This is a genomic window from Deltaproteobacteria bacterium, assembly GCA_016208165.1.
In the GTDB taxonomy this organism is placed as follows: Bacteria; Desulfobacterota; Desulfarculia; order JACQYL01; family JACQYL01; genus JACQYL01.
In genome coordinates this window covers 1-57671 of record JACQYL010000041.1, presented here as the reverse complement: position 1 = coordinate 57671, position 57671 = coordinate 1, and the positions used below count along the sequence as shown (strand labels likewise).

The window sequence follows — 57671 nt, the reverse complement described above, 5'->3', positions numbered from 1 at the left end:
CCGGACTTTCTTCAACTATCCCGAGAATGACCGCACTGCCCATTGCCGGGCGTGCGAGCCCCCTGCAACTCCTGGATTTCCCGGACGCCCCCCGTTTTCTGTAAACCAGGAAAACGGAACGGCGGGGCCTGCAATACGCCGGTGGAGGTACACATGGAGCTTTCTTCTTCCGAGTTTCGTGACGCCTTGGCCAAGGAAATGGATCCGTCCGAACTTCAGAAAAACTTTCTGACGGCGCTGCTCGACCTCCAAAACGTGGAGCGCGGCTCGATTTGGGTTAAAGAAGGGGATGAGATCGTATGTGTGGAGGCGACAGGGGAAGAGAACGAGCTGATTCGTGGAGTTCGTATCAGTGCTCACAAGCCCAGTTTCGTGGGGTGGGTGATCCAAAACCGGAAGATGACCATCGGACGGCCCGGTGTGGACCCCAGGCACCACGGCGCCATTGAGAAAGGGTTTGAGGTCAAAAGCACCCTTATACTCACGTTTCCCTTGTTCCTCCGAAATGGAGAAGTGTACGGGGCCCTCCAGCTCATCGATACGAGCGCGAATCGAACCCGACTCAATCTGGACGAAGACTACCTCAAGCTGCTGCAGAACCTCGTCAATATAGGGTCTATCGCCATTGCCAGTTCCCTCGCCTATCAGGATCAAATTCACGAAAACCGGCGCCTCGAGGAGATCATCCGGGGACTGAGGGATCAGGTAACCGTTATCGGTCAAAGCCCTTCTTTCCTGAACGCGCTGAAACTGGCCCGTGATTACGCCATGACCGATTTCCCCGTGCTGATCACCGGAGAAAGCGGCACGGGTAAGGACGTTATATCCAACGAAATACATCGCCTGAGCGAGCGGCGCTCGAAACCGTTTCTCGTCCAGAACTGCAGCGCCATACCCGAGACGCTTCTGGAAAGCGAGCTCTTCGGGCACAAAAAAGGCGCCTTTACCGGCGCGGACAAGGACAGAAAAGGGTTGTTCGAAACAGCCAACGGCGGCGTCGTATTCCTGGATGAAATCGGGGACATGCCCTTACAGTTGCAGGCGCGGATATTGAGGGTCATTGAAAACAAAGAGATCAAGCCGCTCGGAGGGAGCAGCACCAAGAAAATCGACGTCCGCATCATCGCAGCCACGCACAAGGATCTCAAAGAGGCCATCGCCCAGGGACAGTTCAGACAGGACCTTTTCTACCGTCTCAACGTGTTGCCGCTGCGTCTCCCGGCTTTAAGGGAAAGGCCCGAGGATATCCCTCTGCTGTTAAACCACTTTATCAAACGGGAGACGCTGCGTCTGGGCATTCCTCAGAAAAAAGTATCGAAAGAAGCCTTGCAGCGCCTTCGTGATTATCCCTGGAAGGGGAACATTCGCGAACTCGAGAATTTCGTCAAATACATTCTGGTCATAGCGGCCTCGGACGCCATCGACGTGGAAGATCTTCCCCCACAGTTCCTTCAAGACGATCCCCCGGAGCCCGTCGAAAACCGGGACGGGAAGGAAAATGACGCGTCAGCGGGAGCCGTATCCCCCGACGCCGGCCCGCAGGAGCCCCTGTCCGAGTATAGTTGGAGGGAACTGGAACGGCGGTATTTCCTGGAACTGCTGGAAAAAAACAAATGGAGCGTCACCCGATCGGCTCGAGATGCGGACATGAAACGAACCACCTTTGACGCGAGAATGCGGAAGTTGGGCATCAGCAGAAACTGACGCTCCGGTTTTCCTCGACCGAGGAGGGAAAGGTCCGGCGATGGCGATTCCGCAGAGGATCGGCGAACGCAGGACGGTTTGCGCCGTTGCGCCGGCGGGCCTTGGAAAATCACCTGGTCCCTGAAATGAGGATGGGGGGCAGGAGCCCCCCAGTGGCGCGAAGAAGGAATGAGGTGGGGATGGAAGGAATAGGAGGAGGCGGAATTTATGCGAAGAACATCGAAATCACCGATGCGATCACCACGGAGTAGACCAGCATCACGGATACAAACGATTCTGCGCTCATTTCAGCCTCCTAAATATGCGGTTGGATCGAAAGTGGCCCTTTTCTGTTTTCGTCCCTTGCCCGCGTATAATGCAACGCCTGTGCCAATCCGGGACCGGGAAAGAGGGGTCGCGAGATCGGGAAGCAGGGATCTGACGGGAGGACGGCGGTTTCCCTTTTAGAACCCGGAGGTTGGCTTCCAGGAACGGCGGCTTGAAAAGGATGAATGCAAACTGGTTTTGTGGGCGCGCCGGCGGCCCGGAGCGGAAGGAAACGGAATCCATTCTCGACAATTTGTCAACTGAATGTTATGTTGACGATATAACGGCAATGCGCTGAGTTGGTGTTCGGCTAGAAGCGAAGGCTGAAACCGGAATGACGGCGAGGCGCGAGTGGTCTGTGGCGAGGAAACAAAGACCTTTCGGAAGGCTCGATACGGGTGGAAAGCCGTCTTTGAGTTCCGCAAGCTCCGATACCCGCCCGGCGAACGAATCAGGAGAGCCGGAGGCGTTTGAAACATTCGCTTTATCCACCCCATCAACCCGTTTGTATTCCCGTGGCTAAATTAGGTACAATAGGTTTATTCTGTTTTTCTGATTTCCGTAATCCGGGAATGTAGATCGGAGCCGGGAGGCCGGAGCCTTGCGTTCGACGACCGTGCATGGGCTTAAGCCGGCCGCTATTCCACGAAACTTGTTTACTTCCGGTGCGTCGTTGATCCCAGGTATCGGCCTCTTCCGTCCGAACGGCCGGCGCCATCGCGCGACCAACGAACCAGCCCCACGGTGTCCCTGATGGGAAAAGGAAACGTCCGGATTTCCATTCGATACAAATTGTTCGCCGTCATCACGGTTCTGATCATCAGCATGACTACCGTTATCGGGACAGTGATGATCCGGCGTCAAAAGAAGCAATACCTGGACCAATTGGTCCAGTTCGGCGTATTCGTGGCTTCTTATCAGGCCCAGGCCTGCGCCGAACCGCTCCTCTACGCAGACGAACTGGCCATGTCTCTCCTGGTTCGGGACGTCAGCCGCAATCCGCAGGTAGTCGAGGCCATGGTATTGGACAAGGACGGTATTATTCGCGCCCACAACAACCTCGAGAAACTGGGAACTTTTTATGTCGCCCCCCGAAATACCAATTCCACGGACGAGTTGGGCCGGGTCACCCTGCACCACCTGATCGATCAAAAGGAATCCCTCCTTGAATTTGTCAGCCCGGTCGAGTACCCGGACATGAGAATAGGCACCGTCCATCTGATCCTTTCGAGAAACTATATCGATCGGGACATATCGCAGGCCACCTGGTTCGTGATCGGGCTGGCGGTCGTGCTCATGGTCGTGGGCGCAGGATTGTCCCTGATCCTGAGCACCGTTTTACTCAAACCGATCCAATCTCTGGTGCGGGGCACCCGCGAAATTGCCGGCGGAAATTTCGATTTCCACGTTGATGTCCATAAGAACGACGAGATGGGCGACCTCGCCAACGCATTCAACGGTATGGCTCGGGATCTCCAGATGAAACGCGTGATCGAGGAATCCTTTGGTCGTTACGTGTCGCCCCACATTGTTGACCGGATCCTCGAGAACCCGGACCAGATCTGGGTGGGAGGCGCCAACCACGAAGTCAGTCTATTCTTCGCCGACATCCGGGGATTCACAACCCTGACCGAGCGCATACCTCCGGAGGAACTGCTCGCCTTATTGAACGGATATTTTTCCCTCGCCACCGAAGTAATCGTCAAACACAGAGGCTATATCGACAAATTCGTCGGTGACGCCGTAATGGCCGTTTTCGGCGCACCCGTGGCGGACCCGGACCATCCGATCAACGCCGTACGCGCCCTGATAGACCTCCGCGACCGGATGGCGGACTATAACGCAGCCATCGGGAACGGCATCCAGTTGAGGGTGGGCATGGGAGCAACCTTGGGCCAAGTGGTGGCCGGAAATGTCGGCTCCCAGACTCGGATGGAATACACGGTAATGGGAGACACGGTCAACGTTGCCAGCAGGCTGACACAAATGGCGAAGCCCGGCGATATTCTCATCAGCAGCACGCTTTACCAGCGTGCATCATCCATGATCCGGACGGAAGAAGTGGGCGAAATCCACGTCAAGGGGCGAGAAAAGCCGGTCATGGTGTATCGTGTGCTGCGTTCGGAAACAGAAAGGAACGTACCTTGAACCGCTTCAACCCGTCTCTGCCGGCGATCATCCTGGTGTTGGTGTTCGCGGGATGCGTCACTCCGCCTCCCGGCATTCCAACTCCATCCGTGATCCGCTCGAGCGATTTCGTGATCCTCACAGCCGCCGAAGGAGATACGATTCCAAGCCTGGCAAAAGATTATCTCGGAGACGAACGGGACGGCTGGATCATCCGGGAGTACAATAAGAAGGATGCGATCAGCCCCGGAGACGAGGTCGTCATTCCGCTCCGATACGATCGAAGGGGCGGCCTCTATCCCGACGGCTACCAGACCGTTCCCATTCTGGTGTATCACCGATTTGGAGAGGTATGCCGGGACAGCCTCTGCGTGGCCGCCGATGTGTTCGACGAGCAAATGCGCTTCCTGAGCGACAACGGCTATAGCGTGATCGCCCTCAAGGATTTTTATGACTTCTGCCGGCTTGAAAAGACCATTCCCAAGAAATCGGTAGTGCTAACGGTGGACGACGGCTACCGTTCTTTCTATGACGTCGCGTGGCCCATTCTCCGCAAATACGGCTACACGGCCACTCTCTTCGTGTACACGGACTTTGTGGAAAGCGGAAAACGCGCCCTCCGCTGGGACGAGCTAAAAGAACTCAAGGAAGCCGGGTGCGAAATCGAATCCCACAGCAAGAGTCACGCGGACCTCACGTCCAAAGGAGCCGGAATGACCCCCGAGCAATATCTGGCTTGGGTGACCCAGGAACTTACGGCGCCTAAGAGAATCATAGAAGAACATCTGGATCACCAGACGGTCTTTCTAGCGTACCCGTTTGGACGCACTAACCCTTCGGTAGTAAAGGCTGCGGAGAACGCCGGATACCTGGCCGCCTTCACCGTCCAGGGAAGAGCCAACCCGTTTTTCGAGCCGCGCTATTCCATTTCCCGGACGCAGGTTTTCAATTCCACGGATATCGATGAATTTAGACGGCGGGTGACCGCCTTTCAAGAACAGGATTTGCGATGCAGCGACTCGGATATGCGCTAATTCTTGCTGTCGCCCTGGCGGCGATGGTGTCTTCATGTGCCGAGCTTCCAACAACGAAGGTTGATTCCGTGTCCCCCGACGGGTACGAAAGGTATGCCATGCTCGCCCGGCAGCACGAACAGTCGGGCGAACTGAAAGAGGCGAGGGAGTCTTGGGAACTCGCCCACACGTGGAGACCGGACGCAACGGAGGCCCAGGACTCCATCCGTCGACTGGACACACTCATCGCCCAAGCGTCCGAAAAAGCCTACTCCGAAGGAATCGAAGCCTGGAATAAAGGGCTGCCCAGGGCAGCGCAACGATATTTTCTCATTGCGTTGCGGCTGGACCCGAATAGAAAGGACGCCCTGGCCAAGTTTTTTGAAACGCCCCCGGAGCCGACGGGGATTCACGTCCACAAGGTCGGCCAGGGAGAAACCCTTTCGACCATCGCCAAGCTGTACTTTAACGATACGTCGAAATTTCGCGCTCTGGCGGATTACAACAAGATCGACGATCCGGCAAAACTGGTTATCGGGCAAAAGATCCTGATTCCCGGCGTCGAAGTGAGAAAAGCCGAGAAGCAGGAGTCCAAGCCGACGGAAGAGGTTTCGAAAGACGAAACCGAGGATGTGGCCAAGTCGTACCTCGAACACGGCATGAACTTGTATCGGGAGCAGGACTACGAATCAGCCGCTTTTGAATTCCATAAGGTGGTCAGTGCCGATCCCGATAACAAAGAGGTCGTAGGATACTACAAGGAAAGCCTGGTTTTGTGGGGACGCCGGCTTTTCTCCCAGGAGGATTACAGCGGAGCGTATGTCGCCTTCAAGAAGGTCGCCGAATTGGATCCCAACTACGATGGCTTGTCCGAGCAACTTGACGAAACCATCGCCCGCCTCAAGGATTTGCACTATCGAAGAGGGATCCAGCTTTACAAGCAGGAGAAGCTCGAAGAAGCGCTTCAAGAGTGGCAGATCGTCTACGACTTCGACCCGAATTACAAGAAGATCGACTATTACATGCAACGTTGCAGATACATCCTCAAAAAAATAAAGGAACTCAAGTCCTCCGGCACGTAATAATGAAAGGGATCTTTCCTACAAGAGTGTAGGCTGACAGGGCAGGCAGGTTTCGAGGCAGGCCGAACGCCGAACTGAACATAGTAAGACCGAGGCCCAAAGAGAAGTAATCGGAAACCTCTTATTCCCTGTTACAGCTTTGAGTGGTATAATCCCGTTGCTTTTCCCTGAGAATTGTTCATGGGGACGGCGTCTCCGCCGCGGCATGCTCCTCGGATCAGCGGGAGCGATGAATGCGCCGCGCCACCGAGTACGAATCCTAGTCATCACTTCACAAAGGGCTCGGCTATGGAAGACAGGCAAAAAGCGTTCTCAGGCGTGATGCCTCCCAAGGAAGGCCTCGAAATCGACTCGAAAGCCTTGGACCGCTACCTGAGCGCATATGTGCATGGATATGCGGGTCCGGCGGAAGTGGTCCAGTTCCGAGGCGGTCAGTCCAATCCCACGTACAGGATCGACACACCGCGAAAACGGTATGTGCTCCGGCGCAAACCTCCGGGAAAGCTGCTGCAGTCCGCCCATGCCGTGGATCGCGAGTACCGCGTCATCACCGCACTGGCGGAGACGGATGTACCGGTGCCAAGGACGTACCTTCTGTGCGAGGATCCGGAAGTCATCGGCACGCCTTTCTTCGTCATGGATTGCATGGAGGGACGGATATTCTGGGATTCGGCGTTGCCGGGGCTGGAGCCTAAAGAGCGCCGCGAAATATACTTATTCATGAATAAGACGATTGCATCGCTGCATAACGTGGATTTTGAAGCGCTCGGGCTTTCAGACTATGGGAAACCGGGCAACTACATCGCCCGCCAGGCAGCCCGATGGACCAAGCAGTATCGGGCCTCGGAAACCGAAGAAATCCCCGAAATGAACCGTCTTATCGAGTGGCTGCCGCAGCATATTCCGGAGAGCGATGAAACCTCCATCGTCCACGGTGACTTTCGAATCGACAATCTGGTGTTTCATCCCAAAGAACCGCGGATTATTGCCATCCTCGATTGGGAGCTGTCCACTCTCGGAGACCCTCGGGCGGATTTCAGTTACCATGGCATGATATACCAGATGCCGAGGGATATCTTCAACGGGATCGCCGGAATCGACCTGAGAAGTCTGGGCATCCCGGAAGAGGAGGAATACATATCCGCATATTGCCGGCGGACCGGCCGGCAAACAATCGAGAACTGGCGCTACTACCATGCCTACAATATGTTTCGCCTGGCGGCGATTCTCCAGGGGATCGTGAAGCGTCACATCGACGGCACGGCGGCGAGCAAACAGGCGGAGGAGATGGGCAGGATGGCCCGGCCTTTAGCCGAGTTGGGATGGTCTCAGGTCGAAAAACTACTCGAGGATTCGAAGCGCCAAAAGTAAACCGGCGCCCGCGAGATCCCGGGAATCCAATCATCTACGGTGTTTTTTCGGCGGAAGACGGCCTGTCCTAATTTGCCACTCCGCCCAAGGCCCATAAAACGGCGCACGAGGATATTCCCATAACCACATGGATTCACTAAATTTTCCCGGATTCCGGATCTCACTACGTTCGTCCGGAATGACCTTTCCGGACTTATGACGCAGCCTCGCAAGCCGGAATGAGGCCTGCTTAAAAGGTTTTGGGAGGGTTGGGGAACCCTTTTGCAAAAAGGGTTCCCCAAGTACCACTCATCAGACCTGTTCTTCCTTACTTAACGGTCCTGCCCCGGCGTTCCCTCAGAATGCGTCTCGCCACGGCCACCTTGTGCACCTCATCCACGCCGTCATAGATCCGGGACGCCCGTTCGTGCCTGTAAAAGTACGCCAGCGGCGTGTCGTCCGTCATGCCCAGACCTCCATGCACCTGAAGAGCCCGGTCCACCACTCTCTGAAGCACGCCCGCCGTGAAGAACTTGATGAGGGAAATCTCTTCCCTGGCTTCCTTTTGCCCAAGGGTTTCCATCTTCCACGCGGCGTGAAGCACCATAAGGCGGGCGGCCTGCATCTCCGCGGCGCAATCCGCGATCCAGGACTGGATGATCTGCTTGTCGCCGAGCATCTCTCCGGGTCCCATGGGCCGGGTGAGGGCGCGCGAGCACATGAGTTCGAAAGCCCTCCGGCAGATGCCGAGCCAGCGCATGCAGTGGTGGATTCGACCCGGTCCGAGGCGCTCCTGGGCGATGACGAACCCCTTTCCTTCCGGGCCCAACAGATTCTTCTGCGGAACACGGCAGGACTGGTACAGGATCTCAGCGTGGCTGGCCCAGTCCGTGCCCACGTGTCCCATGACGGGTATGTTCCGGATCCTATTGAACCCCGGAATATCCGTGGGAACAATGATCATGCTGGCCTGCTCATAAGGAGGACCTTCGGGGTTGGTTACGGCCATGACAATGGCAAAAGCGGCCCGATCCGCCGCGCTGGTGTACCATTTCTGGCCGTCGATCACGTAGTCCGAACCGTCCTTGACCGCCTTGGTGTCCATCATCACCGGATTCGATCCCGGTAGATCGACCTCGGTCATGGAGAAGCAGCTTCGGATCCGGCCCGCCACCAGAGGCCGCAGGTACGTTTCTTTCTGCTCGTCGGTACCGTACTTGTGCAAAATCTCAATGTTGCCCGCGTCCGGAGCCTGACAGCCGAACACGTACACTCCAAAAGGGCACTGAGCCAGCACCTCGGAAACCAACGCGTAATCCATGAGATCGAGCCCCATGCCCCCGTATTCGGGCGGATGGGGCGGAGCCCACAGCTCCATACGACGCACCATCTGCCGTTTCTCCTCGAGATCCGGAAGCAGGTCGACGAACGGTCGACTCAAGAACTCGGGCTCCATCGGAATGAGTTCCTTTTTCACGAACTCGTCCATCATCCCAGTGATGGTCTTCGCTCTTTCAGAAACCGTAAAATCCATGGGAAACTCCCTCCGAAATTTCGTGTGTTCAGGCGTAGGATAAGGGGTCAGGCGGCTCTTGGCTCACGTGGATCGTTCTTGATGGTTTCTCGCTCTGAAGGTCCCCCAGTCGAAAGATGAGAGAGATCGAAGATAGAAGACCGGCGCCGCTCAAACCCAAAACGCCATTTATCTGCCGGTCGGCGTGAACTCCATTTGAATCCCTTCCTCGATTGCCGGGATCCATATCTTCCTTACAATAAGAACTATACCTGGAAACCATTGGAAAACCAAATAACTTTCGTATTGTAGAAATCATCGTGTTGAATTCCTGCCCGTGGTCTCCCTCGGCCCTAAAGGATCGTGTCCGCACACAGGTAATAGGTTCGATGGACGGACACACCCTCACTCTCCACTACACGGCCCGTTTCTTCTTCACACTGAAGAGTCCTGAAATCAATGTCAGACAGGAGTTTCATAGATGAGCCTTGGCGATACGGAATTCAATAACGGTTTTAATTTTAAATAGTTACTATATAAGTTCATATAGAGCCTACCTTTTCGCTTCCTATCTGTGCACCTAACCGCCTTATTTTTTCTATCACAATCGAATCTTGCCTTAACATGCAGAAGCTATTGTGTATAATTTGATCATGCTTCAGTGGAAACCTGGGGCCGGCCGATTTTGAAAGGACCCGGATTCCGGCTTTCGCCGAAATGACGGTGGGAACAAACGGTTTTCAAGACCACCCTGTCAATAAACACGAAATCATTGTGTCAGAGCAAAGGAAAAACGAATCATGAAACATGCAGCAGAGATACGCCGTGTAAGGAAAGAAACGTACTTCAAACCGGTTAGCGGATGTATGGTCAGGTTCCTCGCCTGTTTGGCGGTGCTGGTTCTGGCCTTTGGCGCGGCTCCGGCACAGGCTGAATGGCCGCATGTAGTTCCCTCCAATGATGGCGTGCTCATTTCGTATGAGATCCATGGGGCCGGAGAGCCGACTCTGGTGTTCGTGCATGGTTGGAGCTGCGACGCTCGCTACTGGTCCGCCCAGGCGCCGGTTTTCTCCAAGACACATAGGGTTGTGTCGCTTGACCTTGCGGGGCATGGCCACTCCGGCGCGTCGCGTTTCGTGTACACCATGAAGGCGTTCGGGGAGGATGTTCAAGCCGTGACCGAGGCGACGGGGAGTTCAAACGTCATTCTGATCGGGCATTCCATGGGAGGCGTGGTGATTGCCGAAGCCGCCCGGCTGATGCCGGACCGGGTCCTGGGGCTCATCGGTGTGGATACCCTTCAGAACATCGAATACCCGATGACTCGAGAAGCACTCGAAAAGCTGATCGCTCCTTTGGAAAAGGATTTTGGGACCGCGAGTCGGCAGTTTGTCGGGGAGATGATTTCACCCGACGCCGATCCCCAGCTACGCGAGTGGATTCTGTCGGATATTTCCGCTGCGCCGCCGGTTGTTGCCTTAAGCGCCATGAACAACATGATGACCCTGTACATTACAAAGGAAGCGGCCGAACTATTTGATCAAATCCGCATTCCGGTGGTAGCCGTGAACGCGGATGTGTGGCCGGTGAACTATGAAGCCAACCGACGCCACATGTCTTCTTTTGACGCTATCATTCTGAAAGGCGCGGATCATTTTTTGATGATGAATCGTCCGGACGAGTTCAACCGCTCGTTGGAAACAGCGATTTCCATGATCTTGAGCAAAACCCCCAAGCCGTAGCAGTTGCACGGTGCGCAAAACGCGCCGTGACATCTGCAAGGCCCCCTATTTGAAATCAGAACGAAGTAGCGCCTGACACAGTGGGGGCGTTTTGCCATACGCCCCTGCCGTTTGCATTTCCCTCGCGGCTCTCGCCGGAGGCGGATTCCCCCCGGTGAACGATTACCAATCGTTTATGGGCCCAGGTCCGAACTCGATGCCTTGCGCGCATCCGTCTTCGGGCGGTACTCCGGGATCTTCCGTTCCGCGAGCTGAAAAACGACGATGTCAGGCCGGTATCGGGTGACCATGTCTTTCATGGGGAGCCCCTGTTCGTACGTTTCGTCCGTATACACACATTGCTGAAAGGATTGATCGAACAGATGGGTCAGGCGGGTGAGGAAGGAATCCCGCATGAAAAGCACCCGGAAGTCGTTAAAACCATTGGGGTTGATGATTTCGACGTTCGCATTGCGAGGCACGTTTCTTCTCGAATCCTCCCACAGCAACTTGAGCGGCGTTTTCTCCGAAACTTCGCAGGCTGAAACGGTGTTGAGATTCTGCTCGTACGTCATGAACACATTGTGATCGTGAACATACGGGTCCACTCGGGCCATGGTCGATAGATCGCCTCCGAAATCGTAGTCCCGGACCATGAAGTTTTTCATTTCGAGTCTTTTCAGCGGACCCAGGAGAGGTTCCATGCCTTTCATGGCATGCTCATACGCCACGTAGGCCCCGAGCTCGGTCCAATGGGTGTCGGTTTTGTGGTACAGGAAGTCGCCGTAGTCTTTCTTGGCGGTCCGCAGGGCGGGACGCAGATCGATGGTGCTCACCCCGATGGTCTCGAGCAGCTCGACCGCCCGGTCCGCGGCCTCCGAGGGGCGCGGGGAACGCACCCATTCCGGCAGGTATTCCGGATAGATCGTGTGCTTGTCCGGAGTGATCACCACCACGTATTCAACGTATAGGCGTTGGAGCCATTCTTTTTCCATCCGCCGGTCTTCCGCAAATCGCCGGATAGCAACTTCCGAAACCGCCGCCTGTCCGGTGTGTTTGGAAAATACACGCTCGTGCAGATCGCCCAGAAACATCCAGCCTTGGCGCCCCAAAACCACGCGCTCCGGATCCGGGGACACCTTCAGAACCTGGACGTCCAGTCGGCCGTTCAAGTCGATCAGGAAGCTCCTGAAGCCGAACCCGTCGGAAAACCAGCGGTCCAACGCTTCTGGAAGCGCCGCCATACCGGACCAGGTCCATTCCGTATTGGGAAAGGAAGCCGGCTCTCGATTCTCGATTTCCCGGAACGCTTCGGGCGTGGAAGTGCCTATACCCGCCATCATACCCAACATGGGTGCGAACAGGAGGGCCACAAACATCACATTCAGAAAACGATGAACATCGGCAGGATTGTTTTGTTTCATTGTCATCAACCACAGAGGGAAAACTTTTGAAAAAGTTTTCGAGCAGACGCCACCCTGCGGGAGGCGCTACAGGATAATCCCCTTAGCCGCTCCGCCGAAGGCGGTGGGGCCTGCTCAAGGAATTTGAAAAGAGTCTGAGGGAAACTTTTTAAAGTTCCCTTCAGAAACGACATGATATCCGCTCCTGCATTACTAAAATCGAAAATAAATAAACGGGTTATACACGTCATTCGCTAGGCGCATGGAACAGACCAGCAGCAAAAGGGCCAATGCGATGTAGCGCGCCCAGTGATATCGATGGAATCGGAGAAACGGCGCCCTGGACCCTACATAGGACGTCACGGGCATGGAAAACAGGATGCCCAGGCCGACGGCTGCGAGCACGTCGTTGCCCAGATAATACCGGATCGACACGGCTTGAGGAAGGGCGGCGCCGAATCCGAACGCCGCTCTGGCCGTCAGCCAGGCATGGTTCAGGGTATCGGCCCGAAAGAGCATCCAGCCCGTCATAACGACAAACACGGTATAGACATGACCGACGACCTTGGGCGCGCGTTCGAGGATGCGATTGAAGCCGGCGCGTTCGAATACCAGAAAAAGCCCGTGGTAAGCTCCCCATGCCAGGAAATTCCAGCTCGCTCCGTGCCAGAGGCCGCACAGGATAAATACGGTCCACAGGTTGAGATAGGTGCGGAGTCGAGAGCCCCGGTTTCCGCCCAATGGGATGTAAAGGTAGTCCCGGAACCAGGTGGAGAGGGATATATGCCACCGTCTCCAGAACTCCTGCACGGATGAAGCGACGTACGGGTAATTGAAGTTCTCGAGGTATCGGAAGCCCAGCATGCGCCCCAGACCGATGGCCATATCCGAATAGCCGGAAAAGTCGAAATAGATCTGGAGGGTGTAGCACAGCACCCCCAGCCAGGCGTGGGGCGCATCGAGGTTGTCCGGTGGAAGGGCAAAAACGGCGTCCGCGGTTTTGCCCACCGTGTTGGCGATGATCACCTTCTTGCTCAACCCGGTCACGAAACGGCCGATGCCCTCGGCGAAGCCTTCCGGCGTGACGATGCGTCGGACCAGTTGGCCCGCTATATCACGGTATCGAACAATGGGTCCGGCTACGAGCTGAGGGAAGCAGGTGACATAGCAGGCAAAATCGATGAAGCTCCGGGTGGCGGCCGTTTTCCCCCTGTATACGTCAATGACGTAACTCATGGACTGAAACGTGTAGAAACTGATGCCCAGAGGCAGGAGAATCTCTTGCCATCCGTCGAATAATCGTGCGTTCGCCCCGATAAGCTCCCCGAGCACGTCCAGGACCATGAAGTTGGCGTACTTGAAATAGACGAGCAGTCCCAGGTTCACCGCAATGGAAAGCGCCAGAAACGTTTTCTTACGCAGACGGTGTTTCCGCGCCTCGGGGGCAGGGGCGATGGGGCCGGGTTTGTAGGCTCCTGATATGAGGATGCCGCAAGCATAGTTGGCCGTCACGGAAGCAATGACAATGAAGACCAGCCAGTTCTCGCCCCAAAAATAGAACAGCAGGCTCGCCAAAAGGAGAAACAGATTTCTGAATTTTTCAGGAAGGAAAAAATGTCCCAGAATGACGATGGGCAGAAAGGCGAACAGGAAGAAGACGGAGCTGAAAATCATACATGATTTGCGGGGGGAAAACTTTTTCCAACGTTTTCCCCCCGCACCCTCTTTTCAAAACTCTCGACGCGCGCCTCACCGCCGGCGGAGAGGCTTAAGGGAGAAACGAATTTCGGGGCCGTGAATTCCGGGGCCCGTAAGGTTCTCGCTTGAAAAATTGGAAGGGAGTCTAAGAGAAACTTGTTAATGTTTCTCTCAGGTCACTCGTTTTACTCACGATGGCGTCCCGGTGGGGGGGACGTTGTACGCTCCGGTAGCCACCTTCTTTATCAGCTCGTCCAACGCGCCGTCGTCCATCATATCTTTCAGGATATCGTTCACTTTTTTCCGTAACGAACCGTCTTGCTTGCGAAACGCCACGGCGATGGCTTCGCTGTGCAGCGCCGGACCTACCGGCCGAACCTGATACAGGTCTCTCACTCTAGGGTTGCCGGCGACCACCATGTCCGTGATCACGCCGTCCACTTCTCCCACCTGCAGGGCGAGGAGGCTCTGTTGCTCGTCACCGAACAGGCGGACCTCGCCCGCCTTCAGTGTTCGGGCGTCCTCGACGTACGTCGTGCCTTCGACCACCCCAATGATTTTGCCTTCCACATCCGCCAGGGATTGGTAAGAGGCGTCGTTTCGGACGACAAGTCGGGACTTGGAATAGTAGTAGGGCAGCGAAAAATCGACGAGCTTCTCCCGTTCTTCCGTGATGGCCATGCTCCCGAGGATGCCGTCGTATTGCTCGGCCAGCAATCCGTCGATGATACCGCTCCATTTGACGGTAACCGGCTTCAGCTTTACGCCCAATCGCTTGGCCACTTCCAGGGACACGTCTACGTCGAATCCCACCAACTCGTTCTTGTCGTTGTAGAAACTGAAAGGAGGAAAGCCTGCGCCCATGGCGAAGCTGATTTCCCCGGCTTTACGGACCCGTTCGAGGGAGTCCGGATCTCCCCCGAGACAGCCGGGGAAAGCGACCGCGCATGCTGCGATCAGGAATAGGACCTTCAGAAAAGCCGTGTTTCCAAGGACCATCTCGGTGAATTCTCCTCACAGTACGGATCTAAATAGAGACTATCAAATCGAAGGCGCTCATTCAACACGCGAGTTCCGGCCTTGGTAAGGCGGCCGAGACGCGGAGGCCGGGCTGAAGGAGGGACTACATCCGCTCCGGCTCCTTTTTCATAAAGCGCCGTACAAACCGTACGATCCAAAACAGGGTGAAGATGAGATAAGCCGTGGTCAGCAGCCAGATGCCGGGAGCAATGGTGTTTTCGCCGGTGAGGTTGGATCGGATGGCCAGATGCATGCAACCGATGATGAAGAGGACAGAAGCGCAACCGAACCAGGTCAGTTGCGTGGATAGATACGAGTAGGTCTCCGCTTTTCTTTCGGGTGCAAGCCAGTATGTCTTGTTGGGAAGATTGATCAATGCTTCGGGCAGTTTCTCCATGATGAATCGGCTGCCGAGAAACAGGAGCGCCATAAGGGCCACAACCCCCGCGTACGTGAGGAAGAAAACGTCCTTACCGGTCCAGTTCTCGGCTTTTCCGGCGATGTCAAAATGGGAAGCCAGGGATTCGGGCATTTGAGGGTAGTAATACGCCATGTGCAGCACGGACACGAAAATAAGGAAGATGAACACCTTGGTGTCTTGAGACAGGTTTCCCATGGACGTGTTCCTCCTTCGGAAGGGGGAGGTTACGAGCAGGTTATCGATGAGCCCTCCTCCGGCCCTCTCACCCCTCGACAAGCTCGGGTTCGCCGACACAGGGATAGAGGAGAAGAATGCACAGCAGGAGAGACAAATCGATCGGTTCAACCCCACCATTAGGAGTCGCTTCCCGCATCGATGTAAAGACTCTATCATGAAAAGAACTCGCGGGGGGTTCTTTCTTCTGTCTGATCGAGGAAGAGCGCCTCCCGTAGGGTGGCGCCCGCTGAAATAGTTTTGCAAGGGGGGACGGTGGGGGGAAAACTTTTTTAAAAGTTTTCCCCCCATTTCCTGACATCTCACCCGGCGCGGAGAATGCGGGCCCAGTGCGGATACACTGCGGGGATATCCACAACATCTCCCCGGACCTGGAATTCCTCCCCCGGATTCAGCAGGTCCGTGAGGCGGACGCCCCTGGGGAAGGGCGAGGGAAATCGGACGGGGACGGTTTTTCCGGCGGCGTTCAGGACAGTAACGACGGCTTCGTCGGGTGTATGCCGGAGGAACGCCAGCTGTTCATGGGACACCAGAAGCTGTCGGTAATTCCCGTACTTGAGGGCCGGGCTCTCCTTGCGAATCCGGGCGAGTCGGGCGATGGTTCGAGCGAGGTCGGGATAAGGGCATTGGCTGCGCGTTTTCGTGAGATCGAGAGCCGGCCTCAAGGCCCGGTCTCCGTTCGAGCTTCTTCTGCCCTCGATCCCCCATTCGCTGCCGTAGTAGATGGAGGGAACGCCGGGCATGGTGAACAGCAGGCAGTACAGGGGATACAGGTGGCGACGTTCCGTGAGGTTGCTCGTCACGCGGTTCACGTCGTGGTTGTCCGCAAAGTTGTACAAGGGCAGGTCAGGATAGAGGCCGTTTTCTCCGAATTGGCGGTGAAGCGCATAGGCGATTTCGAAATAATTCCGGTCCACGTGGCTCGAATACAGGCCTTTATAACATTCATAGTTGGTCACCGAATCGAGCATTTGCGCGTTGGCCCATCGGCGGTAGTCCCCGCGCACGACCTCACCCATGAGCCAGAAATCCGGACGGATCTTTTTGCAAAAGGAGGCCAGGGCCCGCAGAAACTCCGGATCGAGGCAGTCCGCGGCGTCGAGACGCAGACCGTCGATGCCGTATTCCAGGATCCAGCTTTCGACGGATTGAAACAAGTGGGCTTTCAGGTCGGGGTTGGACAGATTCAGTTTGACGAGGTCGAAGTGACCGTTCCACCCTTCGTAGGAAAAGGGATCCCCGAAGGGACTTGCGCTGTTGAACGAAAGGCCGGAAAACCAATGCCTGAAATCGGACGTATCGAGCCGTTGACGGACGTCCCGGAAAGCCGGAAAATTGCGTCCCACATGATGGAAAACGCCGTCCAGGATGACCCGGAAACGTCTTTGCTTGAGAGCATGCACCAGACGAGCCAGGGTCTCGTTGGTTCCCAGGCGCCGGTCGACCTTTTGGAAATCCGCCGTATCGTACCCATGGGCGGTGGATTCAAACACCGGACCCAGATAAAGGGCGTTGACTTCCAGCTCCTCCCAGTGGCCGATCCACTCGTGGAGGCGTTCCAGGCGCGGTACGGCGGGGGAGGTGAAATCGTTTCGTGGCGGGGCTCCGCAGAACCCAAGGGGATAGATGTGGTAGAAGATGGATTCCCGCGCCCAGTGTGTCATGTCGAACCTCCGTGAAACGATATACCGATCGGTATAGTTTCGGGACAAAAAAACGATCTGATTACGAAAAGATCCCGTGCATGAACTGATGAACGGACCGGTGGGTCAGCACCGGATCCAGCACCACATAGCCGTTCAGCGCCAATGCGATGTAGGTGTTGATCATGCCCAGGAAGGTGGCGGCGTAGGCCTGGTGCCTTCCCTTCATGTTCCCGTGGTCCTTGGCCGCACAGATGAAGAGATGCTCGAGGAGGTCCTGCTGCTTTTCGTTCAGCCTGGCCACCGTCTTGAGCGCTTCGCTTTCCGGGGGGGCGAACCACATGGAGAGCTGCATCCGGTAGTAGACCGGATGCCGTTCAGCGAAGCGAAAGTAGACCGCCGCCACGCGATTGAGGGTGAGGGGCAGGTCGCCCCGATAGTCCGCCTCGGATCGGAGCTTCAGAAACAGCTCCTTGAAATGCTCGGCCAGGAGGGACTCCAGCACGCCCCTTTTATTTCCGAAGTAGTGGTACAGGGTGGGCTTGGTCACGCCGGCCGCCTCCACGATCTCCTGTACCCCCACCGCATCGTAGCCTCGGGCGGAAAACAGGTTCAAAGCGCACGTGAGAAGGTTTTTTCGGTTGTCCATAGATCCCTGCTCCCACGGTCTGATTATACCGATCAGTATATCAAGTCAAGAAGAAAAGCCTGGGTTCCGAGAGAAACGTTAATCCGACGGAGGCGGATCCCTCGGCCTCCCTTCAATCGCTCCAAGCGGTCCCTCACCGCCTCCGGCGGAGCGGATGGGTCGAAGGGGAAACATCCGGTTTCCCGAGTACCATGCGAATGCCGCGGAACGGACATAGGCAACATCATGGATGCCCCGGAAGACGTCCCCGGCCGGAGATCTGTCCCGGATTGTCTTGAGATTGTCGTATGGAAGAGCGAGCGGCCGGAAGATGTTCCGGGATCCGACGAATCCGGCGCCTGCTCATATCATCAATCAGGCCAGTCGCTCTGTATCCAGGCCATGTCCCAGAACAGGCCCTCCCAGCGACTCGAAAAATCGAAGATTTCCTGCAGCCGGTCGGCCTGCTGCTCGGAAATTCCTCCGGCGTGCCGGTCCAGCAGTTTCTTCAGTTCCTCGTTCAGTTCGAGGAATTCTACCGAAGCATAGGTTTCGATCCATTTGGCGTAATGGGGGTGGTCGGGTAGGCCCTGTTCCTTCAGCCTTTGGCCGATCTCGACATACCCCCAGGCGCAGGGAAGAAACGCCGTCATGAGGTCCAGAAAACCGCCTTCGTAGGCTGTCTTCAGCAGGTAACCGGTGTAGGCCTGGCAGATGGGAGCGGGCCGGACCCTTTCGAGATCCGACGGGGACATGCCGAACTCCGCGCATATGGACCGGTGCAGATCCATCTCGACCTTCAAGGTAACTTCCAGCAGGTGGGAAAACAGGCCCATGGATTCGAGATCCGGACTCTTCGCAGCGGCCAGGGCGAGGAAACGACAGTACTCTTTTAAATATACATAATCCTGGGCCAGATAAAAGCGGAACGCCTTTTCCGCAAGATCTCCTTTTCCTATGGCCTGGACAAAGGGGTGGCGGTAATTGGCTTCCCAGATGTGATGGGCGCTTCCGCGCAGTCGTTCACTGAAACTCATGGTTTCCTCGCATGGCGCCGATTCGAGATGTTTATGCTCGCGAATGCTCGTACAGCGTGTCCCAGAACATGAGTTCGTACTCCTGAACGAGCCTTGCCGAGCGCCGGACGGCTCGGATCTCCACTCCCCGGCGCAGTCCCTCGTCCATCACCGCAACAGCCATGCGCTGGAAGTCGGAAGACGGCGAACTAAAAAGATCGAAAAAGGCCACATCCGCATCCTTCAGTCCGTAATGGATCTTCAGGCCCCTGCTCATCCGGGCGCAATTGGCGGCCCAGGCCGGCAGGTTTACAATCAGGGCGGCGGCCACTTCGGCCGAACTTCCGAACACGGCCAGCCAGGCCATAAACGCTTTGTAAGCCTGCGCTCCCGCGGCCGGCTCGTGCATCTCCATGTCCCAATCGGACAGGTGGAGAGCCGCTGAAAAATAGATCAGGTTTTTCAGAGCCTCTTTTTCTCCCTGCAACACGTCCCAGAAGAACTGTTGCCCGGTGGATGATGTCTCTCTTGAATAGAGGAAGGCGATGCTGCGCAGATCGCTGGTAATGATATGGTACTGTTCCGCGGCGAATGCGCTCAGGGCGCTCTCCTTGAGTTGACCCGATTCAATGGCTTCCACGTAGTGATGATCGAGAAACCTTTTTTCGAAAGGCTCGTTCAACGTTCTCAGTTCTTTAAGCAACTCGTCGGCATTGGACATGGTTGGACACTCCTTTCGAACCGATGTTGGGCTTCCTGCGGGCAAAGCGGGTCACGCCTCAAGGAGCGCCACCCGATCCTCGAGCGAAGCCGCCGGGGAGAGGCAGGGATCTTTTCCAAACAGAATACAGGAGGATTCTCTATGAGTCTATAAAACAGTAGGGATCTCGATCGTTGAACACGTCGAGGCGCCGGCTGTATGCAATGGCCGGACAGCCGCCGCAGACCGGGCGGATGGCGCAGGAGCGGCAACCTTCGGAACCCGCACGATAGCGGCGGGCGGGTTCCGAGTCGTAGATTTCAGCGAGGCTTTGTTCGAACAGATTGCCGATGAGGGAAGGGAACTTGCGGCAGGCGTGGACTTCACCGTCCGGAAGCAGGGTGACAAAGTTGAAGGCGGCTCCACATCCGTAGCCGGCGCATCCGCCAAACAGCGTTTTCTGTTTGCGGTGATACAGGATATTGATCAGGTTATCCTTCAATCCAAGGATGGGGTTTTGTTCCGACGCTTCCACATAGGATTCCAGGAATTCAGCGTAGGCTTCGCGATCGGGAAGCTCAAGTTGCGCACCTTCGCCCACCATGGAGAGACGATTGAAATTGAAAGCGTTCGTTCGTCCGCGAAGGCGTTCGGCCAGAGGCAGGACTTGATCCATGTTGTCTTTGGTGAGGGTAAGCATCACCATGGAATAGATGTCCATCTCCCGGAGCAGGTCGAGGAAATCCATGACCCTGCGGAAATATCCCGAACCGCGGATCCGGTCGTTGTGTTCCTCCAACCCCTCCAGGCTCACCTGGTAGAAAACCGGCTTTTGAATAGCTTTCAGTTCTTCCAGCCGTTCCCTGGCGGCGACATTGCCCGCAAGGGCGATAACAAATCCGCGTTCGGACGCCGCCCGGTACAACTCTGTAAATTTCGGGAAGAGGAGGGGATTGCCGCCGGTAAAGGTAACCTGTCCGCTCACGTGCCGCTCTTTGCAAAAGACTCGCAACTCGTCCAACACGGCAACAGCCCGCTCCAGGTTCATGGGTGATCGATCGCTCCGATCGTAGCAGTGTTTACAGTGCAGATCGCAGGCCTGGGTGACATGCCACTGCAAGGTAAACACGGGGGAGGCCAGAAATCGTTCGTCCCATTGGTCGCTGATGGGAAAACAGGCCGGGTCCCTTCGGATAGCGGACCGGGGAGCGAGCAGGATACCTTGACGAACCGCGCGCTTCAGAGCTCTATCCGGCACACCCACAGGGACGTTCTCCGCCGCGGCCGTGTTCGCCGGATCCGTTTGTTCCAACACCATCTTCAGGGCCAGCAGATCTTCGTCCGATGCGGTTCCGATCCGGGGTTCTCCCCGGCTGAAGTCCTTCCAGACGAGCACCAGTGTCTTGCCCGGCCGCGGGGAAATGGAGGGGGGGGCGCCCGTTTCGTGGAACAGGGCATCGAGATCGGTCCAGGCCGTTTCGATGACTTGAACCGTCGGGTTGAGCTCTAATGCATCGACATCCGTATCGAACTCGTTCGTGTAGGTTCGAGCTTGATGAAAGGCCCATTCCACGCGGGCCAGGTCCGCCAGAAACGCCGGCAGACCGGGCCGGCTTCCATGGGTTTCCAGCAAATCCGGGAAGAATTCCGGACCGGCTTGCGCCGTGTGCTCGTTCAGCACGCGGTCCAGGGAGTGGGGACCCATGATGGAACAGCACTTGGGAAAGATCTTCTGAAACCGCTCAGAAAGGATCGGGGGCTCGGGCGGTCTCTTTTTGTCGTTGTGGGGCGATGGAGGCTCCATATCATCCCTCGGGGAATAAGAACGGTTTTACAGTCATGCGACCAACTTGGCGCCCAGGCCGGCGCAGACCTGAAGAATGGGTATTAGGTCACTCCTCGCCCGGAAGCTCGATTCAGCGCCAACCGCACGGACGATGCCCATGCTTGAAACGCTCCAGTATAACCTGAGTCTTTGCTCTTAGGTGCTACCTGCACCCTACTTGGAACCCGTTCAGGAACTGGTACCGGGTTTCTCCTCTTCCTTTTCTTCAACGCTTCCTGCACCGGATTGGGAACCGCTGCCCGAGGTGTCGGCCGGCTTTTTTTCTTCGATTACGGTGCCACCTGCACCGGATTTGGAACCGGTTCAGGATGAGGAACCGGATGGCGCACCCGCACATCCGGCGCCTGCCAAAAGTCCAGCGATGCTGAACCCCGCCAGAATCTTTTTCAGTTTTTGCTTGTCCATACAGACTCCCTTCAAAAGGTGACGGACGATACTCGACCCCGTTCCCGGTTACCTGAAAAAAAGAGAACCTCCCCGAGCCGCCTTAAATACTATTCTATGCGACAACTCCCGTCCGGACAAGGGCATGGTAAGGATATTCCCGATAAATAAAAGAAAAATCGATTGAAAAAACCGATAGCATAGCTTTGAGGCGCGACCAGAGATGGGCTTTTGGAGCCGGGAAAGACCGGATTCGGGGTGCGGGCCGGAATTGTAGGGGCTAATCGGATCCCAGGGAAGATCGGCCCACGAGAGTCACCGCCTTCCCCGGAGCGGTGCAAAAAAGCGGACCCGCAGTCAGTGACGCTCGCTACGGGTCCTCCGTGGCCGGGTTAGGGTTTGTTGACTAGTTCTCGCGTTAGGATCACAGGTGAACTCTCCAACAGGTCCTCTGCCTTATGAGTTCCGGTAGTGCCGTTATCCTCTCGTGCAAAGTAACTTCACCGCCAAGATGATAACCGCTCGGAGAGAAGATGCACGTACACCCCAGATACTCGGACTGTGCCTTCCCGGGCTTCCTTATTTCTAATCTTAACTTTGCGGGCCCATCGGCCGCGCTTAGTTTTCATTTTTTGTGTTGAAGCCGGAGGCTCTACAGTCCGTTGTTACTTATATCGGTGCTTTCAATCATAATTTAAGTCCTTTGTACTCATGACACAAGGGGACTACGAAAAAAATCCACCGAATGAATGTCCGTCCCTTGGGGATGCTTCACAGCCTTGCATCCATTCGAAAAGCTTGGGCAGGGAGATACGCGCAATCCAACGTGCTGAGCTACTAGACGATCGCCAAACGCATTCAACCTTTAGAGCGTGGTGCTTCAGGCGCCGGGTGCTGCTTCTTAGAACCTTGTCATCCGCGATTCTTCACGAATGCATTGGCCCTTTCGGATGAACGACGAAAAGATCGGGCCGGAAAAGGAAAAACTGTCTTGCTTTTGAAAATGCGGCCTGCAAAAGGCGAAACGGCCGACCTCTTTTGCGTGGCTTCCTTCCCACAACGAATCGTTGAGATTTGACCGAGCATTCGCCGCGCCTGGAGCGTGCCGGACGGTTTCACAATTCTGTTCATGAAGCGCGTGCTTGGAGTATGGCGTGTATGTCCTTGTCTATTTTCCACCGGTATTGTTGCACCGAGTTCCGATTCGCCATGATCATATCCAACTGACGGGTATGAATGGTCAAGTAACCCAGAATTCTGAGGCGCTCTTCCATGAAGGTCTCTTCCCTTGCTTCCACCCGCGCCAGTAAGGCGTCTTTTCGTATTTCCACCCTGAACTCGTATTGTTCCAGGATATCTTTCAGGAAAAGAACTCTTTTCAGCCGCCGCTCGAAATCCGCGGCGCCTCCTTTGTAATGGAAGTTCAGATAATTTTCACCCGGCCGGTCTCCGACCAGGGCTTCCACAGTGGAAAAATGGAAGCCCAATCTGGAACTCAGGCTACAGTAGTGCCTCGATATCATGAAGTAGTTCCGGTTCCCGTAGCTGGACCGGACACCCGGAACCAGTGCGGTGTTCTTAGTGGCCTCGAACATGACCGACATGAACCCCTTGCCGTCCACCGCCGGAGGACCTTCCCATGGAAAGGCCGTTATACCGCGCCATATGGCCAACATGGGGATGGACGCAATGTTTTCCAACCGAACGTACCGTCCGCTCACCTCGTCCTTGAATCCGTCGTCGAGATTCAGAATCCACCACTGCATGGGAACTTCACACAGCAACTGCTTGCTCGAACGCTCGGGAAAACGATGCTTCTTACCGAACTGGAACATTTCCTGTACGGATTTCTCGTGGCAGAACCGGGTCACATCGTGGAACGTCCTACAGTGTTTCGGTTTGAACGAAGGGGCGTCGGGATCCAGAAAGTTGAGCGGGATAATAAGCTGCGAAGCGCCTTTCAGGGCTTCATATACAGGACTCCCTATCATAAGCCTTTTGGGACTTTCCCGTCTCTCGAGCAGCTCCTCGACGCGTCCCCGGTATACTTTGCGTCCATCGGCGTCAAGGGTGACCGGCTGATCATGTTCAAGGAGATTGGTCGCTTCCCGGACGCCGAACAATGCGGGCACGCCCAACTCCCTCGCCACATTGGCCAGATGTCCCGCCACGCCGCCCTGTTCCGTGACTACGCCCGCGGCCCGACCCAAAAGCGTTGCCCAACGCGGCAAAGACTGGGTCGTCACAAGTATGGCGCCCTTGGGAAACTGGAGAGCATCCATGTCTCTTTTGACAATATATACAGGACCGGCGGCCACGCCGGGGCTTGCTGTGACTCCGTCATGAAAGATCACGTCACGGCTCTTGTTTTCGGTTACAGGGTCCTGCTGCAATGGACCGGCCGTCTGCCGTAACGGCCTGCACTGCAATAGCATGATGGGGCCATCGGGCCGGATGGCCCATTCCATGTCCTGAGGGCCGCCGTAGTATTCCTCCAGCCGTACAGCCAAAAGGGCCAGATCTCGGGCCTGGTCGTCCGTTATGGAAGCCTTCTGACCATCCTCTTCCGTCATTTCCAGACGGCAGACACCCTCCTGCGGATAGCAGACGAATTTCTGCTCCTTAACGGGGATGTCTCTGTGAACGATTTCCATATGATCTCCTCTGGAGATCACAAACAGATCCGTTGCAGAGCTGCCGTTCACAACGGTCTTGGGAAGCCCCCAAACGGCGTTGATTACGATTCTTTCGTCTCGGATGTCGACGGGATTCCTCGAATACATTACCCCGCTGGAAAGGGCGTCCACCATGGTCATGCACCCCACGCACATGGCGATGTCCTCGTCTCGGATGCCTCGGTTCAACCGATACGTCATGGCGGCCAGACCGTATTTGCTGGAGACGATCTCTTTGTAGGCCTGGAAAATGTGTTCGCCGCTGACATTGAGTTCCGTGCGATATTGGCCCGCAAAGGAGGCTCCTATATAGTCCTCCCCGAGAGCGCTGCTCCTCATGGCCAGAGTGAACCCTTTGCCCTCCTGTTCCTCCAGTGCTCTGTAGCTCTCCGCGATGGCGGATTGCAGGTCTTCCGGAAGAGGGGACCGGATGATCATCTGCTGAATTTCGGCGCTCAGAGCGTACAATTTGTCCAGGCGGTCCGTGTCCGTGGCTTGTATTTTGCGGTCGATCTCGGTCTGCAAATCGCTGTGTCGCATAAACCGCTCGTACCCCGTGGCTGTAACCACGAATCCGTTCGGCACCTTCGGGTAAACGTGCTTTCTGATTTCCCCGAGGTTAGCGATCTTGGCGCCCACAAGGTCCGTTTTTTCTTTGTCCACCTCTTTCAAGGGAATGACCAACGGTCCTTTTGCGGATGTGTCTTTCCGTTGCACAAACGGGTTGATTTGCTTCTGGATTTCTTTGAATCTCTCGTAGAGTTCCTCATACGGACCGGGAGCCAGTTCGTTCAGGTTCTTTATGATCTGCCAGACACTGGTGGAGACGCTGGTGCATTGGGACATGACAAAAGTCATGCCGAAAGGCTGGCGGCCTTTCAGCGCTTCCTCCATTTCCGCCATGATTTCCAGGGCCTTGTTGTTCGCATTCAGCAGAAGCTTGAAGCGGTGATACCGGGCCCTGAAGTCGTTCCGCAGGGCTTCCACACCCTCCGTGTCGGCATTTCTCCTTCGGGGTGCCAGGTTTCTGACAAAATCGGCGATCCGGCTCATGCGTGTGCTCTTCGTATATACGCGTATTTTCTTATGCTACCGAGTCAGCAAAAGCTTAAGCTAACCGTATGGTCTTTTCAACTGTGGTTCCGCGGCGCTTTTTTCATAGACGGTCGCACGTTCAGTGAAGCGGCTGAAGGCTCACCGAACGCTGTTTTGCCTTCAGCCGTTCATGACTGGACCGACGCTGTCTTTCTTCCGATTTCTGGTGATTCGTTGCTCATAATCGCGACAGCGCCGGCTTCAGACGTTCGTGAGCTAATGCTCCAATTTCATTCCCCATCCTTCGAACATGAACATAAAGGCAAAGCCGTACCACATGGTATAAACCACATAAAAGACAAGGGAAAGGAGGACTATCCAAACCTTGTCTGAAATATTTTGTGGTTCTATTTTGTAGTAGTTATAGGAAGTCTCAACGGCTTTTTTCAGAATCAGAGAGACGACCTCCGCTTCTTTGAATCGTTTCTGCTTCTGCAAGCTCTTTTCCATCTCCTTGGAAGCTTTCCACCAGTTGTACAGGGCCACTCGCTCTTCGTAGCCATACTTGCCGGAAACTTTGCTCCCGTTGTTTTCATACATGGCGTCGGCGTCCACCAGGCAGTTGTCCAGGATCATGCCCAGATCTCCGGAGACGTTCAACTGGGATGCCTCTTGTACGACCTCGGCGCCGCCGGCCTTGAGAAGCCGAGAGGTCTGTTCGGCTTGTTCATCGTTTGCCATTTTGAGGTTCACTGCCACCTGGTCGCCTTTGAACGGTTGAATTTCATCCCTGAGCTTCGGGATGTAGTAGGCGGATCCCTTGGATATGGAGTTGTACAGATTATCCAGGTAGTCGAGGCCGTTCTGACCTCTAAAAACCGGGGAGAAAAAGATGATCAACACCACCACAAACGCGGCCATCAGCCCTAATCCAGTGTAGAATTTCCGCTTGTTTTCTATCATACCGCCACCTCCTCGCCTCTGAGCACGCGGATGTTTTTGAGAAACGTTCCTATCACCCAGACTCCGAAGATCCCGATCACAATAAAAAAAGCATAGATGCCGATGGACTCGAGGAAGGCCCCCGTCTGTTTGGACAAGGGGATTACTTCCATTTCTCCCAGTTTACCGGGCAGAGCAAAGATTCGGTTGACGAATCCCGCCAGAACCGCCATGGCGTAGAACCCTCGGATCGTAATACCTTTCACCACTTTGGTGACCATGGCCCCGATCTGGATGCCCAGCAGCGAACCCAGCAGCATGCCCATGGCCAATGTGTAGAAGATAAAACCGTAAATGGCGTACTGGCTGACCGAGGCATACCCTGCCGTGAAGACAATTTGGAAGATGTCCGTTCCAACGGTGGTCATGGAAGAGACACCTAGCATGTATACGAAGATGGGGAAGGTCAGAAATCCGCCGCCGACCCCCATAATGCCTGCTGCAAGCCCTACAAGAGCGCCGCTCAACACAAGAAACACCCACGAAATGCTTCTTCCTCCCGGAGTGAAATCGTAGTCGAACTTGACCATGGGGGGTATCGCCACGGACTGAAGTTTCATGGGGAGGCGGCCTGTCTCGGTCCCCTCGTCTCTGGCGGCAGGAGTCTCTGCTCCAGCCCCATGAAAATCCTTATCCGCTTTTCGTTTCCGCGCCTTGAGGAAGTCCAGGAGAGCGTAGCAGCCCAGGAATCCCAGCATGAGTGCGTAGATTGTTGTTATAAAAGCGTCACTGAGCACAGGATTGATCTCATACAGAAATCGATTGATCAGCCCGCCCGCCGTTGCTCCCACAATTGCGCCGATCAAGAATGTCACGGCTAGAGGGACGGACACGTTGCCCAATTTTCGATGCATGACCGTTCCCATGATGGCTTTGGCGAAGATGTGAAAAAGATCCGTTCCCACAGCCAGTATTCCTTTGATACCCGCGCTCATCAGGGCGGGAGCAATGACAAAACCGCCCCCCGCGCCAATGCAGCCCGTGATGAGGCCGGCGCCCAACCCGATCAATATCGAGATCACGAATATTCCCGTTGAATAGAACGCCGGACTGTACGCCTTCTTCCCGCCCAATACGTCCGGAAGCACCCCTCCTATCTGGTCGGCTAGGGCAATGCCTCCCAACAGCACCGGCAGAGTCAGCAAACCGAGAATGAGCATTCGCTTTTTGTCTCCCAGAATGGTTCTCGATACATCGATCTCCCACTGTGCATGGGCCTTTGCACCTATCATCATGAACCTGCCCCACTGCTTGAAGAAACCCATTTCTACAATCCTCCTAGTTCGAGATTCTTGGTCGGTAGCTTCTCTGCAAAGCCTTTATTTGACAGATACGGTACGACTGTTTAGTCCACTTAGTTTGTTTTCCTGGATCGTCTTTCCCTTATATGCATCCTCCACCTTGTACAAAAGCTCATCAATATCCATCGGCTTCATCAGGTAATCGAAAGCCCCAAGTTCCATCCCTTGAACCGCCACTTCCATGTTCGCGTGTCCGGTAAGCATGATGACTTCCGTCAGCGGATGCCGTTTCTTGATCTGTTTGAGCGTTTCTATCCCGTCCATGCCCGGCATTCTTACATCCAGGACCACCACGTCGGCCGGGCTTCGATCCAGGGCCGACAACGCTTCTTCGCCGCTTTTTACTCCTGCGATATCCACGTTACGCTTTCTCATACGCTTAATGAGCGTTTCCATGAACTCCGCTTCGTCATCGACGAGCAAGACTTGAATGTTCTTCATTGTTATGACCTCCTTTCCGGACTGCCAGCCGGATCTTATTTGCAAGTTCTTCGAGTTCACACGGCTTACTTAAGTAGTCAAAGGCTCCCAGCCTCATGCCTCTGATAGCGGATTCGATGGTTGTGTGACCCGTGAGGATAATGACCTCGACCAAAGGATGATGCCTCTTGATCTCGGCAAGTGTTTCAATGCCGTTCATCCCCGGCATCTTTACGTCCAATACCACAACTTGGATGCCGGGATTGTTGTCGAGCTGCACAAGGGCTTCCTCCCCGCTAAAAGCCGTCAGGATGTTGATTCCCCTTTTGGCTAAACGTCTGTTTACGGTCTCTACAAAGGGGATTTCGTCATCCACCAGTAATACGGTTATTCCGCGCATCGGCTCTTTCCTGTCAAGAAAGGTGTTCGGATAATTGATCAGAATCGGCGGCATTGTCCGGCTTCAAGACGTCCTTGTCCTTTTCCTTTGGAATAGGAATCCTGACAAGAAAGGTAGTGCCGGCGCCCACGACGCTGTTCACAACTATCTCCCCTTCCAGTCTCTTGATGATCCCGTAGCAGATGGACAGACCGAGGCCGGTTCCTTTTCCAACCGGCTTGGTGGTAAAAAAAGGATCAAATAAGCGTGAAAGGTTCTCTTTGGGAATCCCACGTCCGGTGTCGGATACTTCTAGGAGAATGCTCCCGTTTTGGAGCCATGCGCATATGGACAAAGTTCCCCCTTTTTCCCCCATGGCATCGAGGGAGTTGTTGATCAGGTTTAGGAGAACCTGTTGAATTTCGGTTTTGGGCAGATACAGGTCGGGAATGCCGTCTTGAATATCCGTACGAACAACCACGCCGCAGTATTTCGCCCTTTTTCCCGAAATGGCTACAATGTCCTCGACCAACTCGTTGAGACGAACCCGCTGCAATGTGAAGTCGGTTTTCCTCGCAAAACTGAGCAGTTTGTGCGTGATCTCCTTGCACCGCTTTCCCTGGATCCGGATTTGCCCTAAGGATCGTTTGAATTCGGCCAGGTTTTTACCTTCCCGGAATTCCTCTTCTTGCAGCAAGTCGTCAATCCAGCCCGCTTCTTCAACCATGATGGCCACCGGGTTGTTGATTTCATGAGCAATGCCCGCTGCCAATTCGCCGATCGAGGCAAGCTTACCGGTTTGAAACATCTGCTCGTTCATTTTCTGTTTATTCTTGTCCGCCAGCTCGATGCGACGGACCGTCTTCTTTGACAGCCTCAAGGCGTTGGTCGCCAGAAACAGCGTGGACAAAAGGATGGTGGCGAGGGTCACGCGCTTGGCTGTGTTAAGACCGGAAAGCGACTCCGAGACGCTTTGTCGGCGGACGATAATCCAGTTTCCGTTCTTGAGGGAGGTCGCGGCGTATGTAGTCTCGTTCCCAGAAGAATCGGCAGCTTGAGTTGTCGAAATGTCCGCTTTAGCGCGCTTGGAGACGTCCGACAGGAGGTCCAATACGACTTTCTCACCGAATCCTTCGCCCTCAGGGGGTTTCGTCTGGTATTGACCTTCCCTGTTCACGATAAAGGCGTTTCCAGTAGTTCCTATCCCGGCCTCCTCCAACAACCTGTTGAACGCTTCCACGGGGATTATGGATCGCAAAACCCTCTGCTCTCCCATCACGTCCTTTCTCACCGCCATCGTGAAATAGGAATGACCCTGCGCATCCGAAGATACGTCGCTTATGAAGTATCGGGCATGCATGGCCTCGTGGAACCAGGCGGTCTCCGCGTACGGCTGGGTAGGAGGAAGAGGCGTTCCTGCGTTTGCGACAGGAATGCCTGCTCCATCCACCAGCTCCAGAGCCGAAAAGACCGACTCGTTTTCTGTGTTAAGCTGTTCGAGAATTCCCTCTAAAGCCGATACCTTCCGCAGGTCATCCAAAGAGAAAGCCGCGGCGATGAATCGAATGTCGTTTAGCTTTTCCATCAAGAAATCGTCGATGATGTGTTTGCTCTTCAGGGTTGCCTCTCTCATCTGTGCAAGTACGTTTTTCTGGTAAGCGTTGCTGAACTGATAGTATATAACGCCGCCCACCAAAGTCATCGGCAGAAAGGGAAGCATAAATCCAAGAAGAAGCATACTTTTCATCAATGATCTGTAATGCTTGTTTGTGGGTATGTTCTTCTTGATTCGGTCCCGAATATAGCTAAACATATGGCATCCAGCCGGCACGCAGACTAGATGGATCGTGCCGAATCGCAATTCCTATGAGGTCAATCTTGGTCGCACCGTTTACTCTTTGGCCTTGCCCGTATAACAAGAAGTGGTTCCTGTTTCTTTGGGACGGGGTTTGAGGCGCCGTGACGAGCCTTAAGCTTCTTAAGACCGACCCGTCCCCCTGCCCTCGTCTTCTTCATCCAACAGGTCGGCCATGGCCTCCTGAGCCAGCCCAGGTTCGCCGGCCTGTGACAAGGCGGCGGCCATTAGTAAGGTGTCCACGGCCTTTTTGGACTTTTTGAGTCTGTTCCAAACCTTGTGCAAGGTGCCGACCAGCTGATCGACGTCCACCGGTTTCTTCAAATAGGCGGAGGCCCCCAGTCGCATGGCTTCTTTCTGATCCTTTTCCGTTCCATGACCGCTCAGGATCACGACGGCGACGTCGGGATGGTCTTTCCTGACTTTGCGAAGCACCTCTATGCCGTCAATGCCGGGCATTCTCAAGTCCAGCACCATGACGTCGGGCTGTCCTTTCTTAAGGGTCCGCAGAGCCTCTTCTCCGTTATAAGCGATCTCGGCGCTCAGATTTCTCAGTTCAAGTCGTTCGGAAAGGCTTTCCACAAATTCCTTCTCGTCATCCACCAAGAGCACTTTGAGTTTTTCCTTGCGAAATGCGCGAGTCAACTCGTCGATGTCCACGGGCTTCTTCAAGAGAGCGGATGCTCCCAGCTTGAGGACCTCTGCTTCGTCTTTGTCCGTACCATGGCCCGTCAGAATCACGACTTCCATATCGGGATCGCTCTGTCTGACTTTGCGGAGGACTTCCAGGCCGTCAATGCCGGGCATTCTGAGGTCCAGCACCATGACATCTGGCTTTTCCCGCTTGATGGCTTCGAGGGCCTGCTTTCCGTCATAGGCGACTTCGGCGTCGACGTTCCTCATCCCGAGCCGTTCGGAAAGGCTTTCCACAAATTCTTTCTCGTCATCCACCAAGAGCACTTTGAGTTTATCTTTCTTCACGATGGTCTCCTTTGTGTTCGCGCCATTAGGGGTAAGCGTTGGTCAGAGGATGGGCCGTCCGGGTATTTCGATATAGAGATCCGAAGCGAAGACCGGAAGGACCCATTTGACTATATGAAATGGCAAGGAGTGTGCCAGAATGAATTATGAGCGATTACAGGACGTTAGGCAGTACAGGGCAGGGGTGTGGAACTTTATGAAACATATAGAAACAAACCGGATGTAGCGATTTGAGACAAAATGAAACAGCATCACCGAAGGCCGGAATAGGGAATGGAGATCTCGAAGCCGCCCCGGTTGCCTGTGGTGAAACAAGACAACTCGGCGCCTAACATCTGGAGGATCTCTTTCAGATCCGCCGTTTCCGAATCGAGGAGGGGCGCCGCGCCCGTCTGATCGGTGAGCGGCTCGCCCCGGCACTCGAGGCGCACTTCCCGGTCGCCTTTCCGGCATTTCAGAGTGATCACGCCGCCGTTGGCAGTACGCTTCATGCAGGATTCGATGCATTTGGCAATGACCAGCTGAAGCCGAAAAGGATCAGTCTCGACCTGCAGGGGCGATTCCGCCGGTTGTACCTCTAATTCGATCTGTTTCAATCGGGCGAAACGTCCCATGAGATAACTGATTTGGTGCACCAGCGCGTTGATGTCCTGATTTGCCCTTGGTGCGTCCATGTTGTGGGCGAATGCGTTCAGATTTGCTCCGATTTCCATTCCTCTGGAAACCTGCTTCCGGGTAATGGCGAAGCTCTTGGTCAACTTGTCCTTATACGGAAAACCCGTACCGAGCACAGAGAGCAGATCTTCCATCAACCCGGAAGACTCGCGAATGGTCGCCAGCACGTTCATGAATTCGTGACTTACAGCGGCGATGATCTTGCCGATGAAGTCGACTTCGCATGATCTCATTTCCCGGCGGCCTCGCTTGAATCCGTTTCCAGTTTGGAGGCCTCAAACGCCTCTTTCATCTTTTCGATCAGTTCCTCGATCTTGGCCGGTTTCATCATGTAGTCGTACGCCCCCAATCGCATACCCTTAATCCCATCCTTGGTGGATCCCCGGCCCGTCAGTAGAATGGTCTTGATTTCCGGATGTTTGTTTCGGATTCGCTGTAAGACGTCCAGTCCCCCCAATCCCGGCATCATGACATCCAACACCACGACGCGAGGCCTTTCGGTTTCCAGGATTCGGAGCGCCTGTTCCCCGTCGTTGGCCACCAGGGTTACAATGTCTCTGAGCCGAAGACGTTCAGCCAATGTGGATGCGAATTCCTCTTCATCATCCACAAGGAGTACTTTGAGTCCTTGCATGTCATGCCTCCCCCTGTTGCCCGGATTTCTTAGGTAATAGCACCGTAAAAGTCGTTCCCTCACCTTCTTTGCTCTGGACCTCTATCCTGCCTCCCAACTTCTGAACGATGCCGTAGGTGATGGAGAGGCCCAATCCCGTCCCGTACCCTTTGCGCGTGGAAAAGAACGGTTCGAAGATGCGTTTTCGAGTCTCTTCGGACATACCGACTCCGTCGTCCTGGATCGATACGCCGACAAAGCGCTGTTCCCGTTCCCAACTGGCGATGATGATTTTTCCGCCGTCTTTTACGGCGGAAAAGGCGTTGTTCAGTATGTTCAGGAAGACCTGCTGTAACTGGCCGTGGTCCGAGAGGATCTCCGGGAGTTTCTCGTCCAGTTTCAGTTCGAGATCGATGTTTCGATGAAGGGCTTCCTTCTCGAGAAAGCCAAACACCTCAACGATCACCTCGTTCAGATTCAATGACTCGATCTCGACGTCCATCCGACGGGCAAAGCCCAACAATCGATGGGTTATAGTGCTGCATCGGTCTACGGATGCCAGTATCGATTGTGTCAACTGAAGGAATTTGGACTTTTGTTCAAATTGGGACATAGACTCGATGAGATCTTTCATCAATCCGGCCTTTTCGTTGATGATCGCCATGGGGTTGTTGATCTCGTGCGCCACGCCCGCGGCCAATCGGCCGATGGAAGCCAACTTGTTGGTGTGTTCGATCTCGTGGTAGCTGATCAGACGCTTCCGGTCCGATTCTTCGATCTGCTTGACCAGTCGGTCCGTTATCTTGAATACGACCAGCAAAATCGCTATCACACTCGCCACGAAGATGAGCAGTATTTCACTTTTTAGCGTGTACCAGGATTGCAGGACTTCGCTTCTTGGTTTGATCAATATCAGGGCAAAGGAGGGGGAAGCAAAGTAGGTATAGGCCATGAGGACTTCCCTGCCTTTTTGGTCTTTTGTCTCCGTCACATGGGCTTCATAGCTCAGAGGGGGCATGGGCAAGGGAAACGTGTCAAGGGCTTTTCCATAGAATCTCGAAGAGGTCTGGAGAACGCCGGAGGATCCAGCTCACTCCCGCCGCGTTTTCCTTTCGCACCGCCATCACGAAATGGGGGAACTTTCGATAGCCCATGAACACGTCACTGATATGTTCACCCCGAACCGCCACTTCCTGAAACCAGTCGTGATCCTTGTACATCTTGCCCTTGAGATTGTAAGGGCCCACATAACTGACCTGCAGACCCGAGGAGTCGATGAGTCCCAGATCCACGAAGCCGCCGAATTCCTCCTTCATCACCTGGAAGATTCGATTCAGCGTCTGTTGGTCGCCCAGTTCTTCGAAGGAATAGGCCGATGCGATGAAGCTCACGGCTGAAAGACGTTCCGTCAGAAACAGTTCGAACGAATGCTTGGTCTTGCTGACCAGGCCGCCCAAAGGCTGAATGATTTCGCGCCTCAAGACTTTCTGATATTCGTAATGGTTGATCAAAGCCATCATAAAGAGCGGCAGAACGGTGACTACTACAATAATGATGATCATATTTCGGCGAAGAAGTTTGTAGCGTCGATGAAATCCTTCCTGCTCGGACATCGTCAGAGGTTCCTCAGGGAGCGATGCTGCTGAGACTAAAGAAGTATTACCCATGGTGTTTCTTCTCCGGTCGATCGAAAAGTATGTCCCCGGGCTGCAGTCGGTCGGTGCGAAAACGCTCCAGGGCTTTCTCCCACGGCCCCATCACCGAGTCCAGCACGGTGACCTTCTTCCAGGTCAGATACTCGTAGAATTGCTCTTCAATACCGTTGCAAATGACCACATCCACGCCTTCTTCGAGAATCATTTGACAGAGGTCTTCCGCGGAAGCGTGCGCCAACACGATGGTTCTGGTTTGTTCGGTCGATCCGTCCGGCCCGATGGTACAGATCACCACTTCCGTGGCCAGGTCGAATCGGGGCGCTACATCATTCTCGGACAGAGTAATGAGCAGTTTTATTCCATGACTCCGCTCTCGCTCCCGGATCACATCAGGATGCAAGCCCGTACTCCTTCATTTTCCGCCAGAGCGTGGTTCGGCCCCAGCCTAGGATTTCGGCGGCTTTGCTTCGACGGCCGTTAACCTTGAACAACGTATCGATGATGAGCTGCCGCTCGCTGTCGGCCCAATTCATCCTCCCCGTCCGTCCCTTTGCGTCATGCATTGAAGGGGCCACAGCCGCCGGACCGATAATTTCATGGTGGGCTTCCCTGGCGTCTTCCAGAAGGTAGACGGGCAAATGATCCGTCTGGATGGTTTCCAGTGGACAGATACTGGTGGCGTATTCAACGATGTTTCTCAATTCACGTACGTTTCCGGGGTAGCCGTAGTTCAGTAATATATTTCGAACCTGTTGTGACACCCCACCGATCCGCTTGCCGAAGCGGGAAGAATAGACCTTCAGAAAATGATCCAGGAGAAGACCGATATCCTTTCCTCTTTCTCTCAGAGGAGGCAGGTGAAAGCGGACAACGTTCAGGCGGAAGAGCAGATCCTGGCGGAAAAGGCCGCCCGCGACCATCTGTTCCAGGTTACGGTGCGTGGCGGCGATGACCCGGACGTCCGCCTGGAAACCGCTGGTGCTCCCCAGAGGATAAACCACCTTGTCATCCAGAAAGGTCAGAAACTTCACCTGAAGCGGCAGTGGGAGGTCTCCTATCTCGGTCAGATAAAGCGTACCATTGTGGGCTAAACGCAGACGTCCCGCCTTGTCGTTCACCGCTCCCGTGAACGCGCCTTTCTTGTGACCGAAAAGCTCCGATTCCATCAGCGTTTCCGGCAGAGCGCCGCAATTGATTTTTATGAAAGGACCGTCGGCCCGATCGGATGCTTCGTGGATGACCTCGGCCAAGACGTCTTTTCCGGTGCCTGTTTCACCGGTGATGAGGAGGGAGGAATCGGTTTGAGCGACCACCGGTACGAGGCGGAACAGTTCTCTCATTTTTGCGCTCTGACCTATGAGTTGCCCGAGGCTGTCCAGGTGCGGGATCTGATCGACCGATCCAAGAGGAGTCCTGATGTCGGCGACTGTCTCCATGAAGCCGACGACGCGGCCTTTGAGGTCGCTCAAGGGAGCTGCCGTTATGCGTACGGGGATCTTCTGACGGTCCCGGTTGATGATGTCTCCCTCGATAGTCACCGGCGCATTGTTTTGCTCCGCTTGCAGGACCGGGCAGTTGGAGCCGCACACGCTGGCCCGCAGTACATCCCGGCAGGGTACGCCCAACACCTCGTGCCTCCTGAAACCGGCCAATGCTTCGAGGGCGCTGTTCAGCAGCAGGACTCGCCGATAGGGATCCATGATGACCAGCCCCAAGGGCAGCTCGTCGGTTAGGGAGGACAGTTCTACAGTGGAATCAAACAGGCCCTTGATGTTCCCGAACGAGATCGAATCCAAACCGCGAGTCCTCCTTTCATGACGTGGGCGCCTTTGAACCGGACCCTGCCATGAACATTATGAAACGTATCCTATTCAGAAGCACGTTTCATGTCAAGATATTTTGAAACATTATCGTGCCCTGGTCTTCCGTATGAAACAGGCCGATCAGGTGAACCGGGTGCATCGTTTTCAGGGGCGAATCGTGCAACGCCCAAATAGGTGGGGACATTCGGATCGTTTTGTGGAAAAATAAGAACGTATGTCCGCTTGGACCGTCCGGGGAAACCGAAACGAAACGTTGATGGCATCGTAAAAAATCCGCAAAGACGCCACCCCGGTGAAAGCCGGGGTCCAGAACCTGTTTAAAATACGGGCTTCCGCCTTCCGCCGGAATGACGTAACATGATGTTTTTTGATTTTTTCGACTTCATCAGCGTTCCGACGCCGGCGTGAAAAGCATCGGTATCGGAACGGAGCGGGATCGCCGTTCCAAATCAGTACCCGAAGGTTGTTAACCGGACGCCCTTTTGCCTCGGGTCCGCAAGATGCGCTACGAAAACGACGCTCCCGAGTTCATGGGAAGGCTGAAAGATGCTTGCCTAGCGGTTCCGTAGCGGTATCACTGAACTACGATCCAAAGGGTCAATCGATAAGGAATCCATTATGCATCGAGTCATGATCCATCCGGCGGATTACAACACATGTCTGGAAGCCGTGGGGCTCGCGTTCGAGCTTTTTCCTCTCGACGTTTCAGGTAAAAAGGTACTGGTTAAGCCCAACGTTCTTCGGGCATCGAACGCTGAAGAGGGCATTGTCACGAATCCGGCCGTGCTTGCGGCGGTAATCCATCATCTGGAGAAGAGGAATCCGGCGTCCATCGTGGTGGGCGACAATCCGGGCGCGTTCAGTTACGGAGCCAATGAAGCCAGCTTTCGGCAGGCAGGCCTCCTGGAAGCGGCCGGAGCGTATTACCGGAATATCAGCACCGAGAGTCTGGAGGTGGATTTCAATCCCGACTACGTGGATCGGCTGAGCGTCTCTCGATCGGTGATGGAAACGGACGTGTTCATCTCTTTGCCTAAATTCAAGACCCATGGGCTGACCGTGATCACCGGGGCCATCAAGAACAGCTTCGGCATCCTTCCAGGCGCACAGAAAGCCGCGTTGCACCGCATGGCCGGCAACCCGAAGCGGTTTCACGAACTGATCGTAGATGTGTTCAGGCTGCGCGTTCCGGATCTCTTCATCGTGGACGCCGTGGTGGGCATGGAAGGCAACGGACCGGCGGGTCGAGATCTGCGTAACATCAACCGTATTCTGGCGTCCGACAACGCCGTGGCCCTGGACGCCACGATATCTCGAATGATGGGTCTCGAGCCGCACAAACTTGGTTTTATGAGAAAGGCAAAGGAATTGGGTCTGGGCGATTTCGATTCAGGGGCTATCGAACTTATCGGAGACCTCACGGTCATCCCGGACTTCAAGCTGCCACCGCTGGGCGGCGAGGCCCTCCACAAAAACGAAGCCATACAGAACTTCATCCGCAGCAGGACGCTGCTTCGGCCCAAAGCAGACCCCGACTTGTGCAACGCCTGTCAGACCTGCATCGAGCACTGCCCGGTCTCGGCCCTGTCCATGCAGGACGACCTGCCGGTGGTGGACGCGGATACGTGTATTACCTGTTTCTGCTGTCAGGAAATGTGTCCTGAAAAGGCGATTACACTTCAGTGATCGCTCCTGCTTTGTGGAGTGCGCGCACAGCCTTCTTCAGAAAGATCCGTTCCGGAGGCGAGAGGGAGAGGGACGCTGATCATCACCGTCCAGCACGGTGCGGATGGTGTGCAGCAGGTCTCCGAGTGCATAGGGCTTGGCTACAAAAGCCGCCTTGCCCAAAGACACAAGCCGCTGCTCGGATTCTCCCAAGGCGTAGCCGCTCGTAATGACAATCTTCAAGCGCGGCTTTATGCGCCTCAGGGCCTCAATGCATTTGAGCCCGCCCATGCCCGGCATGCCCAGGTCCACTAGGACGAGGTCCACGCGGTCGCCGTTGGTCTCGAAGACGGCCAACGCATCCTCTCCGGTGCTCGCCTCGATGACTTGATAGCCGTTCTTTTCAAGAATTTTGCGTCCGATATCCCGAAGCGCTTCTTCATCATCCACCACAAGAACCGTTTCGCTTCCACGGCCGTTTTCGCATGACACTGTTTCCGTCTCGGCCATGGGGACCGTTGCATCCTTAAGAACCGGCAGAAACAGGGTGAAGGTGGCGCCTGCGCCCGGCCTGCTCGAGCATGTGATATGGCCTCCATGGGCCTTCACAACGCCGAAAGCGGCTGACAGGCCAAGCCCGGTGCCCTTCCCCACCTCTTTTGTGGTAAAGAACGGATCGAAAATCCGCTCGATGATCTCTTCGTCCATACCATGGCCCGTATCGGTGACTTCCACCATCGCGTATTCGCCGGGCTCCAATTGGATCCGGTTCTTTATGGTGACCGCATCCGGCACCAGGTTGCCGGACGTGATCCTCAGGGAGCCGCCTTGCGGCATGGCGTCGGCTGCATTGGAGCCCAGATTGAGCAGCAATTGATTCAGCTGACCGGCGTCTCCCATCACCGGCTTCAAGGTTTTATCGAGCTTGGTTTCAATGCGGATCATTTTGGGAATGGTCCGTTCGAGCATTTTCACGCTTTGTTCCAGCACCCCGTTCAGATTCAGCGGCGTTAGCTTGGTCTCGGTTTTTCGGCTGAACGTAAGAATCTGTTCTACCAGGCTCTTCGCTCGCACTGCGGCTTCAAGCGCTCCCTCGATCTCCCGAGAGCCGCGTTCGGGTGTGCGGGCCTTATCCATGGCCAGTTCCGAGTATCCAATGATCGCCATGAGGATGTTATTGAAATCATGAGCGATGCCGCCGGCCAGTGTGCCCACGGCCTCCATTTTCTGAGAATGGCGCAACTGCTCTTCCACCTGACGTTGAAAAGTGACGTCTCTCGCTATGATCAGTATCGCCGGACGACCGTTCCATTGGATCAGGACCTGTTTGCTCTCGAGCGATAATTCTCTTTTCTTTTTGTTGGTAATTCGCAGCACGAGATTCGAAGGCATGTCCTCGCCTTTCAAACAGCGATGATAGAGGTTCAAGATGCGCTCCCGGTCTTCGGGATAAAGGAGAATGGTGAACGGCTGTCGGCCCAGCTCCTCGATGGTGTATCCGGACAGCTTCAGAGTCACGGGATTGGCGAACTTCATCACCTCGTCCTGAAGGATGAAGATCGGATCCAGGGCGTTATCCACCAGCATGCGATATTTGTCTTCACTTTCCCTCAGCGCGGCCTCGATCCGCTCGCGTTTCGCCAGTTCGTGCGTCAATTCCGCCGTTTTCCCGGCCACCGTTCTTTTCAGGGACCGGGTCCACGCCAATGCCAAACCCAGCAGAATCAACAGAGGACTTACAATCCAAAAGGCGTACCGCATCAAATTCCGGAAGGAAGAGCGCTTTTCATAGACTCCGAACCACTTGGAGTAAATCCGGTCATACTGGCCGGTTTCTTGAATGATCTTGAGGCCCTCATTCAACACGGTGAGAAGGCCGGCAGCTCCCTGACGCACCGCGAAGCAATATTTACGTTCCAGGACAGGCGATCCCACGGCTTCAACATTCGTGAATCCGTGCCGGGTAATCAGGTAAAGCCCCATCAGCCTGGGCAGGAGAGCGCAGTCGGCCTCTCCCGCGGAGAGCAAACGCAAAGCGGAGGCCGGATTTTCCACCCGAATGATGCGGGTGCCGAGCTTCTTTGTCGTAAGATAGTCATCGCCGATGTCGCCCTCCTGTACGACGACCCGTCGTTCTTGGATATCGTCGATGGAGCGGATGGGCGAACCTCTCGGGATGAACACCGCATAGGTCACTACGATGTGGGGTTGAGAGAAATCCACTAGCCGATCTCTCTCTTTCGAGTAATACATGCCTGAAAGTGCGTCGATGTTCCCTGCTTCGAGGTCCCCACGCACCTCCTTCCAAGGCCCGAGCCGCAGCTTCAGTTCCACCCCCATGGCGATGGCGATAGACCGGATGACGTCGATATTGAACCCCACGGGCTGTCCGTCGTCATCGAGGAATTCGTACGGAGGGTAGCTGTCGTCCCCTCTGACGACAATCTGTTTTACGCCGGCGTCCTGAGAGCGACCGGTACCGGAAAACAGAAGGATTGAAGACAAGAAGACAGTTGGGATGATAAAAAGAAATGTGATCTTTTCGCGTTTCATTTCGCTCTACTCAATGCCTGTTCTCTATATAGGATTTCAGATCCGCGACACGGGGTAGGATTATTGAATTTCCGGCGTAATCAGTACGTATACACCATTCCGACCTATCCGTCACGGACATCGTCGCGCCCGCCCAAACTCTGACCAAGCCGAGGGCCTCCAACCATCCTATGGCCTGTGCCGCAGGCGCCTCGGGGAATACAGACACACCTCCTCCGAATACATATCCTCCTTGACGAATGCGGATCACCCTCAAAAAAGCGGTTGCGGCGCAATTCAGCTTTGGTGCGCCGGGGTTATCTCAAAGACTAGGAACTGCCAGATTTCTGAACAGCGGCGAGGGTTCGACTGCTCAATTTCAGTACAATGGGTCGAGGGCCGCTGAAATTATTCGTAAAAAATCATATACTTATGTTTTGGTACGCATCTTGCTATTTGCTGTAAACAGGAAAAAGATTCCTGTCCGCCGGCGCTCAACGAAAACAATAGGCAGGACTGCGCGGCTTTTTTCATACGCAGGGGGACTGTCCGCAAAAAAACGACCAAGTTTCGCAAGCAATCGAAATGACCTTGAATCGTTCAATAACGGACCCGGAGCGATCCGACGCTTCGAGCCGAAAGAGGGCGCCGATGCCGGGGGATTGGACCGCCGCCGGTCCGGATAAGCCCCTTGATACGATTTGCAGCAAAACCGGGTTTATTTGGGGGGAGGACTCCCAAACTCCATTCTTAGAATACAGACACGGTTCCGTTTGGTCTCATTCGAGCACGGAGCTGCCAATTTCGAGAAAGAGGGATTTGTGTTGGATCATGTTCTAGATATTGCAGGGCGGATTCGATCGGGTGAAGGCCTGAAGGCATCCAACGAACTGTATCGATGCTTGCTGACCGCGTCCAGAACCGTTTTGCAGGAGCGGAAGTTCGAGACTGCAGTGCGCACGATTTTGGGTTTGTGTACGAAATCGATTGGTGCGACTGTCGCCTATGTTGAGGTCTCAGGTGACGACGAACACGAGTTGGAACGTTTGTTTTTGACATATGGCGGAAGCTTCGATTCGGTTGAACCCGAAATGACCGCGCCTATCGTTCGTTTACGGGATAAAGCATACTGGACTGCTCAGGTGACGTACAGCAACGTCTTTCTCGGCAGCATGTTCATGGGGAGAGAGCACGGACAGCCTGTGAGCATTCAAAATATGATGTTTTGTCCCATGAACGTCCATAGAAAGACCGTAGGTGTGATTGGACTTGCCAATAAAGAAACGGGGTTTTCGGAACTGGATGCCGAGATTGCAATGGCGTTTTCCGATATCGCGGCCCTTTCCTTTCATAATAGCAGAACTCTCGACAAGCTGGCGGAAAGTGAAGAGAAGTACAGGCTGCTCGTAGAGAACTCAGGTGATGTCATCTTTACATTAGGTCCCGATTTTCGCTTTGCGTATGTGAGCCCCACTGTCGAAGGTCTGACGGGATACTCGGCGGAAGAGATGATGAAAATGAATCTGGACGGCATCTTCTCCCCCTCTTCGGCGCGAATTGTGAGGACTGCCTACAAACGGAGAATCCGTAACGAGAAGGCCGGGCATAGGGCGAATGATTCCGAGCGATGGGAACTGGAACACAATCGCAAGGACGGTTCCAGGATTTGGGGCGAGGTGACAACCAGACCGTTTCGGGACAAGAACGGACGATTCGCCGGGATTCACGGGATTACTCGCGACATTTCCGAGCGACGGCGGTCCGAGGCGGAGAAGGCCCGACTCGAGTCCCAACTTCGGCAGTCGCAGAAAATGGAGGCCATTGGTACGCTGGCGGGAGGCATTGCACACGATTTCAACAATATCCTCGGGGCGATCATCGGCTACGTCGAGCTTGCACTGGATGAGATCCCCGACGGACTATCCGCCAGAGGAGACCTGGAGCAAGTGCTCAAGTCCGCTCATCGCGCAAAAGAACTGACATACCGGATCTTGAGCTTCAGCCGAAGAACCGATCCGGAGAGAAAGCCCCTTCAAGTGGGATCCATCGTCGAAGAAACGATGAAGTTGTTGAGAGCCTCGATTCCGACTACCATTAAAATCCATCAAAAACTGGAAGCGAATGCAGGTACTGTACTGGCTGACCCGACGCAAGTACACCAGTTGCTGTTGAATTTGTGCACCAATGCCGCCCATGCGATGAGGAAGAAAGGGGGGGTGCTGGGTGTTCGGCTCGATCGGGTCGCCGTTGATGGGAAAGCGCCCGCCAAGCATATCGAGCTCAAACGTGGATTGTATTGCAGGCTCAATGTATTCGATAACGGCGAGGGAATGAGCGAAGAGACCCTCCATCGCATCTTCGAACCTTTCTTTACAACAAAGGAATCGGGTGAGGGTACCGGCATGGGTTTGGCCGTGGTTCACGGCATTGTAAAGAGTCATGACGGAGCGATCACCGTACACAGCTCGCCCGGAATAGGCTCGACGTTCAGTGTCTACCTGCCTCTGGTGGAAGAGAGCGTTGCGAAAGAAATACCGGTGGGGATCGGGTCGATTCCGAAGGGCACGGAACACATCCTTTTTGTGGACGACGAGGAGGCCCTTGCGGCGGTGGCGGGAGAGACACTGGAGCGTCAGGGGTATCGGGTTTCGGTTCTGACATCGAGCAGGGAGGCATTGGATCTGTTCAGGGACCGGCCGGGGGATTTCGACATCGTCATCACGGACATGACCATGCCCCAGATTACGGGCACGGAATTGGCAAAGTCAATGCTTCAGATCCGACCGGACATCCCTATCATCATCTGCACCGGGTACAGCGAAGGCATGTCGGAGGAAAAGGCGACGGAGCTGGGGATCCGACGGTTTCTGATGAAGCCTCTGGTTGCTCGGGAGGTGGCCGAGGCGGTCAGAGCCCTGCTGGATCGGAAATAGTTCGAGAACCCCGATACTGCGAGGTCCTCGAAACCGGTGTTGGATGCGCATGGATGTTTCGGCTGCCCGGAACCGTCCCGTCGGTTCTTTTCGATCGCGCGGGACGAAGCCCCGACGCTGAAATCGTTGAAGACCTTAGCCGAAAAGAGCCGGAGCCTCATTCGACGGCCGGCCTTCCGTTTACCCGGACTTGGCGGAACAGGTCTTACCCTCGATAGTCGTAGACTCCTTTACCCGTCTTTCTGCCCAGGCGGCCTGCCTTCACCAGCTTCACGAGCAGGGGACAGGGCCGGTACTTGTCTCCCAACTCTCTATGCAGCGTGTTCAGACACGCCAGAAGTATATCGAGGCCGAAGGCGTCGGCGGCAGCCAGCGGGCCGAGAGGAAAACCCAGACCTTTGGTGCAGCTTCTGTCGATCTCCTCGGGCGTGGCCAGATTCGTCTCCAAAGCGAAGAAGGCCTCATTGACCATGGGGAGATACAACCGATTGATCACGAAACCGGGGGAATCCGCAACAATCACGGTCTGCTTGCCGCACGTTTCGAGAAACCCGATGACTTTGTTGCACGTTTCATCCGACGTTTCAGGTCCCCGCACCACCTCCACGAGGGGAGTCAAAGCAGCAGGTATCAGGAAGTGCGTTCCGATGAAGGCTTCGGGGCGCGACGTGGAGGCGGCCAGTTCGGCGATCCAGAGGGTGGATGTATTGCTCGCGACCACGGTATCCCTGGGACTGTCCCCGTCTATTTTTTTGAAGATGTCCTTTTTCATATTCACGTCTTCGAATACCGCCTCAATGACGATATTCGCTTCCACGACGGCCTCGCGAAGATCCGTACCCGCTGTGATCCTCTTGAGGATCTGGTCCATGGAATCCTGATCCAGTTTTTGTTTCTTCACCTGGCCGCCGAGAAAAGATCGTATATTTTTGAGGCCGTTTTCGACTTGTTCCTTAGATACGTCCACCATGGTGGTGTTGAAACCCGCCCTGGCGCAGACGATTCCGATCTGGCTGCCCATGGTTCCCATGCCCACCACACAAACGTTTTTCAGTTCCATGCCTTCTCCTTTGCCTGTTCGTTCGGCCGCGCGCAGCGTCCGGCCGGAAGTTCCTCTCGCGGTGGTCCGGAAAAGCGGCTTGTCCGTAAAGCGCCGTTCCGGCTTTCGAGCCGTGTCAGAGGTACTTCTTGAATTCGGCTTTCCGTTTTTCTTTGAACGCTGCAAAGCCTTCTTTTGATTCTTCGGTACCCCAATACAGGGCGAGGCCCTCGATATTCGCTTCCATATTCTGGACGGCGAGGTTGGAATAGAAATTGATGCTTTTTTTGGAAACGGCCAACGAGGTCGGACTCATGGCCAAAAGCTCCAGGCACCACTGCTCCGTTTCGGGCAGCAGTTGCTCGTGCGGTACTACCTTGTTGATCCAGCCCATCTTTTCAGCCTGCTCCGCCGTATAGGTGCGGCATAGGAAAATGATTTCCTTGGCGCGTTTCTCTCCAACCAGCATGGGCATAACCTGAGTGGCTCCCATCACCGGTATGGATCCGACCCGGGGGCCCGCCTGCCCGAATTTGGCCTTTTCAGAGGCGATGCTGAGGTCGCAGGCTACGTGCAGTTCATTCCCGCCTCCGATGCAATAGCCGTTGACCGCCGCGATGACGGGTTTGGAAAGGCGGCGCACGGTTTCGATCATACTTCTGAAAACCACCAGAAAGCGCCTGCGCTGGTTAATCGATGAATTTCCTAACCCGCCCAGTTCACCCAGATCGCCTCAGGCGCACCAGGCTTTCCCGGCGCCCGTGATCACCACAACTCCTATGTCCGCGTCTGCTTCGGCTGCGTCCAGGCAGCCGATCAATCTTTGCATGAATTCCACGGTGATGGCGTTATAGGCGTCCGGACGGTTCAACGTAATCCATGCCACACCCTCTTTGCGTTCACATAAAACCGAATCACTCATCTGATTGTGCCTCCTTTGGTTGCGCTATGGATTTGCAGTGCCCTGGTCACGATTCCAGGAGGGCGTTGACCAACCGATCGTTAGATAATACCTGTGGAGCACCGTTTTCCTCTGTTTCCGATCCGATGTCTGGGCCCGGTCGGCCGGTCACTTGTCCCGAGCGGCGCGAATGCGGCCCTCGGACTCCTTCTCAAGTGGTTCTTCGTCCGGTTGGGGCGCCCCCAGCCCATTCAAGAATAGATCGGACCAGAGATCGGCGATGATGTCCGGGGAGCGAGGACCTCCGGGATCGTACCATCGTATCAGCCAGTTGATCATTCCGAGGAGAGCAAAGCCGGCGAGTTTCTCATCGACCTCTCTGAAAGCGCCGGTCTGCTTACCGGCTCTGATAATGCCACGCAGCAGGGATTCGTATCGGTCCCTTAGTTTGACCGCTTCATTCCAAAAGGAAGACGCGTTTGCGGGAGTCAGATCGTGAAGGGTGACCGCGAACAGATCCGGATGCTCGCAGGTCAGGCGCACATGGGATCGAATCAATTCCCGCAGCTTTTCTTCGGGGGGGAGGGTCGAGAACGCGGCCTTTTCCCCGGCATCGATGAGCAGTTTCATGGCGGCGCGGGCTATATCCAGGAGGAGCTCGTCTTTGGAGGAGATGTAATAGTAGATCGAGCCTTTCTTGATACCCAAATCGGAAGCGATGTCCTGCATGGACGTTCCGCGGAATCCCTTCCAATGAAAGAGCCTGGCGGAAACATCGAGCAGTTGCCGGCGAGTCACGTTACGGCTTTTCGAGGCTTCAGTTTTCATTGAACCTACCATACGATTGGTAGAATTCAGTCTGCCTCATGCGGGAAAGAATGTCAACCGTCGCGTTTGGACAGGTGGAACTCTGAAAGGGGTAGAAAGAAATTGGAACTACGCAAACGAACGCCGGCTGGTACCGGTCTGTAAATGGTCTTGGCTGCGCTTTTTTTCATTGAATTCTTGTTTCCTATCGATAGGTACAGATTAAGTTGCTTTGCTTTTTTATAGTTTTCATCTTTTTGCAGAGAACAGGTGTCGGGCAGACATTTCCTAGAAGGCATAGTATATTTCTTACAACAGCTAGTATATTCCCTAGCTTGATTCGATGTCTCTTCGTATTAATATGGATTTCGTATGCTAGTACAAAAGATTACGAATGGGTTCAACAAGTTCTGTTTCAAAAAGCAAGAAACAGTTTCTTAAAATTCCTTTTTCATTGACGAATTATGGGGGGAACAAGTAAAATATACTATAAGCACTTAGTGGGTACTAAGGAGTACTAGGAGGCAGATAAAGCCGATCCCGTCGTGAGGCGGGTGCGGAAAGCCACGGATCTCAATAGAGACGGCCGGGTTGCCTGGAGGGAGAGGTAGGCCGGCTTTTTCCCGCCGGGGCCTCGGCGCGTTCACTTACGTTTCAAAACCAAGGAGGGCGGAATGAAGCGCGTGGTTGTTTTGGCGTTTCTTGCTTTACTGGCGATGAGCCTGCCGGCTCACGCCGTCACCTTTCAACTGGACAGCCTCACAGTAGGCTCGTCGGACCCCGGGTTGGTTCTCGGGGGAGGGCTGAACTACAGGGCCCCGGTGAACTTCAACCTCGACTGCCCCGAATGTGGGTATGACTCCGTGCACTTCGACGACCTGTTCTATCTCTATAACACCGAGAGCGCGTTAAATCTGGAAGATGACTTTGCGTGGATACCTCTGACCCTGACATTCAATTTCTCATTACCTTCGTCGGCCGGCCAGATTGTCTCGGGGGAATCAGTGGGATACTTTTCACTGAATCCGTTCGGCCGGCGGTGGGCAGTGGATCTCGACAATCCCACCCTGTTCTCCTTTACGGACGGAGCGTTCAATTATGAGCTGCTGGCAGTGATCAGCCCCGGTGAGGCCAACTTTGGTTGGACTGAGACGGGCTACTTCGACGTGACCTTCAAGCTGAAAGAGTGCGAGGCCGTGCCGATCCCCGGCGCGCTATGGCTCCTCGGGTCCGGTTTGGCGGCATTGGTCGGATTCCGAAGGAAAAAGTCTCAATAGTAAACCTAACCGACACGCCTCAAAAAGGCAGGACCCTCGGGTCCTGCCCCTTTTTCAGAATGACGAAGAAGCCTTGGTCCAAGGATCGTTCGTGTGTTCCAAAGTAAGATCACGAAAACAGGCCAAAACGGCGTATTTTCTGCGGGTAAACCGTTTTGTATTGCGTTTTTTGTTGACGACCGGCGAAGTAGCGAATAGAATATTTTTTAGATGTTTGAAAATTTGAGGGTCCAGATAAAGCCTTCCCCGTCGTGAGGCGGGTGCGGAAAGCCACGGATCTCAAGGGAGATGGCCGGGTTGCCTGAGTGGGGGTAACGCGGTTTTTTTATGCCTGTTACAAGGGAGAGCGAAGAGTGAAAAGGAGGCTCGTATTACTGACGTTTCTTTGTGTCTTTCTAGTGCCGGCGCTGGTATATGCCAACGCCATTCCGTGGCCGGACTGGAAGGACAGCGATCTTACCCTCTGGGCGATCTGGAACAACAAGGTGGGAAATCCCAGCAACTGGGGTACGAACCCGGAGGATTCGCTGATTAAACCGAACATGTCCTGGTGGGCGAATGGGCCGGGTTTCAAGATCGAGGCGGCCAACTACGATAACTTAAATCCTCTCAAGATCGGTTGGGTGTTGCTTGCGATTTCGGTGCCGCTGCCATCACCCACTCTGTATGCTGTGAGTAGCTTCGACAACGATGTGGGTGAATTGCTGGATTACGGATTTTCGGACGAATATGGGAAGTTTTATTACATTTGGAGTTTTGAGCTGGAGCCGAATCCGTGCTTTGAAAAGATATTTATTGACTTCGTCTCCAATCAACCGGTAGGGATGACGAATTGCGCCACCGGGGACTGCCTGCCGGAGTATGTCGTAGCTCTGGCCACCAAGTGCGTGGTTCCCATTCCAGGAGCCGTTTGGCTGCTGGGCGCGGGGCTGGTGGGACTGGTGGGATTCCGCAAGAGGTTCAGAATGTGAGTTTTCACAAAGAGCTTAAGGTGGAAGGCAGGGCCATCGTGGTCCTGCCTTTTTTTGTGCGCATCTTCGGTTTACTAACGAGCGCCGGAAAGGCTGCCCGGACTCTTTCGCAGTCCATCATCAAGGATGAAGCCCTCGATATCCGCCCCTATGTCCAGTGCGTCAAGGTAGGGTTGGACATTTTGTCCCGCGGGTCAATGAGCCCGGATTCGATTCATCTCCGGAGTCTCTCGGCCTCAACGCTCCGTTTGGGCTAGGCGTAGCTGCCGAGCCAGCTTGCGGGTTTACGGTTTTTTTTATCTTCAATAAAATCCGCTTGGCCTTTGCCGGAAACCACCATCCTCGTGTTTAGTCAGCAGGGGTATAGGATAACCTCTTCAACGCTGTTGGAGCTTTTCTTATTTTAGCAGAATAAGTTGTAAGCAGAAATGTCCTAAAAACGTTCATACATTTTTGATATCCTCTAATAAGTGAATTGCGTGGATCAAAATCTCATGTTTTTACTCTGAAAGATTGCAAATAGTTTCGATAGGTTCGGTTTTCTTGAGAAGGAAATGATTTTGTAATACATTTTTTCTTTGACGATTTGCGGGGGGTGCGAGTACAATACAACTATATGTAGTGACTACCCGCCGACTTCTTGAGAGAGGTGGGGACCAGAAAAAGCCGACCCCGTTGCGAGACGGGGGCGGAAAGCCACGGATCTCAAACGAGATAGCCGAGCTGCCTGGTAGGAGGCAGTTCGGCTTTTTTGTTCGTTCAGCATAAGGAGGGCGAAATGAAGCGAATGTGTGTTTTGGTGTTTTTGGGTTTATTGTTGCTGAGCCTGCCGGCTCAGGCGGTCACGTTTCAACTGGATAGCCTCACCGTGGGCTCGTCGGACCCCGGATTGGTTCTTGGGGGAGGATTGACCTCGTCCCCGGTAACCTTCGATCTCTACTGCCCCGACTGTGATGAGTATGACTCTGTATACTTCGACAACCTGTTCTATCTGTACAACACCGAGAGCGCATTGAACCTCGATGATTACGCCACGATACCTCTCACCCTGACGTTCAATTTCTCAGTGCCTTCGGCCGGCGGTCAGGCCGTCTCCGGAGAGTCCTACGGATACTTCTCATGGAATTCGTTCAGCAAGCGATGGGCGGTGGATCTCGACAATCCCACCCTGTTCTCCTTCACCGACGGAGCGTTCAATTATGAGCTGCTGGCCTTCATCAGCCCGGACGAGGCTAACTTTGGCTGGGAGGAGACGGGCTACTTCGACGTGACCTTCAAGCTGAAAGAGTGCGAGGCCGTACCTATCCCCGGAGCGCTGTGGCTTCTCGGTTCCGGTCTGCTGGGCTTGGTGGGATTCCGCAAGAAAAGATCCAAAAAGTAGGTTTTACTAATGTGCCTTTATAACGAAGGCAGGACCCAACGAGGGGTCCTGCCTTCGTTCTTTTCCGGTTGCCGCTGCATCGTATCCATCTTCATTAAGGGAAACCACATCCCGTCTCCCGGTGGCCTCGACATCGGTCCACATCTGTTCGCCGGCGATAGGCTGAAGAGCGGATGACGATCAACAGCAAATAGTTTCCATGCTTCCATCGAAACCGGCATTTACCCTAGTGTACCGGGCAGCTGTCTATATCTAGATGTAAGTGCTACCGATCATCGCTGTTCGATGGCTGTGACTGAGCCTTGGACGATACGAGGGAAGTGAACGTTACATGGAAACGTTGATGTCTTTGATCGACGGGCTGTCCGGATACGGAGAAAAGCCGGCCGTTTTGACCGTGCAAAAAGGGGGCATGGAAATGCGGACGTACCGGACACTCGGGGAATCCAGTCGAACGCTGGCCCAGGGCTTGATAGACGACGGCCTTTCGGTGGGGGATACGGTGGCGATTCTGGCCGGCGCCGGGGCTCATTGGATCCTGGCGTGTCTGGCCGTCGTCCGAGCCGGCGGAGTGGTGGTTCCTTTGGATACGCAACTGGATGATGATGTGCTCTCCGGAATACTAAAGGATTGCGGCGCCCGTTGGATATTCGCCGACGCCGGCGGTATGGAACGGTTGAAAAGAATAAACGCCGAGAACGAAAAAACGATTCTGCTCGACGGCGACCTTGAAGACCAGCGAATTTGGCGCCGGACGGCGCTGGACGACGGGGGAGATCTCCCTTCCGCCCGTGCTTCGGATCGGGCCATCCTTTTTTACACCTCGGGCACCACCGGCCCGCCCAAGGGGGTGCCCCTGACCCACAAGAATATTACCTTCCAACTGGACACTCTAGTCAAAACCGGTCTGATCGGCAAGGCCGACCGTATGCTCCTGCCGCTCCCTTTGCACCATGCTTACCCATTGGTCATCGGAGTGCTGGGTCCGTTGGCTTCCGGAGTTCCGGTCATTTTCCCCAGGTCCTTGACAGGGCCGGAAATTCTTCGAGCTGTAAGGGAAGGGGAAGCGACCATCCTCATCGGCGTTCCGCGTCTGTATCAGGCAATGTATGGAGGAATCGAGTCCATGATCCGATCCCGAAGCAACGTAGCGGGAAATCTCTTCAACTCCCTGGTGGGCTTATCCGGGAGGCTACGAGAACGGGCCGGTCTATCCGCCGGAAAATGGCTCTTCAAGCCTCTTCACAAGAGGATCGGACCTAAGCTTTCCATACTGGCCTCCGGGGGCTCCGCTCTGGATCCGTTGCTGGCGCGCAAATTGGAGGGTCTGGGCTGGCAGGTTTCCGTGGGTTACGGACTGACCGAAACGGCTCCCCTATTGACCCTGGACCCGCCCGGCAAGATCAGGATCGGGAGCGTCGGCCGGCCCATATCCGGGGTAGAGATCCGAATCGATTCTTCCGCCGGCGGGAAAGCCTTGCAACAACGCGGCACTGAAACGAAACCAACCGGAGAAATTCAGGCCAGGGGTCCCAACATTTTTTCCGGATATCACAACATGCCCGAAAGAACCAAAGAAAGTTTTACCGACGATGCCTGGTTCCGGACCGGGGACCTCGGCTATTTTGATGATGATGGGTACCTTTTCATTACCGGACGCCTTTCCGCTCTCATCGTCACTCCGGGGGGAGAAAATATCCAGCCCAAGGAGGTGGAAACATCCTACGGCCGAAGTCCAATGATTCGGGAGATCGGGATTTTTCAAGAAGACGGAAAACTCACGGCGGTTGTCATACCGGAGGTGTCCGAAATCCGCAAGCGCGGCCTTGAGGATATTCCCCAAGCGGTGAAGCGGGCGATTGAAGCCGAATCGAAGCGGATACCTTCCTATCAGCGGATTTCGGATTTTGTGATTTCGCGTGAGCCGCTGGAGCGAACACGACTCGGGAAAGTCAAGCGGCATTTGCTACACGAACGCTACGATCGGGCAAAAGATCGGGCAAATTCCGGAGGGCGGGACATCCACGGACCCATATCATTCGAGGATATGTCCACCGAAGACCGTGAGCTTTTGAACAATCGGGCGGCCACAAACGTCTGGAACCTGTTGGCTCGCCGGTATCACGATCAGCCTCTTTCACCGGACGCAAGCCCTCTTCTCGACCTGGGCATCGATTCCATGGGCTGGTTGAATCTGACGCTGGAAATTGCACAACGCACCGGTGTGGAACTCGACGATAGAGCGATCGGCGAAATCGACGTCGTGCGAGATCTGCTGCGAAAAGTGTCGGAAGCTTCCGGTTCAGTCGACACCCGCAGGCCGGAAGTGTCATTCTTTGAGTATCCGGAGCGCTTTCTGAGCCGACAGGGAGAACGATGGCTCGAGCCGTTGGGGCCTCGTATGACGATGGTCGTCCGAATTCTTTTCTTATTCAACCGATTTCTTATAAAAAACGCCTTTGGCTTGAACACAATAGGGAGAGAGCACCTGCCGCTGAGAGGACCTTTTGTTATGGCCCCTAACCATATCAGCTATCTCGATCCGTTCGCCCTTGCGGCGGCCCTTGAATTCCAGATCCTGCGGCAAACCTACTGGGGCGGCTGGACGGGTGCGGCTTTCGCCAACTGGTTCAACCGTTTTATCAGCCGGCTGGGACAAGTGGTCCCCATCGATCCGGAAAAGGCTGCGCTTTCCAGCCTTGCATTCGGAGCTGAAGTCCTGAAGCGGGAAAGAAGCTTGGTTTGGTTTCCCGAAGGTCAGCGATCCCATACAGGTGAACTGCAGGCCTTCAAGTCCGGCATCGGCTTTATCCTGAATCACTTTCCAGTAAAAGTGGTTCCGGTGTTGATACAAGGCGCCGATCAGGCGCTGCCGCCGGGAAGGTTTCTGAAACGGTTTCATCCGATCACCGTAGTATTCGGCAAACCGATTGACCCGAGAGAACTGGAGCGGCGGGGAAAAGGCGAAAGACCCGAGGACCGCATTGCACAGGGATTAGAGGAACGGATAGCGGAAATGAAGCGTGGATACGAGGGCAAAAAAGGATTCGATTTTGGGATGGGTACCATATGATTGGCCCGATGCCGCCCCTCAAGTCGGAAAGTGTTCCAAAGGTTTTAGCTTCATCGTCTGATATTGCCGGATGATCAAGAAGTATCCACGCGTTCAAACAGCTAGACCTACCGGCTGCGGAGTATTTCTCAAATGGCAAGCAGGGGACTATCTTGCCGTGGAAAACTAGGATGGATTCCGGGAGTCTTCCTTCCTCTGCCATCTTTTTTTGTACTGCATTTTTTACTTGACGACTTGAATGGATTCCGATACACTACAAGGTAACTATTTGACAACTTGAATAGCCAGATAAAGCCAATCCCGTTGTGAGTCGGGTGCGGAAAGCCACGGATCTCAAGAGAGACAGCCGGGTTGCCTGGAGGGAGGCAACTCGGCTTTTTTTATGCAGCAAAACTAAGGAGGACGAACAATGAAGAGAAGGGTTCTATTAGTCGCGTTTCTCTGCGTCTTTTTGGTGCCGGGGTTGGTATACGCAAACTCAGCGCCCGGATGGTTTCCGGACTGGGCGGATGACTACAACACTCTGTGGGCGTATTGGCATTGGAACGGCGCTGCCACACCTTACATGTCACCCACGGATTGGGGAACCAACCCAGGGCCGCTCAACCAACCTTTACTCACCACTGACTACCAGGGCCATGATCTCGCCATCCTTGCGAACAACTATGACCACATGAACCCATACAAGGAGGGGTGGGTAAAGTTTGGGTCCACCTACAACGTTGCGTACGACGTGTCCGTGTCCACTCCCGGTGGATTTGAGGTGACGAATCTAGAGGTTACGGATCAATATGAAGTGTGGATCGGCGGATATAAATACTACTTCACCGAGTGGTCGTTCAAGATCGAGCCGAACCCTTGTTGGGAAAACGTGTATTTTGATTTTAACGTTACGGGGGACGATCTTGTCGGCGTCAATTGTCCCTTGCCGCTGAAAACCTACGCAGCCATAGCCACCCAGTGCGTGGTCCCCATTCCTGGAGCCGTCTGGCTGTTCGGCGCGGGCCTTCTGGGCCTGGTTGGATTTCGAAAGAAGATCAAAAAGTAAGCTTTCAAGAAGCACTGTATGGGGAAGGCAGGACCCGGAACGGCCCTGCCTTTTCTATTCCGAGCAAACGGGAGAGCATCGCACGCGCACCTGCCCGGCGGGCTGGGACCGCAGGCAAGCCGTTACGCCGCGTGCGGCCGTTCATGGGCTACTATGCAGGCTCCTTCCCGGAGAATGGGTATGCAACAGAAGTCCTCGATGGCCGGGAGCAGTTCGTGCTCGTAAACCGCGTTCCAGCCCGCCGCCAAAAAGACCGGCCCGACGATCTCCTCGTGATACCATCGGATATGGCTCGTAACGAAATAGCGATTGGCGCTGTCCAACAGGCTCAAAGGGAACCTCTTGAGATAGTAGAGTACACTCGAGGCGAACACCACGTCGAACGATTCCGTCAGGTTCCCGACGCCGCCGTGAACCACTCGAACTCGTTGACCCAGGCGCCGGGCAAGCGTTGCGGCGAAGTGAGCGTTGGGCTCGTACACGCAGATATCCTTCCCCGGGAAAGCCTCCACCAACCGATGGGTAAAGGCGCCCACGCATCCTCCGATCTCGACCAGGGTATTCCACTCCAATTGTTGGAGCGCGGCCAGTTCCAGCCGGTGGCGTTCTTGCTCGAAAACTGAATTCCCAATGTCCCACGGGTCGTCGTCCATAATGTCCGGTGTGTTCGTGGACAGCCACTGGTGCGAGAACCGGAGCGCCGTCTCTCCGCTCAGGCAGCGGTATTGCCGGACCGATCGAAAGTCCTGGGTAACTAACCTTTTTTCCCGAAGTCGCAGGGCATAGTGCTGATTGGCGATTCCGAAAAGTCGGTTTATCTGATTTCTATCCAATATGTGAATGGCGTCCCCGACTCCTGAGACCGCTTCCGCCCATACGGACGTCGCGTGTCTCGCCGCGGAGAAACTCACCATCCGTCGAAAGAAGGAAACGTCTTCGAGGTCCGGAACGTACACCTTGTCGCAGGATTTCAGGAAAGGCCGGATCAGGCCGGAGAGTTCCCCCCAATCGTACTGTTTCGTCGGAAGAAAGGGGAGGTTCAGGCTTTTCAGGGGTTCCACTCCCAATTCCACACAGGATGTACGCCACGCACCTGCAGCCTGTTCGTAAGATTGACCGGCCAACGGATCGGGACACACGAGAAGGGCCTTCCACTGTTCATCATTCTTGCCGAGTACCGCATTTCCGAAAAGGGCGATTTCGTCTCCGGGAAAACAACAAACGATCAGGTTGGCCATGGCGTATTCTCCAGGAACAACGTGTGTTGTGGCTGAAAAGCCCTCAAAAAGGCTGAAATGCCCGCTTCATTTGCGCATGCGTCCGGCCGAGGCATTTCGTCGACTTTTCCAGAAGCATCATCCCTTTTGACATCTTCGCTCCCTTGATGCAAGATTGAATTTGCCGCCGGCGCCTCGGCGTACCGACGGCGCCGTTCACGGAACCGGTTCTTTTTCATGAACGGTGCGCTGAAATCACCAGGAACGTGTGACACGCCCATCTGTGGACCGCGGAGAACGCAGCATGGTGGAATCCATGGAGTTGGAAGCCAGGATACGGCAAATCGGAGAACGGATGTTCTCCTACATGGAAGAGAAGAAACCGTCACTCTGGTCACCGGGATGGTGGAAGTCCAGATTGCTCGAACAGTGCTTCCGGAACGACGAGTTCAAAACGCAGGTCTTGCGTTTCATAGACGTATATCCGGTTCTGCGGGGGGCTGAAAGCACGACCCGGCATCTTCAGGAATATTTGGGAGAAGCCCATCTGACGTCTCTGGTAAAGGGATTGTCGCTATTGGACCGCTATGGGGCGGACGCCCTTCCTGCGAAGATGATCCATTCCGCCACCGAGCGGCTGGCTCGATACTTCATCTGCGGGTCCAACGTAACCAAGGCCCTGGGAACCATTCGAGCTCTTCAGCGGCGAGGGCTGCTGTTTACGGTGGATTTTCTCGGCGAGGAGGTCATCAGTGAAGTCGAGGCGGACCGATACATGCACGATTATCTGAACCTTCTCGAGAAGCTTTCTTCGTCACTCGAGGACGGTTCCGACATCAGCATATCCCTTAAGCTGTCGTCCTTGTTTTCCCAGTTCGATCCGGTCAACCCGCAAGGGACCGCCGAAAGGGTCAAGAATCGGCTTCGAAAAATCTTTTCCATGGCGCAGTCCTGCCATGCCACTGTGACCCTGGACGCGGAAACATACGAATCGCTCGGAATCACCGCCGATATTCTGACCGAATTGCTCGACGAAAATCGATTCGAACATTTCAACGCAGGCATAGCGATACAGGCTTACCTCAGGGATTCCGAGCAGCGGATCCGTTCCCTGATCCAATGGGCGGAGAGCCGCCGTCACCCGCTCATCATCCGGTTGGTCAAAGGCGCTTACTGGGACTATGAGGTCATCAAAGCCAAGCGTCTCGGGTGGCCGGCGCCGGTGTTTGCCCGAAAGCGGGAGACGGATGCGAATTTCGAGAGACTGTCGAGGCTCCTCCTCAAGCACAACGAGTACATCGTACCGGCGATTGCGAGCCACAACGTACGAAGCCTATCCAACGCACTGGCGGCGGCGGAGGCCCTGGACGCGCAACATTTCGAATTTCAACTGCTCTACGGCATGGGTGAACCGCTTACTGATCCTCTGCTAAAGATGGGAGTTCCCACCCGCCTTTACATTCCCTACGGCGAACTCATACCGGGAATGGGGTATTTGGTGAGGAGAATCCTGGAGAACAGCGCCAATGAGTCTTTCCTCAGGGCCCTTGAGACCAGTAGTATCGAAAAATCTTCCCTCGAGGGTCTTCTAAAACCCCCACAACACCTCTCTTCCGAACGTCCGTCGAAGATAGCCTTCGCGAGGCCGGAAACCGACACCTCCCGCAGGCCCTTTGTGAACGAGCCGGTACTGGATTTTTCCGTGGAAGAGAACCGCGATCTCGTTTCCCGAGCGCTTGAAGACGTGAAAGACTCCCTGGGAAAGGATCACCCTCTTATAATCGATGGAAAAGAGGTCCGGGCTCGTAATTGTTTCGAATCCATCAATCCGTCCGATCGATCAGAAGTGATCGGCTTCGTATCCAAGGCGGAACCCGCTCACGCCGACCTCGCCGTGGATGCCGCGCATCGGGCGTTCTTGAGCTGGAGGGGGGTGCGGCCGGAGGAACGGGCCCGAGTTCTGTTCGAGACAGCGGAGCGCATGCGGCGCGAGAAAGCGTTTCTCATCGCCCTAATGATGAAAGAATCGGGGAAGATCAGACGAGAGGCGGACGCCGATGTGTGTGAGGCCGTTGATTTTCTCGAATACTACGGAAGGGATGCGATCCGGCTCGGAAAGACAATCGAGACGCAACAGATTCCGGGCGAAATCAACGAGGTGGAAATGATACCCCGGGGCGTGGCGGTGGTTATTTCCCCGTGGAATTTCCCGCTTTCCATTGCCACAGGCATGACGAGCGCCGCCATTGTCGCCGGTAACACCGTGGTTCTCAAGCCCTCGAGCCAGACGCCCGTCATGGCATTCGTTTTAAGCCGGTTTTTTCGGGAAAGCGGCTTGCCCGACGGCGTCCTGAATATACTGCCGGGAACGGGCGAGGAACTCGGTGACGCGTTGTTGAAGCACCCGGAAGTGGCGCTCGTGGTGTTCACCGGGTCCAAAGAAGTTGGGCTGGGGCTGATTCGAAAAGGCTCACACGTGTATCCTGGTCAGCGAATCATAAGGAAAGTCATCGCCGAGCTGGGAGGCAAAAACGCCATCATTTTGGACGAAAGCGGAGACCCGGATCAAGCCGTCATCGGCATCACCCAGTCCGCCTTCGGTTA

General features: G+C 54.9%; 45 protein-coding genes and 4 riboswitches. Of the genes, 15 read left to right on the top strand and 30 right to left on the bottom strand.

The window, feature by feature from the left end:
• Positions 1-153 precede the first annotated feature (153 nt).
• The 5 genes from HY788_08890 (at position 154) to HY788_08870 (ending at position 7603) form a co-directional block, all read left to right on the top strand.
• Entirely contained in the window at positions 154-1704 is a 1551-nt protein-coding gene (locus HY788_08890; protein MBI4774280.1) for a sigma-54-dependent Fis family transcriptional regulator, read from the top strand.
• 1059 nt (positions 1705-2763) lie between these two features.
• Positions 2764-4158: a HAMP domain-containing protein gene (locus HY788_08885; protein MBI4774279.1), complete on the top strand. Its 1395-nt coding sequence runs from the start codon at positions 2764-2766 to the stop codon at positions 4156-4158.
• Positions 4155-5171, top strand: coding sequence for a polysaccharide deacetylase family protein (locus tag HY788_08880; protein ID MBI4774278.1), 1017 nt, complete (start codon positions 4155-4157; stop codon positions 5169-5171). The genes HY788_08885 and HY788_08880 overlap by 4 nt, the downstream gene beginning before the upstream one ends.
• A gap of 68 nt (positions 5172-5239) precedes the next feature.
• Positions 5240-6232 (top strand): LysM peptidoglycan-binding domain-containing protein, encoded by a 993-nt coding sequence (locus tag HY788_08875; protein MBI4774277.1) that lies wholly within the window; start codon positions 5240-5242, stop codon positions 6230-6232.
• Positions 6233-6520: 288 nt separating this feature from the next.
• Positions 6521-7603: a phosphotransferase gene (locus tag HY788_08870; protein ID MBI4774276.1), complete on the top strand. Its 1083-nt coding sequence runs from the start codon at positions 6521-6523 to the stop codon at positions 7601-7603.
• Between the two features lie 307 nt (positions 7604-7910).
• Here HY788_08870 and HY788_08865 read toward each other — a convergent pair whose 3' ends face one another.
• Positions 7911-9116 carry an acyl-CoA dehydrogenase family protein gene (locus tag HY788_08865; GenBank protein MBI4774275.1) on the bottom strand — a complete coding sequence of 402 codons (1206 nt, stop codon included), beginning with the start codon at positions 9114-9116 and terminating at the stop codon, positions 7911-7913.
• 845 nt (positions 9117-9961) lie between these two features.
• Between HY788_08865 and HY788_08860 the strand changes: the two genes are divergently transcribed.
• Positions 9962-10837 (top strand): alpha/beta hydrolase, encoded by an 876-nt coding sequence (locus HY788_08860; GenBank protein ID MBI4774274.1) that lies wholly within the window; start codon positions 9962-9964, stop codon positions 10835-10837.
• Between the two features lie 173 nt (positions 10838-11010).
• Here the strand turns inward: HY788_08860 and HY788_08855 are convergent, their stop codons facing one another.
• From HY788_08855 to HY788_08745, 23 genes are all read right to left on the bottom strand, one after another.
• Positions 11011-12240 (bottom strand): hypothetical protein, encoded by a 1230-nt coding sequence (locus tag HY788_08855; protein MBI4774273.1) that lies wholly within the window; start codon positions 12238-12240, stop codon positions 11011-11013.
• A gap of 192 nt (positions 12241-12432) precedes the next feature.
• Entirely contained in the window at positions 12433-13893 is a 1461-nt protein-coding gene (locus HY788_08850; protein MBI4774272.1) for an MBOAT family protein, read from the bottom strand.
• A 213-nt stretch (positions 13894-14106) separates the two neighbouring features.
• Entirely contained in the window at positions 14107-14916 is an 810-nt protein-coding gene (locus tag HY788_08845) for a transporter substrate-binding domain-containing protein (GenBank protein ID MBI4774271.1), read from the bottom strand.
• Positions 14917-15040: 124 nt separating this feature from the next.
• Positions 15041-15553 (bottom strand): DUF1648 domain-containing protein, encoded by a 513-nt coding sequence (locus HY788_08840; protein MBI4774270.1) that lies wholly within the window; start codon positions 15551-15553, stop codon positions 15041-15043.
• A 341-nt stretch (positions 15554-15894) separates the two neighbouring features.
• Positions 15895-17256 (bottom strand): alpha-amylase, encoded by a 1362-nt coding sequence (locus HY788_08835; protein MBI4774269.1) that lies wholly within the window; start codon positions 17254-17256, stop codon positions 15895-15897.
• 61 nt (positions 17257-17317) lie between these two features.
• On the bottom strand, positions 17318-17884 hold the full coding sequence (locus HY788_08830; GenBank protein MBI4774268.1) for a TetR/AcrR family transcriptional regulator: 567 nt from the start codon (positions 17882-17884) through the stop codon (positions 17318-17320).
• A gap of 350 nt (positions 17885-18234) precedes the next feature.
• Positions 18235-18900 carry a thiaminase II gene (gene tenA / locus HY788_08825; GenBank protein MBI4774267.1) on the bottom strand — a complete coding sequence of 222 codons (666 nt, stop codon included), beginning with the start codon at positions 18898-18900 and terminating at the stop codon, positions 18235-18237.
• A 31-nt stretch (positions 18901-18931) separates the two neighbouring features.
• The gene (locus tag HY788_08820) at positions 18932-19600 is read right to left on the bottom strand and encodes a transcriptional regulator (GenBank protein ID MBI4774266.1); all 669 of its coding nucleotides are present in this window, start codon (positions 19598-19600) and stop codon (positions 18932-18934) included.
• 139 nt (positions 19601-19739) lie between these two features.
• A complete protein-coding gene (gene sbtM, locus HY788_08815) occupies positions 19740-21383 on the bottom strand; it encodes a selenobiotic family peptide radical SAM maturase (protein MBI4774265.1) in 1644 nt (547 codons plus the stop codon).
• 345 nt (positions 21384-21728) lie between these two features.
• Entirely contained in the window at positions 21729-21830 is a 102-nt protein-coding gene (locus HY788_08810; protein MBI4774264.1) for a selenobiotic family radical SAM modification target peptide, read from the bottom strand.
• A gap of 1106 nt (positions 21831-22936) precedes the next feature.
• Positions 22937-25537: a pyruvate, water dikinase gene (locus tag HY788_08805; GenBank protein ID MBI4774263.1), complete on the bottom strand. Its 2601-nt coding sequence runs from the start codon at positions 25535-25537 to the stop codon at positions 22937-22939.
• A gap of 258 nt (positions 25538-25795) precedes the next feature.
• Positions 25796-26482, bottom strand: coding sequence for a hypothetical protein (locus HY788_08800; GenBank protein MBI4774262.1), 687 nt, complete (start codon positions 26480-26482; stop codon positions 25796-25798).
• Positions 26479-27786, bottom strand: coding sequence for a sulfite exporter TauE/SafE family protein (locus HY788_08795; GenBank protein MBI4774261.1), 1308 nt, complete (start codon positions 27784-27786; stop codon positions 26479-26481). The genes HY788_08800 and HY788_08795 overlap by 4 nt, the downstream gene beginning before the upstream one ends.
• Positions 27787-27840: 54 nt before the next feature.
• Complete coding sequence (locus HY788_08790; protein MBI4774260.1) at positions 27841-28263, bottom strand: response regulator; 423 nt, start codon at positions 28261-28263, stop codon at positions 27841-27843.
• Positions 28232-28642 carry a response regulator gene (locus HY788_08785; GenBank protein ID MBI4774259.1) on the bottom strand — a complete coding sequence of 137 codons (411 nt, stop codon included), beginning with the start codon at positions 28640-28642 and terminating at the stop codon, positions 28232-28234. The genes HY788_08790 and HY788_08785 overlap by 32 nt, the downstream gene beginning before the upstream one ends.
• 13 nt (positions 28643-28655) lie before the next feature.
• Entirely contained in the window at positions 28656-30434 is a 1779-nt protein-coding gene (locus tag HY788_08780) for a two-component sensor histidine kinase (GenBank protein ID MBI4774258.1), read from the bottom strand.
• 165 nt (positions 30435-30599) lie between these two features.
• Positions 30600-31226: a response regulator gene (locus tag HY788_08775; protein ID MBI4774257.1), complete on the bottom strand. Its 627-nt coding sequence runs from the start codon at positions 31224-31226 to the stop codon at positions 30600-30602.
• A 482-nt stretch (positions 31227-31708) separates the two neighbouring features.
• Positions 31709-32365: a HAMP domain-containing histidine kinase gene (locus HY788_08770; protein ID MBI4774256.1), complete on the bottom strand. Its 657-nt coding sequence runs from the start codon at positions 32363-32365 to the stop codon at positions 31709-31711.
• Positions 32362-32766 (bottom strand): response regulator, encoded by a 405-nt coding sequence (locus HY788_08765; protein ID MBI4774255.1) that lies wholly within the window; start codon positions 32764-32766, stop codon positions 32362-32364. The genes HY788_08770 and HY788_08765 overlap by 4 nt, the downstream gene beginning before the upstream one ends.
• A 1-nt stretch (position 32767) precedes the next feature.
• On the bottom strand, positions 32768-33736 hold the full coding sequence (locus tag HY788_08760) for a hypothetical protein (protein ID MBI4774254.1): 969 nt from the start codon (positions 33734-33736) through the stop codon (positions 32768-32770).
• A gap of 43 nt (positions 33737-33779) precedes the next feature.
• Entirely contained in the window at positions 33780-34358 is a 579-nt protein-coding gene (locus tag HY788_08755) for a cache domain-containing protein (GenBank protein MBI4774253.1), read from the bottom strand.
• A gap of 46 nt (positions 34359-34404) precedes the next feature.
• Positions 34405-34758, bottom strand: coding sequence for a dinitrogenase iron-molybdenum cofactor biosynthesis protein (locus tag HY788_08750; protein MBI4774252.1), 354 nt, complete (start codon positions 34756-34758; stop codon positions 34405-34407).
• A 31-nt stretch (positions 34759-34789) separates the two neighbouring features.
• Positions 34790-36100 carry a sigma 54-interacting transcriptional regulator gene (locus tag HY788_08745; protein ID MBI4774251.1) on the bottom strand — a complete coding sequence of 437 codons (1311 nt, stop codon included), beginning with the start codon at positions 36098-36100 and terminating at the stop codon, positions 34790-34792.
• Between the two features lie 741 nt (positions 36101-36841).
• Between HY788_08745 and HY788_08740 the strand changes: the two genes are divergently transcribed.
• Positions 36842-37909 carry a DUF362 domain-containing protein gene (locus HY788_08740; GenBank protein MBI4774250.1) on the top strand — a complete coding sequence of 356 codons (1068 nt, stop codon included), beginning with the start codon at positions 36842-36844 and terminating at the stop codon, positions 37907-37909.
• A 36-nt stretch (positions 37910-37945) separates the two neighbouring features.
• Here HY788_08740 and HY788_08735 read toward each other — a convergent pair whose 3' ends face one another.
• Entirely contained in the window at positions 37946-40441 is a 2496-nt protein-coding gene (locus HY788_08735) for a transporter substrate-binding domain-containing protein (protein ID MBI4774249.1), read from the bottom strand.
• Positions 40442-41244: 803 nt separating this feature from the next.
• Between HY788_08735 and HY788_08730 the strand changes: the two genes are divergently transcribed.
• Complete coding sequence (locus tag HY788_08730; GenBank protein ID MBI4774248.1) at positions 41245-43353, top strand: PAS domain S-box protein; 2109 nt, start codon at positions 41245-41247, stop codon at positions 43351-43353.
• Between the two features lie 205 nt (positions 43354-43558).
• Here the strand turns inward: HY788_08730 and HY788_08725 are convergent, their stop codons facing one another.
• The 4 genes from HY788_08725 to HY788_08710 form a co-directional block, all read right to left on the bottom strand.
• Positions 43559-44413: a 3-hydroxybutyryl-CoA dehydrogenase gene (locus HY788_08725; GenBank protein ID MBI4774247.1), complete on the bottom strand. Its 855-nt coding sequence runs from the start codon at positions 44411-44413 to the stop codon at positions 43559-43561.
• Positions 44414-44528: 115 nt separating this feature from the next.
• A complete protein-coding gene (locus HY788_08720; protein MBI4774246.1) occupies positions 44529-45062 on the bottom strand; it encodes an enoyl-CoA hydratase/isomerase family protein in 534 nt (177 codons plus the stop codon).
• Positions 45063-45125: 63 nt separating this feature from the next.
• Positions 45126-45314, bottom strand: a complete 189-nt coding sequence (locus HY788_08715) for an enoyl-CoA hydratase/isomerase family protein (protein MBI4774245.1) — start codon at positions 45312-45314, stop codon at positions 45126-45128.
• Positions 45315-45461: 147 nt separating this feature from the next.
• On the bottom strand, positions 45462-46121 hold the full coding sequence (locus tag HY788_08710; protein ID MBI4774244.1) for a TetR/AcrR family transcriptional regulator: 660 nt from the start codon (positions 46119-46121) through the stop codon (positions 45462-45464).
• Positions 46122-46623: 502 nt separating this feature from the next.
• Positions 46624-46699: riboswitch (cyclic di-GMP riboswitch) on the top strand.
• 75 nt (positions 46700-46774) lie between these two features.
• On the opposite strand from HY788_08710, the gene HY788_08705 reads away from it, so the two are divergent.
• The 6 genes from HY788_08705 to HY788_08680 all read left to right on the top strand — a co-directional run bounded on the left by HY788_08705 (position 46775) and on the right by HY788_08680 (position 53850).
• Positions 46775-47377, top strand: a complete 603-nt coding sequence (locus tag HY788_08705; GenBank protein MBI4774243.1) for a VPLPA-CTERM sorting domain-containing protein — start codon at positions 46775-46777, stop codon at positions 47375-47377.
• A gap of 229 nt (positions 47378-47606) precedes the next feature.
• A riboswitch (cyclic di-GMP riboswitch) is annotated at positions 47607-47682 on the top strand.
• A gap of 48 nt (positions 47683-47730) precedes the next feature.
• Positions 47731-48348, top strand: a complete 618-nt coding sequence (locus tag HY788_08700; GenBank protein MBI4774242.1) for a hypothetical protein — start codon at positions 47731-47733, stop codon at positions 48346-48348.
• Positions 48345-48605 carry a hypothetical protein gene (locus tag HY788_08695; protein MBI4774241.1) on the top strand — a complete coding sequence of 87 codons (261 nt, stop codon included), beginning with the start codon at positions 48345-48347 and terminating at the stop codon, positions 48603-48605. Before HY788_08700 ends, HY788_08695 begins: the two co-directional genes overlap by 4 nt.
• Before the next feature lie 398 nt (positions 48606-49003).
• Positions 49004-49079, top strand: a riboswitch (cyclic di-GMP riboswitch).
• A gap of 47 nt (positions 49080-49126) precedes the next feature.
• Positions 49127-49729, top strand: coding sequence for a hypothetical protein (locus HY788_08690; GenBank protein MBI4774240.1), 603 nt, complete (start codon positions 49127-49129; stop codon positions 49727-49729).
• A 331-nt stretch (positions 49730-50060) separates the two neighbouring features.
• Positions 50061-52802, top strand: a complete 2742-nt coding sequence (locus HY788_08685) for an AMP-binding protein (protein MBI4774239.1) — start codon at positions 50061-50063, stop codon at positions 52800-52802.
• A 283-nt stretch (positions 52803-53085) separates the two neighbouring features.
• Positions 53086-53161, top strand: a riboswitch (cyclic di-GMP riboswitch).
• A gap of 50 nt (positions 53162-53211) precedes the next feature.
• The gene (locus HY788_08680) at positions 53212-53850 is read left to right on the top strand and encodes a hypothetical protein (GenBank protein ID MBI4774238.1); all 639 of its coding nucleotides are present in this window, start codon (positions 53212-53214) and stop codon (positions 53848-53850) included.
• Positions 53851-53972: 122 nt separating this feature from the next.
• On the opposite strand, the gene HY788_08675 is transcribed toward HY788_08680, so the two are convergent.
• Positions 53973-55088, bottom strand: coding sequence for a class I SAM-dependent methyltransferase (locus HY788_08675; protein ID MBI4774237.1), 1116 nt, complete (start codon positions 55086-55088; stop codon positions 53973-53975).
• 283 nt (positions 55089-55371) lie between these two features.
• On the opposite strand from HY788_08675, the gene HY788_08670 reads away from it, so the two are divergent.
• Positions 55372-57671, top strand: a 2300-nt coding sequence (locus HY788_08670; GenBank protein MBI4774236.1) for a proline dehydrogenase family protein, incomplete at its 3' end; no start/stop codon positions are given.

Bases quoted from the DNA above. Each gene is read 5' to 3' on its own strand.
- HY788_08890 (MBI4774280.1), top strand. From the start codon at position 154: ATGGAGCTTTCTTCTTCCGAGTTTCGTGACGCCTTGGCCAAGGAAATG.
- HY788_08885 (MBI4774279.1), top strand. From the start codon at position 2,764: ATGGGAAAAGGAAACGTCCGGATTTCCATTCGATACAAATTGTTCGCC.
- HY788_08870 (MBI4774276.1), top strand. From the start codon at position 6,521: ATGGAAGACAGGCAAAAAGCGTTCTCAGGCGTGATGCCTCCCAAGGAA.
- HY788_08865 (MBI4774275.1), bottom strand. From the start codon at position 9,116: ATGGATTTTACGGTTTCTGAAAGAGCGAAGACCATCACTGGGATGATG.
- HY788_08860 (MBI4774274.1), top strand. From the start codon at position 9,962: ATGGTCAGGTTCCTCGCCTGTTTGGCGGTGCTGGTTCTGGCCTTTGGC.
- HY788_08855 (MBI4774273.1), bottom strand. From the start codon at position 12,240: ATGAAACAAAACAATCCTGCCGATGTTCATCGTTTTCTGAATGTGATG.
- HY788_08850 (MBI4774272.1), bottom strand. From the start codon at position 13,893: ATGATTTTCAGCTCCGTCTTCTTCCTGTTCGCCTTTCTGCCCATCGTC.
- HY788_08845 (MBI4774271.1), bottom strand. From the start codon at position 14,916: ATGGTCCTTGGAAACACGGCTTTTCTGAAGGTCCTATTCCTGATCGCA.
- HY788_08840 (MBI4774270.1), bottom strand. From the start codon at position 15,553: ATGGGAAACCTGTCTCAAGACACCAAGGTGTTCATCTTCCTTATTTTC.
- HY788_08835 (MBI4774269.1), bottom strand. From the start codon at position 17,256: ATGACACACTGGGCGCGGGAATCCATCTTCTACCACATCTATCCCCTT.
- HY788_08830 (MBI4774268.1), bottom strand. From the start codon at position 17,884: ATGGACAACCGAAAAAACCTTCTCACGTGCGCTTTGAACCTGTTTTCC.
- tenA (MBI4774267.1), bottom strand. From the start codon at position 18,900: ATGAGTTTCAGTGAACGACTGCGCGGAAGCGCCCATCACATCTGGGAA.
- HY788_08820 (MBI4774266.1), bottom strand. From the start codon at position 19,600: ATGTCCAATGCCGACGAGTTGCTTAAAGAACTGAGAACGTTGAACGAG.
- sbtM (MBI4774265.1), bottom strand. From the start codon at position 21,383: ATGGAGCCTCCATCGCCCCACAACGACAAAAAGAGACCGCCCGAGCCC.
- HY788_08810 (MBI4774264.1), bottom strand. From the start codon at position 21,830: ATGGACAAGCAAAAACTGAAAAAGATTCTGGCGGGGTTCAGCATCGCT.
- HY788_08805 (MBI4774263.1), bottom strand. From the start codon at position 25,537: ATGAGCCGGATCGCCGATTTTGTCAGAAACCTGGCACCCCGAAGGAGA.
- HY788_08800 (MBI4774262.1), bottom strand. From the start codon at position 26,482: ATGATAGAAAACAAGCGGAAATTCTACACTGGATTAGGGCTGATGGCC.
- HY788_08795 (MBI4774261.1), bottom strand. From the start codon at position 27,786: ATGGGTTTCTTCAAGCAGTGGGGCAGGTTCATGATGATAGGTGCAAAG.
- HY788_08790 (MBI4774260.1), bottom strand. From the start codon at position 28,263: ATGAAGAACATTCAAGTCTTGCTCGTCGATGACGAAGCGGAGTTCATG.
- HY788_08785 (MBI4774259.1), bottom strand. From the start codon at position 28,642: ATGCGCGGAATAACCGTATTACTGGTGGATGACGAAATCCCCTTTGTA.
- HY788_08780 (MBI4774258.1), bottom strand. From the start codon at position 30,434: ATGTTTAGCTATATTCGGGACCGAATCAAGAAGAACATACCCACAAAC.
- HY788_08775 (MBI4774257.1), bottom strand. From the start codon at position 31,226: ATGGAAGTCGTGATTCTGACGGGCCATGGTACGGACAAAGACGAAGCA.
- HY788_08770 (MBI4774256.1), bottom strand. From the start codon at position 32,365: ATGAGATCATGCGAAGTCGACTTCATCGGCAAGATCATCGCCGCTGTA.
- HY788_08765 (MBI4774255.1), bottom strand. From the start codon at position 32,766: ATGCAAGGACTCAAAGTACTCCTTGTGGATGATGAAGAGGAATTCGCA.
- HY788_08755 (MBI4774253.1), bottom strand. From the start codon at position 34,358: ATGTCCGAGCAGGAAGGATTTCATCGACGCTACAAACTTCTTCGCCGA.
- HY788_08745 (MBI4774251.1), bottom strand. From the start codon at position 36,100: ATGGATCCCTATCGGCGAGTCCTGCTGCTGAACAGCGCCCTCGAAGCA.
- HY788_08740 (MBI4774250.1), top strand. From the start codon at position 36,842: ATGCATCGAGTCATGATCCATCCGGCGGATTACAACACATGTCTGGAA.
- HY788_08735 (MBI4774249.1), bottom strand. From the start codon at position 40,441: ATGAAACGCGAAAAGATCACATTTCTTTTTATCATCCCAACTGTCTTC.
- HY788_08725 (MBI4774247.1), bottom strand. From the start codon at position 44,413: ATGGAACTGAAAAACGTTTGTGTGGTGGGCATGGGAACCATGGGCAGC.
- HY788_08715 (MBI4774245.1), bottom strand. From the start codon at position 45,314: ATGAGTGATTCGGTTTTATGTGAACGCAAAGAGGGTGTGGCATGGATT.
- HY788_08710 (MBI4774244.1), bottom strand. From the start codon at position 46,121: ATGAAAACTGAAGCCTCGAAAAGCCGTAACGTGACTCGCCGGCAACTG.
- HY788_08705 (MBI4774243.1), top strand. From the start codon at position 46,775: ATGAAGCGCGTGGTTGTTTTGGCGTTTCTTGCTTTACTGGCGATGAGC.
- HY788_08690 (MBI4774240.1), top strand. From the start codon at position 49,127: ATGAAGCGAATGTGTGTTTTGGTGTTTTTGGGTTTATTGTTGCTGAGC.
- HY788_08685 (MBI4774239.1), top strand. From the start codon at position 50,061: ATGGAAACGTTGATGTCTTTGATCGACGGGCTGTCCGGATACGGAGAA.
- HY788_08680 (MBI4774238.1), top strand. From the start codon at position 53,212: ATGAAGAGAAGGGTTCTATTAGTCGCGTTTCTCTGCGTCTTTTTGGTG.
- HY788_08675 (MBI4774237.1), bottom strand. From the start codon at position 55,088: ATGGCCAACCTGATCGTTTGTTGTTTTCCCGGAGACGAAATCGCCCTT.